The 57,671-nt window shown below is 64.8% G+C and carries 54 protein-coding genes (2 of these 54 cut by a window edge); 24 read left to right on the top strand and 30 right to left on the bottom strand.

The genetic code is table 11. The annotated features are described in order from the left end of the window. Window positions 1–1,771, top strand: the 3' portion of a protein-coding gene (gene glmS / locus F562_RS0100535; RefSeq protein WP_018154961.1) for a glutamine--fructose-6-phosphate transaminase (isomerizing). 53 nt of this gene lie to the left of the window's left edge; 1,771 of the gene's 1,824 nt are visible here — the last part of the coding sequence; the start codon falls outside the window, past its left edge; its stop codon occupies window positions 1,769–1,771. A gap of 19 nt (window positions 1,772–1,790) precedes the next feature. Here the strand turns inward: glmS (F562_RS0100535) and F562_RS0100540 are convergent, their stop codons facing one another. Continuing rightward, on the bottom strand, window positions 1,791–2,372 hold the full coding sequence (locus F562_RS0100540; protein ID WP_018154962.1) for a TMEM165/GDT1 family protein: 582 nt from the start codon (window positions 2,370–2,372) through the stop codon (window positions 1,791–1,793). A gap of 256 nt (window positions 2,373–2,628) precedes the next feature. Next, window positions 2,629–4,155 carry an IMP dehydrogenase gene (guaB, locus tag F562_RS0100545; protein ID WP_018154963.1) on the bottom strand — a complete coding sequence of 509 codons (1,527 nt, stop codon included), beginning with the start codon at window positions 4,153–4,155 and terminating at the stop codon, window positions 2,629–2,631. Between the two features lie 164 nt (window positions 4,156–4,319). On the opposite strand from guaB, the gene F562_RS0100550 reads away from it, so the two are divergent. Then, window positions 4,320–4,865 carry a hypothetical protein gene (locus tag F562_RS0100550; protein WP_018154964.1) on the top strand — a complete coding sequence of 182 codons (546 nt, stop codon included), beginning with the start codon at window positions 4,320–4,322 and terminating at the stop codon, window positions 4,863–4,865. A gap of 265 nt (window positions 4,866–5,130) precedes the next feature. Here the strand turns inward: F562_RS0100550 and shbA are convergent, their stop codons facing one another. Together shbA and F562_RS0100560 are read right to left on the bottom strand one after the other, a co-directional pair. Further along, entirely contained in the window at window positions 5,131–5,793 is a 663-nt protein-coding gene (gene shbA / locus F562_RS0100555) for an RNA polymerase sigma factor ShbA (protein WP_018154965.1), read from the bottom strand. Window positions 5,794–5,942: 149 nt separating this feature from the next. Further along, complete coding sequence (locus tag F562_RS0100560) at window positions 5,943–6,167, bottom strand: RNA-binding S4 domain-containing protein (RefSeq protein ID WP_026180880.1); 225 nt, start codon at window positions 6,165–6,167, stop codon at window positions 5,943–5,945. Between the two features lie 122 nt (window positions 6,168–6,289). Here F562_RS0100560 and F562_RS0100565 point away from each other — a divergent pair, with 122 nt between their 5' ends. The 7 genes from F562_RS0100565 (at window position 6,290) to F562_RS0100595 (ending at window position 15,896) form a co-directional block, all read left to right on the top strand. Next, window positions 6,290–8,179 carry an ABC transporter transmembrane domain-containing protein gene (locus tag F562_RS0100565; protein ID WP_018154967.1) on the top strand — a complete coding sequence of 630 codons (1,890 nt, stop codon included), beginning with the start codon at window positions 6,290–6,292 and terminating at the stop codon, window positions 8,177–8,179. Continuing rightward, window positions 8,176–10,170: an ABC transporter transmembrane domain-containing protein gene (locus F562_RS0100570; protein WP_018154968.1), complete on the top strand. Its 1,995-nt coding sequence runs from the start codon at window positions 8,176–8,178 to the stop codon at window positions 10,168–10,170. Before F562_RS0100565 ends, F562_RS0100570 begins: the two co-directional genes overlap by 4 nt. A 359-nt stretch (window positions 10,171–10,529) precedes the next feature. Continuing rightward, on the top strand, window positions 10,530–10,823 hold the full coding sequence (groES, locus tag F562_RS0100575; RefSeq protein ID WP_018154969.1) for a co-chaperone GroES: 294 nt from the start codon (window positions 10,530–10,532) through the stop codon (window positions 10,821–10,823). A 142-nt stretch (window positions 10,824–10,965) separates the two neighbouring features. Continuing rightward, window positions 10,966–12,573: a chaperonin GroEL gene (gene groL, locus F562_RS0100580; RefSeq protein ID WP_018154970.1), complete on the top strand. Its 1,608-nt coding sequence runs from the start codon at window positions 10,966–10,968 to the stop codon at window positions 12,571–12,573. 106 nt (window positions 12,574–12,679) lie between these two features. Then, window positions 12,680–13,885 (top strand): GAF domain-containing protein, encoded by a 1,206-nt coding sequence (locus tag F562_RS0100585; RefSeq protein WP_018154971.1) that lies wholly within the window; start codon window positions 12,680–12,682, stop codon window positions 13,883–13,885. Between the two features lie 125 nt (window positions 13,886–14,010). Continuing rightward, on the top strand, window positions 14,011–15,534 hold the full coding sequence (gene exaC / locus F562_RS0100590; protein WP_018154972.1) for an acetaldehyde dehydrogenase ExaC: 1,524 nt from the start codon (window positions 14,011–14,013) through the stop codon (window positions 15,532–15,534). Further along, on the top strand, window positions 15,534–15,896 hold the full coding sequence (locus F562_RS0100595; protein ID WP_018154973.1) for a DUF779 domain-containing protein: 363 nt from the start codon (window positions 15,534–15,536) through the stop codon (window positions 15,894–15,896). Before exaC ends, F562_RS0100595 begins: the two co-directional genes overlap by 1 nt. A 1-nt stretch (window position 15,897) precedes the next feature. Here the strand turns inward: F562_RS0100595 and F562_RS0100600 are convergent, their stop codons facing one another. From F562_RS0100600 to F562_RS0100620, 5 genes are read right to left on the bottom strand one after another with little or no spacing between them, the layout of a single operon-like run. After that, entirely contained in the window at window positions 15,898–17,148 is a 1,251-nt protein-coding gene (locus tag F562_RS0100600) for an Nramp family divalent metal transporter (RefSeq protein ID WP_026180881.1), read from the bottom strand. Window positions 17,149–17,199: 51 nt separating this feature from the next. Beyond that, complete coding sequence (locus F562_RS0100605; protein ID WP_018154975.1) at window positions 17,200–18,174, bottom strand: ribose-phosphate diphosphokinase; 975 nt, start codon at window positions 18,172–18,174, stop codon at window positions 17,200–17,202. A 41-nt stretch (window positions 18,175–18,215) separates the two neighbouring features. Further along, window positions 18,216–18,908 (bottom strand): potassium channel family protein, encoded by a 693-nt coding sequence (locus F562_RS0100610; protein ID WP_018154976.1) that lies wholly within the window; start codon window positions 18,906–18,908, stop codon window positions 18,216–18,218. A gap of 29 nt (window positions 18,909–18,937) precedes the next feature. After that, window positions 18,938–20,284, bottom strand: a complete 1,347-nt coding sequence (locus F562_RS0100615) for a TrkH family potassium uptake protein (RefSeq protein ID WP_040385040.1) — start codon at window positions 20,282–20,284, stop codon at window positions 18,938–18,940. Beyond that, the gene (locus F562_RS0100620; RefSeq protein WP_018154978.1) at window positions 20,281–21,618 is read right to left on the bottom strand and encodes a TrkH family potassium uptake protein; all 1,338 of its coding nucleotides are present in this window, start codon (window positions 21,616–21,618) and stop codon (window positions 20,281–20,283) included. The genes F562_RS0100615 and F562_RS0100620 overlap by 4 nt, the downstream gene beginning before the upstream one ends. Before the next feature lie 136 nt (window positions 21,619–21,754). Between F562_RS0100620 and F562_RS0100625 the strand changes: the two genes are divergently transcribed. Both F562_RS0100625 and F562_RS17555 read left to right on the top strand, forming a co-directional pair. Beyond that, window positions 21,755–22,966, top strand: a complete 1,212-nt coding sequence (locus F562_RS0100625; RefSeq protein ID WP_245553590.1) for a class I SAM-dependent methyltransferase — start codon at window positions 21,755–21,757, stop codon at window positions 22,964–22,966. A 39-nt stretch (window positions 22,967–23,005) separates the two neighbouring features. Then, on the top strand, window positions 23,006–24,235 hold the full coding sequence (locus tag F562_RS17555; protein WP_083915415.1) for a glycoside hydrolase family 3 N-terminal domain-containing protein: 1,230 nt from the start codon (window positions 23,006–23,008) through the stop codon (window positions 24,233–24,235). A 518-nt stretch (window positions 24,236–24,753) separates the two neighbouring features. On the opposite strand, the gene tsaD is transcribed toward F562_RS17555, so the two are convergent. From tsaD to F562_RS0100665, 7 genes are read right to left on the bottom strand one after another with little or no spacing between them, the layout of a single operon-like run. Then, entirely contained in the window at window positions 24,754–25,803 is a 1,050-nt protein-coding gene (gene tsaD, locus F562_RS0100635; protein ID WP_026180884.1) for a tRNA (adenosine(37)-N6)-threonylcarbamoyltransferase complex transferase subunit TsaD, read from the bottom strand. A 23-nt stretch (window positions 25,804–25,826) separates the two neighbouring features. Next, window positions 25,827–26,273, bottom strand: coding sequence for a ribosomal protein S18-alanine N-acetyltransferase (rimI, locus tag F562_RS0100640; RefSeq protein ID WP_156822448.1), 447 nt, complete (start codon window positions 26,271–26,273; stop codon window positions 25,827–25,829). Further along, on the bottom strand, window positions 26,270–26,917 hold the full coding sequence (gene tsaB / locus F562_RS0100645; RefSeq protein ID WP_018154983.1) for a tRNA (adenosine(37)-N6)-threonylcarbamoyltransferase complex dimerization subunit type 1 TsaB: 648 nt from the start codon (window positions 26,915–26,917) through the stop codon (window positions 26,270–26,272). The genes rimI and tsaB overlap by 4 nt, the downstream gene beginning before the upstream one ends. Window positions 26,918–26,926: 9 nt before the next feature. Then, entirely contained in the window at window positions 26,927–27,442 is a 516-nt protein-coding gene (tsaE, locus tag F562_RS0100650) for a tRNA (adenosine(37)-N6)-threonylcarbamoyltransferase complex ATPase subunit type 1 TsaE (RefSeq protein WP_018154984.1), read from the bottom strand. Next, window positions 27,439–28,626 carry an alpha/beta fold hydrolase gene (locus F562_RS0100655; protein ID WP_018154985.1) on the bottom strand — a complete coding sequence of 396 codons (1,188 nt, stop codon included), beginning with the start codon at window positions 28,624–28,626 and terminating at the stop codon, window positions 27,439–27,441. The genes tsaE and F562_RS0100655 overlap by 4 nt, the downstream gene beginning before the upstream one ends. Further along, entirely contained in the window at window positions 28,626–29,771 is a 1,146-nt protein-coding gene (gene alr / locus F562_RS0100660; protein ID WP_040385084.1) for an alanine racemase, read from the bottom strand. Before alr ends, F562_RS0100655 begins: the two co-directional genes overlap by 1 nt. An 18-nt stretch (window positions 29,772–29,789) precedes the next feature. Beyond that, on the bottom strand, window positions 29,790–31,319 hold the full coding sequence (locus F562_RS0100665; protein WP_018154987.1) for a bifunctional ADP-dependent NAD(P)H-hydrate dehydratase/NAD(P)H-hydrate epimerase: 1,530 nt from the start codon (window positions 31,317–31,319) through the stop codon (window positions 29,790–29,792). 126 nt (window positions 31,320–31,445) lie between these two features. On the opposite strand from F562_RS0100665, the gene F562_RS21115 reads away from it, so the two are divergent. Then, window positions 31,446–32,180: a hypothetical protein gene (locus F562_RS21115; RefSeq protein ID WP_018154988.1), complete on the top strand. Its 735-nt coding sequence runs from the start codon at window positions 31,446–31,448 to the stop codon at window positions 32,178–32,180. Window positions 32,181–32,185: 5 nt separating this feature from the next. Then, window positions 32,186–32,869 (top strand): HNH endonuclease signature motif containing protein, encoded by a 684-nt coding sequence (locus F562_RS21120; protein WP_245553591.1) that lies wholly within the window; start codon window positions 32,186–32,188, stop codon window positions 32,867–32,869. A 32-nt stretch (window positions 32,870–32,901) separates the two neighbouring features. Here the strand turns inward: F562_RS21120 and F562_RS0100680 are convergent, their stop codons facing one another. Together F562_RS0100680 and glmS (F562_RS0100685) are read right to left on the bottom strand one after the other, a co-directional pair. Next, on the bottom strand, window positions 32,902–33,255 hold the full coding sequence (locus F562_RS0100680; protein WP_018154990.1) for a holo-ACP synthase: 354 nt from the start codon (window positions 33,253–33,255) through the stop codon (window positions 32,902–32,904). 9 nt (window positions 33,256–33,264) lie between these two features. Then, window positions 33,265–35,118, bottom strand: coding sequence for a glutamine--fructose-6-phosphate transaminase (isomerizing) (gene glmS, locus F562_RS0100685; protein WP_018154991.1), 1,854 nt, complete (start codon window positions 35,116–35,118; stop codon window positions 33,265–33,267). Between the two features lie 66 nt (window positions 35,119–35,184). Here glmS (F562_RS0100685) and coaA point away from each other — a divergent pair, with 66 nt between their 5' ends. Beyond that, window positions 35,185–36,162, top strand: coding sequence for a type I pantothenate kinase (gene coaA / locus F562_RS0100690; protein ID WP_018154992.1), 978 nt, complete (start codon window positions 35,185–35,187; stop codon window positions 36,160–36,162). Window positions 36,163–36,178: 16 nt separating this feature from the next. Here the strand turns inward: coaA and F562_RS0100695 are convergent, their stop codons facing one another. Next, window positions 36,179–37,591 carry a class II fumarate hydratase gene (locus tag F562_RS0100695; protein ID WP_018154993.1) on the bottom strand — a complete coding sequence of 471 codons (1,413 nt, stop codon included), beginning with the start codon at window positions 37,589–37,591 and terminating at the stop codon, window positions 36,179–36,181. Between the two features lie 41 nt (window positions 37,592–37,632). Here F562_RS0100695 and F562_RS0100700 point away from each other — a divergent pair, with 41 nt between their 5' ends. Next, complete coding sequence (locus F562_RS0100700) at window positions 37,633–37,962, top strand: hypothetical protein (protein ID WP_018154994.1); 330 nt, start codon at window positions 37,633–37,635, stop codon at window positions 37,960–37,962. Window positions 37,963–37,969: 7 nt separating this feature from the next. On the opposite strand, the gene F562_RS0100705 is transcribed toward F562_RS0100700, so the two are convergent. From F562_RS0100705 to F562_RS0100720, 4 genes are all read right to left on the bottom strand, one after another. Further along, window positions 37,970–39,592 (bottom strand): hypothetical protein, encoded by a 1,623-nt coding sequence (locus tag F562_RS0100705; protein ID WP_018154995.1) that lies wholly within the window; start codon window positions 39,590–39,592, stop codon window positions 37,970–37,972. A 163-nt stretch (window positions 39,593–39,755) separates the two neighbouring features. Continuing rightward, the gene (gene phoH2, locus F562_RS17565; protein WP_018154996.1) at window positions 39,756–40,991 is read right to left on the bottom strand and encodes an RNA 5'-3' helicase PhoH2; all 1,236 of its coding nucleotides are present in this window, start codon (window positions 40,989–40,991) and stop codon (window positions 39,756–39,758) included. Window positions 40,992–41,371: 380 nt separating this feature from the next. Further along, window positions 41,372–42,718 carry a 6-phospho-beta-glucosidase gene (locus F562_RS0100715; protein WP_040385089.1) on the bottom strand — a complete coding sequence of 449 codons (1,347 nt, stop codon included), beginning with the start codon at window positions 42,716–42,718 and terminating at the stop codon, window positions 41,372–41,374. Next, window positions 42,715–43,500: a DeoR/GlpR family DNA-binding transcription regulator gene (locus F562_RS0100720; protein ID WP_026180888.1), complete on the bottom strand. Its 786-nt coding sequence runs from the start codon at window positions 43,498–43,500 to the stop codon at window positions 42,715–42,717. The genes F562_RS0100715 and F562_RS0100720 overlap by 4 nt, the downstream gene beginning before the upstream one ends. Before the next feature lie 159 nt (window positions 43,501–43,659). Here F562_RS0100720 and F562_RS0100725 point away from each other — a divergent pair, with 159 nt between their 5' ends. The 4 genes from F562_RS0100725 to F562_RS0100740 are packed head-to-tail and all read left to right on the top strand — an operon-like array spanning window position 43,660 to window position 47,865. After that, on the top strand, window positions 43,660–44,763 hold the full coding sequence (locus F562_RS0100725) for a carbohydrate kinase family protein (RefSeq protein WP_018154999.1): 1,104 nt from the start codon (window positions 43,660–43,662) through the stop codon (window positions 44,761–44,763). A gap of 48 nt (window positions 44,764–44,811) precedes the next feature. Further along, entirely contained in the window at window positions 44,812–46,170 is a 1,359-nt protein-coding gene (locus F562_RS0100730) for an extracellular solute-binding protein (RefSeq protein WP_018155000.1), read from the top strand. Between the two features lie 7 nt (window positions 46,171–46,177). Beyond that, a complete protein-coding gene (locus F562_RS0100735; protein ID WP_018155001.1) occupies window positions 46,178–47,065 on the top strand; it encodes a carbohydrate ABC transporter permease in 888 nt (295 codons plus the stop codon). After that, window positions 47,062–47,865: a carbohydrate ABC transporter permease gene (locus F562_RS0100740; RefSeq protein WP_018155002.1), complete on the top strand. Its 804-nt coding sequence runs from the start codon at window positions 47,062–47,064 to the stop codon at window positions 47,863–47,865. Before F562_RS0100735 ends, F562_RS0100740 begins: the two co-directional genes overlap by 4 nt. A 23-nt stretch (window positions 47,866–47,888) precedes the next feature. On the opposite strand, the gene F562_RS0100745 is transcribed toward F562_RS0100740, so the two are convergent. After that, window positions 47,889–48,653 (bottom strand): isoprenyl transferase, encoded by a 765-nt coding sequence (locus tag F562_RS0100745; protein ID WP_018155003.1) that lies wholly within the window; start codon window positions 48,651–48,653, stop codon window positions 47,889–47,891. Between the two features lie 131 nt (window positions 48,654–48,784). On the opposite strand from F562_RS0100745, the gene trhA reads away from it, so the two are divergent. Further along, entirely contained in the window at window positions 48,785–49,492 is a 708-nt protein-coding gene (trhA, locus tag F562_RS0100750) for a PAQR family membrane homeostasis protein TrhA (protein WP_018155004.1), read from the top strand. On the opposite strand, the gene F562_RS0100755 is transcribed toward trhA, so the two are convergent. Then, window positions 49,472–49,693 carry a hypothetical protein gene (locus F562_RS0100755; RefSeq protein WP_018155005.1) on the bottom strand — a complete coding sequence of 74 codons (222 nt, stop codon included), beginning with the start codon at window positions 49,691–49,693 and terminating at the stop codon, window positions 49,472–49,474. The genes trhA and F562_RS0100755 overlap by 21 nt on opposite strands. Then, window positions 49,690–50,619 carry a mycothiol conjugate amidase Mca gene (gene mca / locus F562_RS0100760; protein WP_018155006.1) on the bottom strand — a complete coding sequence of 310 codons (930 nt, stop codon included), beginning with the start codon at window positions 50,617–50,619 and terminating at the stop codon, window positions 49,690–49,692. Before mca ends, F562_RS0100755 begins: the two co-directional genes overlap by 4 nt. A 140-nt stretch (window positions 50,620–50,759) precedes the next feature. Between mca and F562_RS17570 the strand changes: the two genes are divergently transcribed. Together F562_RS17570 and greA are read left to right on the top strand one after the other, a co-directional pair. Then, the gene (locus F562_RS17570) at window positions 50,760–51,137 is read left to right on the top strand and encodes a DUF4307 domain-containing protein (protein WP_018155007.1); all 378 of its coding nucleotides are present in this window, start codon (window positions 50,760–50,762) and stop codon (window positions 51,135–51,137) included. Between the two features lie 169 nt (window positions 51,138–51,306). Further along, window positions 51,307–51,795, top strand: coding sequence for a transcription elongation factor GreA (gene greA, locus F562_RS0100770; RefSeq protein WP_018155008.1), 489 nt, complete (start codon window positions 51,307–51,309; stop codon window positions 51,793–51,795). A gap of 58 nt (window positions 51,796–51,853) precedes the next feature. Here greA and F562_RS0100775 read toward each other — a convergent pair whose 3' ends face one another. The 4 genes from F562_RS0100775 to F562_RS0100790 are packed head-to-tail and all read right to left on the bottom strand — an operon-like array spanning window position 51,854 to window position 55,069. Beyond that, on the bottom strand, window positions 51,854–52,663 hold the full coding sequence (locus tag F562_RS0100775) for an ABC transporter permease (RefSeq protein WP_018155009.1): 810 nt from the start codon (window positions 52,661–52,663) through the stop codon (window positions 51,854–51,856). Further along, window positions 52,663–53,631 carry a daunorubicin resistance protein DrrA family ABC transporter ATP-binding protein gene (locus tag F562_RS0100780; RefSeq protein WP_018155010.1) on the bottom strand — a complete coding sequence of 323 codons (969 nt, stop codon included), beginning with the start codon at window positions 53,629–53,631 and terminating at the stop codon, window positions 52,663–52,665. Before F562_RS0100780 ends, F562_RS0100775 begins: the two co-directional genes overlap by 1 nt. A gap of 53 nt (window positions 53,632–53,684) precedes the next feature. Next, window positions 53,685–53,888, bottom strand: coding sequence for a hypothetical protein (locus F562_RS0100785; protein ID WP_156822449.1), 204 nt, complete (start codon window positions 53,886–53,888; stop codon window positions 53,685–53,687). Next, the gene (locus F562_RS0100790) at window positions 53,885–55,069 is read right to left on the bottom strand and encodes a cystathionine gamma-synthase (RefSeq protein ID WP_018155012.1); all 1,185 of its coding nucleotides are present in this window, start codon (window positions 55,067–55,069) and stop codon (window positions 53,885–53,887) included. The genes F562_RS0100785 and F562_RS0100790 overlap by 4 nt, the downstream gene beginning before the upstream one ends. A gap of 60 nt (window positions 55,070–55,129) precedes the next feature. Here F562_RS0100790 and F562_RS0100795 point away from each other — a divergent pair, with 60 nt between their 5' ends. Both F562_RS0100795 and F562_RS0100800 read left to right on the top strand, forming a co-directional pair. Next, window positions 55,130–56,944, top strand: a complete 1,815-nt coding sequence (locus F562_RS0100795; protein WP_018155013.1) for a methyltransferase — start codon at window positions 55,130–55,132, stop codon at window positions 56,942–56,944. Next, a protein-coding gene (locus F562_RS0100800; protein WP_018155014.1) for a DUF2971 domain-containing protein crosses the window boundary here: on the top strand, window positions 56,941–57,671 show its 5' portion. It continues 250 nt past the right edge of the window; 731 of the gene's 981 nt are visible here — the first part of the coding sequence; the start codon lies at window positions 56,941–56,943; its stop codon lies off the right edge, out of view. Before F562_RS0100795 ends, F562_RS0100800 begins: the two co-directional genes overlap by 4 nt.

Here is a 57,671-nt window from a genome sequence, read left to right on the forward strand (position 1 = left end):
CGAAGGATTGACCCGCCTGGAGTACCGCGGCTACGACTCGGCTGGCGTCGCCGTGCTGAACTCGAAGGGAAAGACCACTCGAGTTCGCACAGCGGGCCGGGTCCGGGCGCTGGAGTCGGCACTCCCGGCTCGACTGAGCGGCACGGTCGGCATCGGGCATACCCGCTGGGCAACGCACGGCCCCGCCGAGGAGCGCAATGCCCACCCGCACGCCAGTGTGAGTGGGCGAATCAACGTGGTGCACAACGGAATCATCGACAACGCGGCGAACCTGCGTAGCGCCCTTTCCGATGCGGGTGTCGAACTCAGCAGCGACACCGACACCGAGGCGGTCGCACACCTGATCGCCCAGTCGACCGCAGACTCCTTGGAGGAAGCCGTCCTGGACACCTTGGCCAAGGTGAGCGGGACGTACGCGCTGGCGGTCACCGATGAAGCGCACCCAGACCGGATCGTCGTCGCGCGCAGCGGCTCCCCCCTCATCATCGGGGTCGGCGATGAGGAAATGTTCCTCGCGAGTGACGTGGCCGCGCTCGTACGGCACACCAACCGCGTGGTCCACCTTGAAGACGGTGAACTCGCGACGATCACCTCGTCCGGGTTCCGCACCTTTGACCGCTCGCGCAATGACACCGACCGCTCCCCCATCGAGATCTCCGTTGCCGCTGAGGATCTCGAACTGTCGGGCTACGAGCACTACATGCTGAAAGAGATGCGCGAGCAACCTGCCGCCGCGCAGGACTGCATGCGCGGACGCCTCGACGAACGCTTCGCGACCGCCCGACTGGATGGCCTGGAGTTGGACGCGCGTGAGCTGCGCGGGTTTGACCGAGTCAAGATCCTCGGATGCGGCTCGGCCTACTACGTGGGCCAGATCGGCGCCCAAATGATTGAGGATCTCGCCCGCATTCCCGCGGATGCGGAGGCGGCCTCCGAGTTCCGCTACCGCCGACCGATCATCGAGCCTCGCACGCTGTACGTCGCAGTGAGCCAAAGTGGTGAAACAGCCGATACCGCGTTTGCTGTCAACGAGATTCGCCGTAAGGGCGGTCGAGTCATCGGCCTGGTTAACGCGGTGGGGTCGACGATCGCACGCGAGGTCGATGGCGGGATCTACCTGCATGCTGGCCCGGAGATTGCTGTGGCGTCGACGAAGGCCCTGACCAACATGGGAATCTCCTTCGCCCTGTTGGCCCTTCACCTGGGACGGCTGCATGATCTGTCCTTCGCTGACGGCCAGCGGATCATTCGCGGTCTGCAGCGCGTACCAGAGCAGATCCAAGAGATTCTGGACCAAGAAAGTGAGTTCGAGCAGATCGTCACCGACCTGGCAAAGGCGCGAAGTGCGTTCTATATCGGGCGAGTTCGAGGTTTCCCGGTCGCTCGCGAGGGTGCTCAAAAACTCAAGGAGATCAGTTACATCCACGCGGAGGCTTATCAGACCAGTGAGCTCAAGCACGGTCCGCTGGCGCTGATCGAACCATCGATGCCCACCGTGGCAATCATTCCGCAGGATGATCTGACCGATCGGAACGTGGCGGCCGCGGAGCAGGTCCTGGCCCGTCGAGGACCTCTGGTGGCGATCACTCACGCGTCGGTCGATCTCGGCAACCTGCCGGTCTCGACGATCGTGGTACCCCAGAACGAGCCGGAGTTAGACCCGATTCTGCTGACGATCCCCACTCAGATCCTGGCGTATCGCACGGCGATTGCTCTCGGGCACGATGTCGACAAGCCGCGCAACCTGGCCAAGTCGGTCACCGTCGAGTAAGGCATGTGTGGGAACGGCCCTAGCCGAAGACTCCTGCACCCTCGAGGATCATCACGATTCCGAACAGCGCGAACAACGTGGCGGCGCCGTACTTAATGAACTTCTCCGGCAGTTTTCGGCCGAGTACGGCGCCCACGCCGATGGCAAGCGCATCCGCGACCACCATCCCAAGGGTGCTCCCGATCCAGGTTCCGAGCCAACCCTCCTGGGTGGCCAAGGTGATGGTGGCCAGCATGGTCTTGTCGCCCAGCTCGGCCAGGAAGAACGCCACACCCACCGCGAGGATCGCCGCTCCGGTGGCATGGCGGACCTTGTTGGCTTCCTCGTCACTCAGTTCATCGCCACGCAACGTCCACGCGGCGAACCCGATAAAGGCGACGCCAGCCACGATGGCGATGATCCCCTGGTACTCCGCGAAGGCATCGCCGATGAAGTAGCCGATCCCGACCGAGGCCAGGTGAACGATTGCCGTCGCGATGGTGATGCCGATCAGCACATCGCGGGCTCGGTAGCGAGCCGCGAACGTCATCGCCATGAGTTGCGACTTATCACCGAGCTCGGCCACGAAGATCACCGCGGTGCTGAGCAAAAAGGCGTACAAAGAAAATCCTCTCCAGCCACAGCCGGAGAGGATCGCTTCTCAAGGAGACGAGCCATCGACCATGGCACGTCCACTGGGGTCGCGCATTCGGTCGAAAGTCTCGTCCGCCGAAAACATCGGCCCGCTGCGCCGGCCCCGGGGGGCAGTATGTCGACGCAACTGTTGGGGACTACTCCCTTTCAGGATCCTTACCCTACGTGGTCGAGCGAAGTCGGCTCAACCTGCGGCGGTTGAGTCTTCGGTCACACCGCGCGCCTCAGCGCCCGATGTAGTTGGGCGCCTCGACCATTCCTTGTACGTCGTGTGGGTGCGATTCCTTCAATCCCGCGGGAGTGATGCGCACGAACTGGCCGCGCTCTTTGAGCTCGGGAATGGTCCTGGCCCCGACGTAGAACATCGACTGGGACAGTCCGCCAGCCAACTGACGGAGCACGGCAGACAGCCCGCCGCGATAGGCGACTCGTCCCTCGATGCCTTCAGGAACCAGTTCGTCGTCGCTGGCGACATCGGCCTGGAAGTAGCGGTCCTTGGAGAAGGACTTCTTTCCACGGGAGGCCATTGCGCCCATCGAGCCCATGCCGCGATAGGTCTTGAACTGTTTGCCGTTGACCAACACCAGGTCGCCGGGTGACTCCTCGCAACCGGCAAGCAGCGAGCCCAACATTACGGTGTCGGCGCCGGCCACCAGAGCCTTGGCGATATCGCCGGAATACTGGAGGCCGCCATCACCAATGACCGGCACGCCAGCTGGCTTGCACGCCTGTGCTGCGCCATAGATCGCCGTTACCTGAGGCACACCCACACCGGCGACCACGCGGGTCGTGCAAATCGATCCCGGCCCAACGCCCACCTTCACGGCGTCCACACCCGCATCGACCAGTGCCTGGGCACCAGCCTGAGTCGCGACATTTCCGCCGATGATCTGGACATGCCGAGTGGCCGGATCGGACTTGAGTTGCTTGATCATCTCCAGCATCAGGCGCGCGTGACCGTTCGCGACATCCGGAACCAAGATGTCGACACCAGCCTCGACCAGCGTCGTCGCGCGCTCCCACGCGTCCCCGAAATAGCCGACTGCGGCCGCCACGAGAAGTCGACCATCGTTGTCCTTGGACGCGTACGGGAACTGCTCAGACTTCACGAAGTCCTTGACGGTGATGAGACCCTGAAGCCGGCCAGCCTCATCCACCAGAGGCAGGCGCTCACGCTTGTGCTTGCGCAGAATGGCGGTGGCGTCGTCGCGCTCGATATCGACCGGTGCAGTCACCAACGGCACCGGGGTCATCACGTCGCGTACGCGCAAGGTGGTCCACTCTTGGACCGGCGTGAAGCGCAGATCGCGGTTGGTGATCATCCCGATGAGGGTGTTGTCCTCGTGGACGACCGGTAGTCCACTCACGCGGTATTCACCGCAGCGACGGTCCAATTCTTCCAGCGTGGCATCGGGCCCGATGGTGATCGGATTGGTGATGCGCCCAGTCTGCGTTCGCTTCACCAGGTCGACCTGATAGGCCTGATCCTCGATCGACAGGTTGCGGTGCAACACCCCAAGACCACCCTGGCGAGCCATCGCGATGGCCATCCGCGCCTCGGTCACAGTGTCCATGGCTGCGGACACCAGCGGCACCCGCAGTGAGATCTCTCGGGTCAGTCGCGATGTGGTGTCGACCTCGCTCGGCACCACATCGGTCTCGCCCGGAAGGAGTAAGACGTCGTCATAGGTCAGGCCTAGTTCACCGAAGTGGGAAGGAACCGCAGCGGAGGGGGCCGAGTCAGGTGCCATGTATCAAGGGTAGGCCGTGCAGCGACCTGCTCTGCACGCGCCCGCCTCAGGGTGCCGGTGTCGACTCGGCCGTGGGCAGCGGCAGGTTGTCGAGCGTCTCTTCCAACGTTTCGCCGAGACCGGAACGGCTCGGAACTGGCGACTCAGACGGCTTACTTGACGGGGTGCGCGACGGGTCGCGGTCCCGCGGCGGACGAGGTGTCTTGGTCGGGCTCGCCTCCGTTGACGGGCGCGACGTCTCCGGATCGGTCGGCGGGGTGTCAGAACTCGGCGACGAACTGCTGGACGTCGGACCCGTCGGCGAACTTGGCGTTGGGTTCGGCGACGAACTCGGGCTCGGGGTACTCGAACCCGACGAACTCGGACTCGACGAACTCGAGGGCGAACTACTCTCCGGCTTCGACGAGGTCGGACGTGGCCGCTCCGAGTGTGGGCGGCCGGAACTCGGCCGGTCCGAGGAGGGCCGCTGCGGTGTCGCCGACGGCGCGGGTCGGGGTGCCGGCGGCCCCTGCTTCGTCGCCGTTTCCCCGGACCGCTGCGCCGAACTGGGTGACGCTGAGGTCGTGGGCAGGTCGGTCGGGCTCGTTCCCGGCGAGGTGCGGGCCGTCTTGACCCGCGTCGAAGACGTCGACGCGGGAGCCGGGGCATCTTTTCCGCCGGCTGCCTGCAACGGGCTGCCGAGCATGCTGCCCGCGACTGCGCCCAGTTGATAAAGCACCGGCACTCGGGAGTCGGTCACTGCGGCGGCCATCGAACTCGCGCACAACGCGGTCACCGCTAGGCCGGCGGCTGCCGCGACATGGCCGATCCGAGGTCGACGCGCCTTGGGCGCTTCTCCCACGCTTGAGTCGATTTCACTCACCCAGGCCTGGAGCAGGTCGGTGACGTGGTCCGAACTGGACGGCGTCTTGCGTTGGCCCAGCGCGTCGAGGGTCTCGTCATCGCCGCGGATGTTTCCCAACGAGGGAGGAGGCGTCATCGTGGCCCCTCCGACTCGGCAAGTTTGCGCAGGCGCGCGAGCGCGCGGTGCTGGGCGACGCGTACGGCACCGGCCGACATCCCCAATGCTTCGCCCGTCTCCTCGGCGCTGAGCCCGACGGCGACACGCAGGGTCACGATCTCGCGATGTTGCGGCGAGAGTCGCTCCATAAGTGACCACACCTCGGCGGCCTGATCATCGAGCACCGCCCGCTCTTCGGGGCCAGCGGCAGGATCAACCTGATCGGGCACGTCATCAGTCGGGACGGCAGAGCGCAGCGTCCCCCGCTGCACATCGGCGACTTTGTGGGAGGCAATGCGATAGACGAACGCCTCAAACGGCAGACCACGGTCGGTGTACCGCGACAACGACGTCAGCACAGCCACGCACACCTCCTGCGCCGCGTCCTGCGCGGCATCCCTGGCTCCGGGGAAGGCTCCCAACCGAGCTCGCGCGTAGCGAACTGCGAGTCGGTAGACCGCCCCCATGAGTTCATCAACAGCAGCCTGATCGCCCTGGATGGCAGAGGCTGCTAGATCACGCAAAGGAACCTGCGTGCTCGCTGGATCTATCGTGGCAGGGGGCGTGAACGTTACGTCGTCGCCTGCATCTGTGTCGCGTGATGAGACAGGCTCCACTGCGTCGCGTCCGAAGCGCACTGGTACTCCTATCCCGAGGCACGAAATGTTCTCCGTGCGGCCAACATGACATCGACTCTCCGTCCAGACTGACCTACCGCTGGAGAGGGATCAAGCCAGGGTCGGTTCCTGCCGGTCTGGCGAACCCATTTGCCGATGTCCTGGTTGGGTCATTCCGCGACCACGACAAAGGACGCCCCGGCCAGCTCTACAACGCTCCCGACGGCTACCTGCCGGCCCCGCCGCGTCTCGATCTCGCCGTCGACCTTCACCTCGCCGCCTTGGATGACAGCTCGAGCATGCGCGCCGTCCTCAACGATGTTGGCCAGCTTCAGTAGTTGGCCGAGGCGAATGGCCTCGTCACGGATAGGGACGTCGGTCGGGGATTCCTGCATACCGCCATGGTCCCAGGCGCGCCGCGCCGCACCCACGTCGGCGCCCTCGGAGGCTCTTGCATCTCCTTCGCCGCTAATTCGTTCGCTCGGTGACAGTGGCTCCACATAGCGTGTCCCTCGCTATGCGCGACTTTCCCCCACAGATTGACTCCTACCTCACTCCCGGCGCCACGGAGCCAGATACGCGCACCCCCGGCACAATGCTGCGCTCGCTTTTCCGGGACCAGGGCGAGCTCGTACCGGTTTCGGCGCTCTTGGCCGTGTTGTGGATGGTGCCGCAAGTCGCTGGCCCCTGGCTGATCGGGTGGACGGTCGACAACGGTCTGGTAGCCCAGGACGCTTCGGCCGCTTTCAAGGGCGTCCTCCTGCTCGGCGTTATCACCGTGTTCGGCGCCTCGATGGGCGTCCTCATGCATACCGTCATCGTGCGCCAGTGGCTCGTCGCGCTGTACGGCACGACCGGACGCATCACACGCAAGTCGCTGAGTCTTGGCCATGTCCTCCCACGCCGCACGCCCACTGGCGAGGTCCTCGCGATTTCCGGAAGTGACGGCGATCAGTTCGGGTCGCTGATGGAAATCACGTCGCGGATGATCGCGCAGGTTCTGACCTTCATCGTGGTCTCGATCATCGTCCTGCTCACGTCGGTCAAACTGGGCTTGCTGGTGTTGGCGAGCGCCCCACTGTTGGCGATATTGAGCGGCCCCTTACTGCGTCCGCTGCAGCATTGGCGTGGCATCGAGCGGTCCCGGACGTCTGACCTGACATCCCTGTCGACAGACATCGTGGCCGGATTGCGCATCCTTCGTGGCATCGGTGGTGAGAACACCTTCGGCGGGAACTTCGAGCGCCAGTCGCAAGGGGTCAAAAACTCCGGTACCCGCGCCGGCATTTGGCAGGCGGGCATCGACGCGCTCGGCGTGCTCCTCTCCGGCATCACTGTCGTCCTCGTGATGTGGCTCGGCGTGCGCGAGGTCGCCGAGGGCGCCCTGAGTGTGGGCGACCTGATCGCACTCCTGAGTTATGCGCTCCTGCTGTTGGAGCCGATGCAGACCTTTGTGGAGTTTGCGCAGAAAGTCACCCGCGCCAAGGTCTCCGCGATCAAGGCACGCGCCGTTCTCGCGTTGCGCGTTCCCTGGCATGACGTGACGACCAGCGCCCCCGACCTTCCACACCACGCGGTCATCGAGGATCACGCCTCCGGCGCGCAGTTCCTACCTGGCCGACTCACCATGATCGTGTCGGCCACCCCGGACGACTCGGCCGCGCTGGCCGACCGACTCGGCCGTTATCTCCCCAAGAGTGCCGAGGCGCCTGTCAGCGAAGAACTTCCCGAAGAACTCCGTGGCAAGGCTGCCCGCCGCGAGCGCGCCGAGCGCGCCCGATTACGCCGAGAACAAGATCAGCGGGATGCCGAGCGCGCGGCGCAGCAGTGGGGAGTGTCGGTCGGCGATGTTGACCTGTCGCGGGTGCCGCTGGATGTCGTACGCCGCACCATCGTGGTGAGCGACGCCACCCCTCAGGTCTTCGCTGGATCGCTCCAATCGGCCCTGGACCCATGGGGGCACGCTACGCGCGAGAGCGCCGAGCGGGCCCTGTATACCGCCTCCGCAGACGATGTTTTCGAGGCCGTGCCTGGCGGCTGGGCGGGGCGCATCGATGAGGGCGGGCGCGGGCTGTCCGGTGGCCAGCGCCAGCGTCTTGTCCTCGCCCGCGCCTTGACTGCCGAAGCTGAGGTGCTGGTCTTGGTCGAGCCCACCTCGGCCGTCGACGCCCATACCGAAGCACGCATCGCTGAACGACTCGCAAGCCACCGGGCGGGGCGTACGACCATCGTGGTCACCGCGTCACCGCTCATGCTCCATCACGCCGACGACGTCGTGTTGCTCGCGGAAGGGCAGGCCGTGGCCCATGGCTCCCACCGCGACCTGCTCGAGCACAACCCGGACTACCGGGCCTGCGTCATTCGTGACGACAGCCCCACGCCCGAAGAGGAGGTGAGCACCCCGTGACCAGCACCACCGAACACCGTGACGATCGCCTGAGTGACGTGCTGCCAGCTCACCTTGCCGCCGAGTCGGCGCGCACGTGGAAGCCGAACGCTGATGGCTCCGATATCGACTCCCTACCGACCACCCTGACCGAGGTCGGTCACGGCACGTGGCGGGAACGGGTAGGCGCTCTCCGTCGCCGCCATCACCTGCGCGAGTCCCGGGCGCAGGAATTCCATGAGTCGATGCGCACCAGCACGAGCGGGCTTCCGGTGGCTACGCCCCGCGCCGTCACGCGCTTCGTGTGGAACCTGCTGGGCGAACGCCGCGGCATGGGTTCCATCCTGGTCATCGCCAACCTCCTCGCCGCGACAGCTGGCCTGCTGGTGCCCTTCCTGCTGGGTCGGCTGGTCGATGATGCAGTCGCCGAGGTTGATCGCGGTACGCCCGCGGCAGCCATCGCCGCCGCCGATGAGATGGCGCTGGTCGTCCTCGGTGTCGCGGTGACTCAAGCGGCGTTCACGTTCCTCGCCAAGTCAGCCGCGGCCGCCCTGGGACAGGGCGTGCTCGCGGGCGCTCGCGAGCGCATCATGCGCGACATCCTTCACCTGCCGCTGTCGCGGGTTGAGACTGCGACGTCCGGCGACCTGGTCACGCGCGTCACGCGAGACGCAGGCACGATGAGCGAGTCGGTGACCTGGGCGCTACCGGAGTCGGTCTACGCCACGGTCACCGTCGTCCTAACCCTGATCGCAATGCTGCTCAACTCCTGGGTGCTGGCGCTCGCATCGCTCATCCCGATGGCCCTGTCGCTGTTCCAGATTCGGCGCTACCTCGAGCGCGCCCCGGCTGGTTATCTCACCGAGGCGGGCACGTATGCGCAGATCAACACCACGCTGACCGAAACCGTGTCCGGCGCCCGGACCGTCGAAGCCCTCAACCTGACCGACCGCCGGCTCACCCAGGCCGACGCCGACATCGCGGTGTCGAGCCAGGCTGAGCGCTACACCTTGACCCTGCGCAATCTGTTGTTCGGCGTGATGGATCTCGCCTTCAGCATCCCGCGCGTACTGGTCCTGGCCTTTGGCGCGTTCGCCTATGCCCAGGAATGGGTCTCGATCGGCCAGATCACCACCGCCCTTTTGTATGCGGGAGCGATCTGGGGGCCATTCGAGACGCTGGTCCACACGGTCGACCGAGTCCAGACCGGACTCGCCTCAACCGCTCGCCTGTTGGGCATCTCGACGGTGCCGCCCGACCGTGAGGTCGGGCCGGAGCGCCCGACCGACACCCGGCTCACCGGCCGCTCGCTGCGCTATGCGTACCGCGAAAACCACGATGTGCTCCACGATGTTGACCTCGACCTACGTGTCGGCGAAAGGCTCGCCATCGTCGGTCCCAGCGGGTCCGGCAAGTCGACCCTCGGCCGGCTCCTTGCGGGAATCCACGGCCCGCGCACGGGGCACGTCCAGGTCGGCGGGGTCGAACTGACCCGACTTCCCTTGGACCAGCTGCGGCGCGAGGTGGCCCTGGTGACTCAGGAACACCACATTTTCATTGGCACGATCCGAGACAACCTGCTCCTCGGTCGGGAGAGCGCCAGCGACGCTGAACTTCGAGACGCGCTCGCGGCGGTCGGTGCCCGCACGTGGGTCGAGCAACTCACCGGACAGCTTGATACCACCGTCGGGTCGGGTCACCTCGCCCTCACCCCCGGCCAAGCGCAACAGGTCGCGCTCGCCCGACTGGTGTTGGCCGACCCGCACACCATCGTCCTTGACGAGGCAACATCGCTCATTGATCCGCGGACCGCACGCCACCTGGAAGGCTCGATGAATGCGTTGCTGACTGGACGCACTGTCGTCGCGATCGCCCACCGGCTGCATACGGCTCACGACGCCGACCGGATCGCCGTCATGATCGATGGGCACATCGCCGAACTCGGGTCGCACGATGAGTTGATGGCCAACGACGGCGAGTACGCCGCACTCTGGCGCGCCTGGACCTCCTAACCAACGCCGGTCGAGCAGGCGAGCCCCCTCCAACGCCGGTCGAGCAGGCGAGCCCCCAGGGGCGAGCCGTGTCGAGACCCGAGGCAGCCCCCTCCAACGCCGGTCGAGCAGGCGAGCCCCCAGGGCGAGCCGTGTCGAGACCCCCAAAGATCGAATCTGGAGAATTCTGGCACTCGAGTTGACCGAGTGCTAACACACGCATAGATTCAGTTCTGGCACTCGGGAGTGGCAAGTGCCAGCACGGTCGGTCTCGACCCCCGCGACGGCGAGACCTGTTGAGTTGGCTCATTGCCCTCGTCGAGTAAGACGTATCCGTATCGACCCCAGCGGGGTCGGACACTCACAAGGAAGGTCACACCGTGTCGGTGAACATCAAGCCGCTCGAGGACCGCATCGTCGTGAAGTCGGTCGAGGCCGAGCAGACGACCGCGTCCGGTCTGGTCATTCCGGACACCGCCAAGGAGAAGCCCCAGGAGGGCGAAGTTCTGGCAGTCGGTCCGGGCCGTATCGACGACAACGGCCAGCGCGTGCCGGTCGACGTCCAGGTTGGCGACCGGGTTATCTACAGCAAGTACGGCGGCACCGAGGTCAAGTACAGCGGCGAAGAGCTGCTGATCCTCTCGGCTCGCGACGTGCTCGCTGTGGTGAGCTGACAACACAGCTGAGACGTTTTTCTCATGACGCGCCCTGGGCGCCCGTGCCCTGATCTGATCACGGCACCCGGGTGTCCGGGGCGTTGTCTTTTTGCCGCGCTGGCGTTGCCAGCGCCCCCAACATGGAGTGAAAGGTAAGTGCATGGCTAAGGAGCTGGAGTTCAACGACTCCGCACGTAAGTCCCTTGAGCGAGGCGTTGACGCCCTCGCCAACACGGTCAAGGTCACACTCGGCCCCAAGGGTCGCAATGTCGTGATCGACAAGAAGTGGGGCGCCCCCACGATCACCAACGACGGTGTCACCATCGCTCGCGAGGTCGAGCTGGATGACCCCTACGAGAACCTCGGCGCTCAGCTCGCCAAGGAGGTCGCGACCAAGACCAACGACGTCGCCGGTGACGGTACGACCACCGCGACCGTTCTGGCCCAGGCCCTGGTCAAGGAAGGCCTGCGCAATGTTGCGGCAGGCGCCGGACCCGCGGCCCTCAAGCGCGGCATCGACAAGGCCGTCGAAGCAGTCAACGACCGACTGCTGGAAAACGCCCGCGAGGTTGAGGGCAAGGACGAGATCGCGCAGGTCGCGACCCTCTCCGCGCAGGACTCCACCGTCGGCGACACCATCGCCGAGGCCTTCGACAAGGTCGGCAAAGACGGCGTGATTACCGTCGAGGAGTCCTCGACGACCGCGACCGAGCTCGACTTCACCGAAGGCATGCAGTTCGACAAGGGCTACCTGTCGCAGTACTTCGTGACCGACACCGAGCGCATGGAGACCGTCCTTGAGGACGCCTACATCCTCATCAACCAGGGCAAGATCTCGGCCATCGCCGACCTGCTCCCGGTGTTGGAGAAGGTCGTACAGACCGGCAAGCCGCTGGTCATCATCGCCGAGGACGTCGAGGGCGAGGCGCTCTCCACGCTGGTCGTCAACAAGATCCGCGGCACGTTCAACGTGTGCGCCGTCAAGGCTCCCGGGTTCGGCGACCGCCGCAAGGCCATGCTCGCTGACATCGCGATCCTGACCGGTGGCCAGGTCATCTCCGAGGAGATCGGTCTCAAGCTTGACCAGGTCGAGCTGGACCAGCTCGGTCAGGCCCGGCGTGTGGTCTCCACCAAGGACGACACCACGATCATTGACGGTGCTGGCGACAGCTCGGCCGTCGACGGTCGAGTCAACGAGCTCAAGGCCGAGATCGAGCGGACCGACTCCGACTGGGACCGCGAGAAGCTGCAGGAGCGCCTGGCCAAGCTGGCTGGCGGTGTCTGCGTGATCAAGGTCGGCGCGCACACCGAGGTCGAGCTCAAGGAAAAGAAGCACCGCATCGAGGACGCCATCTCGGCAACCCGCGCGGCCATCGAAGAGGGCATCGTCCCCGGCGGTGGCTCGGCGCTGGTGCATGCCGGTGCCGCACTCGATGACCTTGCCCTTGAGGGCGACGAGGCGACCGCGGTCACCTTGGTCTCCAAGGCGATTGTCGAGCCGCTGCGCTGGATCGCCGAAAACGCTGGCCTGCAGGGCTACGTCGCCGTTTCCAAGGTGCGCGAACTGCCGGTGGGCCAGGGCCTCAACGCCGCCACCGGTGAGTACGTCGACCTGGTCAGCGCCGGCATCATCGACCCGGTCAAGGTGACCCGCTCCGCGTTGCGCAATGCGGCGTCGATCGCCGCGATGGTCCTGACCACCGACGCACTCGTCGTGGACCGGCCCGAGGAAGAACCTGACGCAGCAGGTCACGGCCACGGCCACTGACCCACGCGTACAGCACCACCGGCGCCCCGAGCGGAAACCTCCGCTCGGGGCGCCGGTGTTTTCGTAGGCTCTGGCCAGACCCGGGTGCGCGGTGTGTACTGGACACATGACCAACGACCAGGGAGTCGCTCGTATGCGAGCCGAAGTCGCGGCGTCCTGGGAGCGATCAGCCGCGGCCGGTGTCGAAGTCGACCAACGTGCGGCCCCGATCGCGATCGACGTCCCCGACCTGCGCGGTCAACGGGAGGCGCACCCCCTGGCCCGAGTCTTTCCGCTCCTGGACGACGTGCTGGGCCGTGAAGTCAGTGACTGCGGCGCGGTCATGGCGCTCGCCGATGCCGAGGGCACGTTGTTGTGGATCTCCGGCCACCCGGACAAATTGCGCAAGGCCGAGCGCATCGGGTTCGTCGAGGGCAGCAACTGGGACGAGCGACTGGCCGGAACCAACGCCCCAGGCTTAGCGCTCGCGACGGGGCGGGACGCGATGGTCACTCGCGAGGAGCATTTCCGGTCATCGGTGCGCTCCTGGAGTTGTGCGGCAACGCCCATCCATGACCCTGGAACCAGCCAACTTCTCGGCGTCCTCGACGTGACCGGTGGCGACACCTTGGTCGTCCCGCAAACCATGGCCATGGTGCGGGCGGCGGCTCGGCTGGCCGAGGCCGAACTCGCGCGGCACCTCACGCCGCCACCTGCGCAAGACCGACCAACCGGGCTGCGTGTGCTCCTTGAACTTCTCGGACGCAACGAGGCGCTCATCGGCATCGATGACGGTCATGGTGCGGTCTCCCAGGTACGCCTTTCCCGGCGGCACAGCGAGATCGTCGCGCTCCTCGCCGCCTCGCCCCGCGGCCTGACGGGAGACGAACTGTCGGTGCTCCTATATGAAGAAGACGGCGGGGCCTCCACCCTTCGGGCTGAGCTCAACCGGCTCCGCGGACTACTGGGAACTGACCTTCTAGCGTCCCGCCCGTATCGGCTGACGGCACCTATCGCCGGCGACTGGCTGGCCGTAGAGGCACAACTCGCGGCTGGAGACCTCCGCGCCGCCATGCGCGGCTACGACGGGCCGATCCTCCCTCGTTCGAGCGCGCCCGGCATCGTGCAACTGCGCGACAGTCTGGCGGCATCCTTGCGTCAGAGCCTGCTGCAGTCGCGCGCCCCCGACCTGATGTCGGCCTGGACCCGGTCAAGTTGGGGGCGAGATGACTACGACATGTGGGTAGCTCAGCGCGCCGTCGTCCCCGCCAACTCGCCGATACACACGCTGATCGAGGGCCAACTCCATCGACTCGACGCGGAGTTCGCCTGACCGACCGCGCCCGACGCGACCCTTCGGGATCTGCACCCCCGCCGTGCAACCTTTCCGCAACGTGCCCGCGCATACGTTGTGACCACAGTCACATATGTACGCCGCCGACCCCCTTGGGAGCAGTCATGACCGTTTACGCACCGCCCGGCCAAGCCGACTCGTTGGTCACCGTCGAACCTCGCTACGGACACTTCATCGGCGGGGAGTGGGTCGATCCGGTCAAAGGCGGCTACTTCGAGAACATCTCGCCAGTGAACGGGAAGGCCTTCACCGAGATCGCCCGTGGCACAGCCGAAGACATTGAGGCAGCGCTTGACGCAGCCCACGCCGCCGCGCCGGCCTGGGGCAAGACGTCACCGGCGGAGCGCTCCAACATTTTGCACAAGATCGCCCAGCGGCTTGAGGACAACCTCCAGGCGATCGCCGTGGCCGAGTCCTGGGACAACGGCAAGGCCGTGCGCGAGACGCTGGCCGCAGACATCCCCTTGGCCGTCGATCACTTCCGCTATTTCGCTGGCTGTATCCGCAGCCAGGAGGGCGGCATCTCCGAGATCGATGAGAACACCTACGCCTACCACTTCCACGAGCCGCTAGGCGTGGTCGGCCAGATCATCCCCTGGAACTTCCCGATCCTGATGGCCGTATGGAAGCTCGCCCCCGCACTCGCGGCAGGCAACGCGGTCGTCCTCAAGCCTGCCGAGCAGACCCCGTGGTCGATCTTGAAGTTGATGGAATTGATCGGCGACCTGCTCCCGGCGGGCGTCCTCAACGTCGTGAACGGCTTTGGCGTCGAAGCCGGCAAGCCGCTGGCCTCGAGCCCGCGCATCGGCAAGATCGCGTTCACGGGCGAGACCACCACCGGCCGACTCATCATGCAGTACGCCAGTCAGAACATCATCCCGGTCACGCTCGAACTCGGTGGCAAGAGCCCCAACGTGTTCTTCGACTCGATCGCCGCGGAGAAAGATGCCTTCTACGACAAGACGCTCGAAGGCTTCACCATGTTCGCGCTCAATCAGGGCGAGGTCTGCACCTGCCCGAGCCGCGCGCTCGTGCAGCGCAACATCTACGACCAGTTCGTTCCGGACGCCCTTGAACGGGTCAAGGCCATCAAGCAGGGCAATCCGCTGGACGACAGCACGATGATGGGTGCCCAGGCCTCGAACGACCAGCTCGAGAAGATCCTCAGCTATCTGCAGATCGGCAAGGAGGAGGGGGCCAAGGTGCTCACCGGTGGTGAGCGCCTGGTGCTTGAGGGCGACCTGGCCGAGGGCTACTACGTGCAGCCGACGGTCTTCGAGGGCGACAACTCGATGCGGATCTTCCAGGAGGAGATCTTCGGCCCGGTGGTCTCACTCACCAGCTTTGATGACGAGGCCGACGCGTTGAAGATCGCCAACGACACGCTGTACGGCCTGGGTGCCGGAGTCTGGAGCCGGGACGCCTCGCAGGCCTTCCGCGCCGGGCGCGAGATTCAGGCCGGGCGAGTGTGGACCAACAACTACCACGCCTACCCCGCCCACGCCGCGTTTGGTGGCTACAAGCAATCCGGCATCGGTCGCGAGAACCACAAGATGATGCTCGATCACTACCAGCAGACCAAGAACCTGTTGGTGTCCTACAGCCCAGACGCGCTCGGCTTCTTCTAATGGCACGAGTCGCAGTGACCGGTGAGGCGGCGGAGCTCATCCGCCGCCTCACCGAGGCGAATGGGCCGGTGATGTTCCACCAGTCAGGCGGATGTTGCGACGGGTCGGCACCCATGTGCTACCCCGATGGTGACTTCATCCTCGGCGATGCAGACATCCATCTCGGCGATCTCGAGGTCGACCTGGACCGCGCGGTGCCGGTGTGGATGTCGAAGGCGCAGTTCGAGTACTGGTCGCACACGCACCTGACGATTGATGTCGTGAAGGGCCGTGGGGCCGGCTTCAGTCTGGAGGCGCCCTACGGCGTCCGGTTCCTGATCCGCTCTCGTCTTCTGACGGACGAGGAGATGACCACGGCCTAGGTCAGCCGATGGCCTTGTCGATCTGAATGACCGCCAACCACAGGAAGAGCACCGCGCACGCGACCATCGCGGTGTTCGACCACCACTTGTTGCGCCATTGGCGCGGGACCCGATCGGTGTTGAGGATCCAGAGCAGAGTCACGGCGAGGAACGGCATGAACACCGCGCCCAGCACGCCGTACGCCAGGATCAGCCACACCGGTTCGCCGAACATGATCAACAGGATCGGCGGGAAGGTGAGCCACAAGATGTACGCCTTGTACCACTTGCCACCACCGAGCCGGTCTGGATCGTCGCTCGGGAGTTTTGTGAGGTGTCCGACCAGGTCGGCGAACATGAGCGAGACGCCGTTCCACACGCCCAGCAGTGAGGACATGGCGGCCGAGAAAAAGCCGATCAAGAACAACTTGCCGAACCACACGCCGTAGCGGTCTTCAAGAATGTTGCCAAGATCGAGGAGGCCCTCATCGCTGGTCTTCACCGCGACGCCGCCTGAATACAGCAACTCCGCACCCACGATCAGCGTCGCCGCGACAAAGAGCCCGGTGACGATGTACGCGACGCGGTTGTCCAGGCGCATCACCCGCATCGATTTTTCGTTGACCCAGCCTTTCTCACGGATCCAGTAGCCGTAGGCCGCCAATGTGATGGTGCCCCCGACACCCCCGGCCACGCTCAGGACATTGACCATGCCACCGTCGGGAATGGTCGGAGCAAGTCCTTTGGCGAGTTCGGGCAGGTTGGGCACGGTGCGTATCGCGGCGGCGACCATGGTGACAAACATGAGTCCGCCGAGCGCCGCGCAGATCTTTTCGAACAAGCCGTACTTGCCAACCCAGACCAGCGCGAGCCCGATCAACCCGCAGAGGATGCCGCCGACTTTGACGTCAATGAATGGGAACAGTGCGTTCAGCGGCAGTCCCGTGCCCGCGAGCGCCGCACCGCCATACACGAACCCCCAGATGACGATGTAGGGGACGAAGTAGATGTGCGTCCAGACGCCGAGCGTTGACCAACCTTCGTAGATGGTCTTGCCCGTGGCCAGCGAATAGCGGCCAGCGCCTTCGACCAGGACGACCTTCATCAGGCACCCGATGACCACCGTCCACAGGAGCGCGTAGCCGTATTTTTGACCGGCGATCAGCGTCGCTACCAGGTCCGCCGCGCCGACACCCGTTGCGGCGACGACGAGACCAGGACCCACGAGTTTCCACTTCGGGCCGCTTGAAGAATCCACATCCGTTGTACTCATCGCCTGTATCCAACCAGGTCACGGGCTGCCCACGTGGTTATTCGGTGGTGATTAACCCAGCGGCAACGTCGCCGGCGGCGCATGCGCGGGGTCAACACCGTCGAAAAGGCTAGACACCGACTCTCCCCGGTGACTGCGGGCGATTGCCTCAGCAAAGAGTTGTGCCACCGACCGCACCTGCAACTGGGGCCAGTTCGGCGCTGGCACTGTGTCGGTGCTGACCACTTCGGAGATCATCGGGTGCGAAGACAGTCTCTCGACAGCCTTTCCTGAGAACAGTCCGTGGGTGCAGGCCACGGCAGCGCCGGTGGCACCAAAGTCTTTGAGCCGGTCCATCAGTTCGATGATGGACCCGCCCGTGGCGATCTCATCATCGAGCACAATCGCGCGCCGTCCTTCGACGTCACCCACGATCGCGTCGATGACGACCTGATCATCGGCCTTGCGCTGCTTGCTCCCGGCTGCGACCGGCAGCCCCAGGAGCCGCGCGAACTGGGTCGCGGTCTTCGCGTTGCCGAGGTCGGGCGACACCACCACGGCGTCAGTCAGGTCGCGCTGGCGAAAGTGCTCGGCGATCTCTCCGATGGCGGTGAGGTGATCCACCGGCATCGAGAAGAAGCCGTGCACCTGCGGGGCGTGCAGCGCCATCGTGATGATCCGATCGGCGCCCGCCGTCGCGATCATGTCGGCCACGAGGCGGCCACCGATCGAGATCCGGGAGGCGTCCTTCTTGTCTGAGCGCGCGTAGGCGTAGTGCGGGATCACGGCGGTGACCTGAGCAGCCGAGGCGCCTTTGGCCGCATCGAGCATGAGGAGCAACTCCATGAGGTGCTCCTGCGTCGGTGGGACGAGCGGCTGCACGATGTAGACATCCCGCTGCCGACAGTTGACCAACAACTGTGCCTGCAGGCAATCGTTGCTGAATCTCTTGATGTCGACGTCGCTGAGCTCGACGCCGAGATGGGTACAGATACTGCGCGCGAGGCTCGGATGGGCCGAACCGCTGAAGACGACGATCTCTCGCACACGTTCCTCCTGGTGCAGGGACTGTGGGCAGCGTACGTGCCTCAGGCCCTTCCGCGGGCAGCCTCGGCGCTGAAGTTCTCTACCAGTTCGGTGGGACCGCACACCACCAACTCGTGATCCTTCTCGACCATCGTCTCGGGCCTGGCGTAGGTGAAGTCCTCACGCTGCTTCTTCACGCCCACGACGGTGACGCCGTATTCGCGACGCAGGCCGACCTGCTCCAACGTCTTGTCCCACGCGAATCGTGGGGCCGAAGTCCGCGCAATGGCGAAGCCGTCGTCGAACTCGATGTAGTCGGACAGGAAGCCCGAGATCATGTGGGCCACGCGCTCGCCCATGGCTGACTCGGGATAGAGCACGTGGCGCGCGCCGATGCGCTCCAGGATCCGGCCGTGTTGCTTCGTGATCGCTTTGGCCCAGATGTCCTGCACGCCCAGGTCAACCAGGTTGACCAAGGTCAGAACGCTGGCCTCGACGTCGGTGCCGATGGCGACGATCGCCCGGGTGATGTCTCCAACGCCGATCTGCTGCAGCGCCTCCGGGTCGGTGGAGTCAACGACGGCCGTATGCGTGAAGTCGTCGGCGTACTTCTGGACGAGCTCGGGGCTCTCATCGACGGCAACGACCTCCCACCCCTGGTCGACCAGGCTGGACGCGGTCGCGGTACCGAACCGGCCAAGCCCGATGACCAGCACCGTCTTGTCATGAACGCTCGGTGACTTGCGAAACGGCATGGCTCTCCTTGTGACTTCTTGACCGGGACTCACCCGACGATGGGGCGTTCCTCAGCCAGACGGTAGCGCCGATGGCGATGGTTCATCGCCAGGGACGTGATGACAGTGATAGTTCCGACTCGGCCGATGAACATCAGGATCATCAAGACGACCTGGCCGGGCCCGTTCAGATCGTTGGTGACTCCAGCCGACTGGCCCACGGTGCCGAAGGCTGACATGGCCTCGAAGACCACATGTTGTAGGGTCTGCTCGGTCAGTAACGTCAGGGCGATCGTGCCTGCCGCAACACAGCCCACACCGCCCAGCGCGATGGTGATCGCCTGACGCTGCACCTCCATGGGGATGCGACGGTGGGCGACCGTCACATCACGCTCGCCACGCATCTCCGCCAGCATGACGTAGCCCAAAACCAGGAACGTCGTGAGCTTGATTCCCCCCGCGGTGCCTGCACTGCCGCCACCGATGAACATGACAAACAAATAGGTCAGCACGGTCTCATCGGTGAGATAACCGATGTCCACCGAGTTGAAGCCCGCGGTCCGCGGGAACACCGACCCGGCAAGACCGCCGATGATCTTGTCATGGACCGACAGCGGGCCCATCGTGGCCGGGTTGCGCCATTCGAAGATCAGGAAGATAAAGAACACCCCGAACAACATGGCCATGGAGGCCCACAGGGTCATCCGAGTGTGGACCGACCATGACCGCGGGCGGCGCCACTTGTTCTTCAACTCGAACAGCACGGGATACCCCAGGCCGCCGACGAAGATGCCCAGGCACAAAGGCCCAATGATGCCGATATCACCGACAAAACGAACCACGCTGTCGGGATACAACGAGAAACCGCTGGAGTTGGCTCCCGCGACGCCGTGGAAGATCCCTTGCCACAACGCCTCGTCCCACTGGTCGTAGTAGGCGATGCGGAACCTGGCGACCAAGAGGACCACGACGACGAGTTCCAGCAGCAGGAAGAAGCGGACGATCTTGGCCAGCAGTTGGCGTACGTCGCCAAGGCTGAGTGCGCGCGCATCACGCTGGGCCGCCATGCGATCTCGCATCCCGAGTCTGCCACGAACAAATACCGCGGCGAACGTTCCCAAGGTGACAATTCCCAGGCCGCCGACTTGCACGAGACCCAAGATCACGACGTGGCCAAATGGCGACCAATAACTTCCGGTATCCACCACGGTGAGGCCGGTAATACAGGTCGCCGACACCGCGGTGAACAAGGCGGTGAGGAACGGCGCACTGCCCGCGTGCTCGGCGGCTACAGGCAGCCACAGCAGGATGGTCCCGGTGCCGATCACGCTGAGGTAGGCAGCGACCACGAAGCGGGCGGGGTTACTCAATATCCGCCGCTGGCGATAGGTACTCATCCGATAATCGGCCGTTCGTGGGGTAGTTGATAGCGCCGATGACGGTACCGGGATCTCATCGCCATCGAGGTGGCAAAGGTGATAGGCCCGACCCGGCCAACGAACATCAGCACCATGAGAACGACCTTTCCAACCGGGTCAAGGGTAGGCGTCACATTGGCTGAAAGGCCGACGGTGGCAAAAGCCGAGGTCGCCTCGAAGGACGCCAGGTCAAGTGACAGGTCCGAACTCAGCATGAGGATAACCGCGCCAGTCATCACCAGGGCCACTCCGGAAAGTGCCACCGTCAAAGCCTGTCGCAGGGTGCTGGAGTTGATCGAACGATGCGCGATCACCACGTCCGACTCCCCGCGGATCTCGGCCCACATCGCTGCGGCCAGGATCAGGAAGGTCGTGATCTTGATGCCGCCGGCCGTGCCGGCGCTCCCACCGCCGATGAACATCAGCGCCTGAGTCCCCACCAGCGTTTCGGGGCGCACGAGCCCATAATCCACGGCGTTGAACCCCGCTGTTCGGGGGAAGGCCGTTCCGCCGATGGCGGCCACGACCTTCTCGTGCCAGCCGTGGCCACCGATCGTCGCGGGATTGGCCCATTCCAACGCCAGGAACATCACGAAGCCAAGAGCGAGCAACCCGGCGGTGCCGAATAACGTCAATCGGGTGTGCAGCGTCCACCGCGAGGGGGTACGCCAGGCCTTACGCAACTCGAAGATCACTGGGTAGCCGATGCCGCCGATGATCGTCGCGAGGGACAGCACACCGATGATCCACAGGTCGGACACATAACGAATCAGGTTGTCCGAGTGCGTGGAGAATCCAGCGTTGTTCACACCAGATATCGCGTGAAAGAACGCTTGCCACAGGGCTCCAGCGACATCGTGCTCATAGGTCGTCCGGAACCTGATGAACAGCAGCACCATGACGACGAGTTCGATGAGCAGGTACAGCCGGACGATTCGGCCGACGAGGTGTCGCACCCGGCCGGGCTCGTCGGCGTGCGCGTCGGCTTGGGCGGCCTTCTGGTCTGACATGCGCAGCCGCCCCCGCAGGGCAACGGTGAAGAGCGTTGCCAGGGTCACGATGCCCAGTCCACCGACTTGGACCAGGCCGAGGATGACGGTCTGCCCAAAAGGCGTCCAGTGAGTCCCGGTGTCCACCGAGGTCAGACCGGTGATGCAGACAGCGCTCACGCTGGTGAAGACGGCATCGACAACCGGCCCACTTCCCGGCGCCTGGGTCGCGATGGGTAACTCCAGGAGAATGCTGCCGATCGCCACAGCGAGGGCATACGCGACCACCAGATAGCGCGCAGGGGTCGCCATCAGTGCCCGCATGCCTACCTCCTTGGCCGCCCGGTTGAGCGCCGAGAGGGATTGTTCTCCTGTTGGAGCCATACCGCCAAATGCGTCAAGATGGCGGGCATGCTCTGCCACTCAACTCCCGACTGCGGATAGGACAATGGACGCAGCGATGGTGAATCGCCTCACCTCCGGTGAGGGACGTGGGTTGTTGCAGTCGCTGCCGCCCTATGACGAACGAACGGCCATGGCGTTGGGCGAGCGCCTTCGGGCCGACGGGTTCGCACCCGAGCTTGTGGCGGCCGCTCTCACGCAGGCCCGGCTTCGTCAGGCCGCCGTCGCCAAGTTTGGGGCCGATGCCGCGCGCATGTTGTTGACCCAGGACGGCCTCGAGCAGGCCACGCGCTGGGAGGTTGCCGACCATCATGCTCGCCGGTTCGCTGCCGCCGGGGTGTCGGCCGTGCACGACCTCGGGTGCGGGATCGGCGCCGATGCGATGGCCTTTGCCCGGGCCGGGTTGGGCGTACAGGCAGTCGATGCCGATGAGGGCGTGGCCCTTGTCGCGGAGGCCAACCTGCGCCGGTGGCCGCGCGCAACCGCGGATTTTCGGCGCGCCGAGGACGTTCGCTTGCCGAGCGGCAAGGACGCTTTGACGGTCGGAGTGTGGTTCGACCCGGCACGGCGTACGCCAGGAGTGGCTGACATCAGTGGTCGGACTCGTCGGGTCTTCCGACTCGACCAGATGTCACCAGACTGGGATCACGTCCGGGAGGTGGCGGCCAGGCTCCCCGTCGTGGGCGCAAAGTTGTCGCCGTCGTTTCCCCATGCTGCGGTGCCACACACCGCGGAAGCAGCATGGACGTCGTATGCCGGTGACGTCGTCGAATGCGCGCTGTGGTGGGGCCCGTTGGCGCGGACCAGCGGACGCAGCGCGCACGTCCTCGGTCCGCGGACCGATGCGTTGGTGACCGAGGACATGGCCATGGGCGCGCCCACCGAGTTCGCCACGATGCCGAGCCAAGGCATGTATCTCTACGAACCGGACCGTGCGGTGATCCGAGCCGGTTTGACTGGCGCACTCACTAACGCCACCGAAGGCCGCGAGTTGGCTTCTGGGGTCGGCTATGTCGCGAGCCGCCAAGACGTCCGCCTGCCGTGGGCAAAGCGCTACCTCATCACCGCGGCAATGCCCTTCAACACCAAGCGACTTCGCGCGGTGCTACGTGACCGGGGGGTGGGCACTCTCACGATCAAGAAACGCGGCGTCAGCATCGATCCCCAAGCATTGCGGCGCCAACTTCGACTGTCTGGGGACCTCGAAGCGACCGTCGTCCTGACCCGGGTTGGCAGCGTGCAGGTCGCCCTCCTGGTACGCCAGCTTTGACGATGTCAGCGACGGGCGGGATGGCATACCGTGGCATTCATGCGTGCTCCCCGAACCTTGGCCGCCGTCCTCGGGCTCAGTTTCACCGTCAGCGCTTGCTCAGGCTCCGATCAGGCAGGACCAACTCCCCCGCCGTCGCGATCGGATAGTGCCTCGACGCACCCCAGCACACCCGCCTCCAAGGGCGGCAGCACATCCGCCTCCACGAGCCGCAAAGCACCTGCCTCGTGTGTCACTCAGATCCTGAACTCGCTCACACCGGAACAGGAAATCGGCCAGTTGCTCATGGTCGGCCTCCAGGTGGGCACACCCACCTCCACGGTGACCTCACTGATCCGCAACGAGCACGTGGGCAATGTGATCTACCTCGGCGGCTGGGAAGGCGCCGAGACCGTGCGCTCCACGTCCGCCCAACTCCAGCAACAGGTCGGCAAGGCCGCGACCGGAGGCCTTCGCCTCTTCATTGCCGCGGACCAAGAAGGCGGTCAGATCTGGCAAATTCGCACTGCCGCAGACCGATTGCCGTCCGCATTGCAACAAGGCAAAGCATCGCCAACCAAGCGTCAGGCCTACGGCAAAGAGATCGGGACCCTTTTGAGCAAGCTCGGGGTCAATCTCAACCTGGCACCCGTGGCCGACACTGTCCCGCCAGCGCTCGGCGAAGCGAACGAGCCGATTGGTCGATACGAGCGCCAGTACGGCAACGACCCCGCGCTGGTCGCTGCAGCCGTACCCGACCTGATCCGCGGACTCCATGCTGGCGGCGTAGCGACAACGGTGAAGCACTTCCCTGGCATCGGCCGGTTGCGCGGAAATACCGACTTCACCACCGAAGGCATCGAGGACACCGAAGCCACCCGCAACGATCCCTATCTCAAACCATTTCAGGCTGGTGTGACCGCGGGCACTGACATGGTGATGATGTCGACGGCTTCTTATCCCAAGATTGACCCGAAGAATCAGGCAGTCTTCTCCCCAACGATCATTGAGGGTGTGCTGCGGAAGGACCTGGCTTTCGACGGTGTGGTCATCACCGACGATGTGGCGGCAGAGTCGCTCAGCAAGATCGCGCCCGCCGAACGGGCCACCCGATACGTCGCCGCAGGAGGCGACATCCTCCTGACCGGTGACGCGGCTGAAGTGAAACCCATGCTTGCCGCGCTAAAGACCAAAGTCGCCAACGACCCTGCCTTCGCCAAGAAGGTCGATGCCGCCGTACGCCGGGTGGTGGCCCTTAAGGTTGACCGGCATCTGGCAACCTGCGACTAGTACGGACTGCGCGGCCACACTCTTGGGATCCTGAGGCATTGTCCACTGGTGGGTTGTTCACTCATTGGTGCGATGTATCGCACCAATGAGTGAACAAACCGCCAGTCTGCCAACAACCCGCCAAGCGTGTGCGTCGACGACGGCGCGGCGCGCCAGCCCTAATCATCCCCCACTGCTAACCCCCTAACCCTCACAGACGCGGCCACATTAATAACATTCTCCACAACTCGCGCGACTTCAGGATCCACACTCTTTAAACGGATACGTTCGATTCGCTTGAGCACGTCTGTGAACGCAGAACTATCATCGACCGCGGAACCTTGACCGACTCCGCTGACGCCGATCGCGGTCCACCCTAAATCGCATGAATATCCACCCTCCCAAATTGGGAAAAGCATCTGCACAGTGGAATCGGCCTGCTTCACCCACTGTGACTTGTTGACAGATTGGTGTGATGTATCGCACCAGCCTGTCAATAACCCACCAGTGTGCCAACAACCCGCCGCCAGAAGCCTCGCCTACGTTGCCTGCAGCATCGTCACCGGCATCGAGGAATCCGCCGGAAGGGCCAAGTCCGAGGCGGGCAGCCCGCGCATGACCATCTGCGCACCGAGCGCGGCCACCATCGCGCCGTTGTCGGTGCATAGACGCGGTTGAGGCACACGGAGGTTGACGCCCGCCGCTGCGCACCGTTGCTCGGCCAGTGCGCGGAGCTGGCTGTTCGCCGTCACACCGCCGCCGATCTGCAGGTCGCCAATGCCGTACTCCTCGCACGCCAGGAGCGCCTTCTTGGTGAGCACATCGGCTACCGCCATGCTGAAGCTCGCCGCAACATCGGCGACGGGAACTGTTGCGCCTGAACGCTGTTGGGCCTCTACCCATCGGACCACTGCGGTCTTCAGGCCGGAGAACGAGTAGTCGTAGCGGTGCCGCTCCATGTCATGGCGGGCCGTCAGCCCACGGGGAAATGCGATCGCGGCAGGATCACCCTGACGCGCGGCCTTGTCGAGGTGGGGGCCGCCCGGGTAGGGCAGGCCGAGCACCCGGGCGACTTTGTCGTAGGCCTCCCCTGCCGCGTCATCGATCGTTCCACCGAGTTCTTGAACATCGGTCGCGATGTCACGCGCGATCAGCAGGTTGGTATGCCCGCCGGACACCAGCAGCGCGACTGTCGGTTCTGGCAACGGCCCGTGGTCCAGCACATCCGCGCAGACATGTGCCGCAAGGTGATTGACCCCATAGAGCGGCTTGTCCAGGCTCAGCGCCAATCCCTTGGCTGCCGCGACACCCACCATCAGAGCCCCTGCGAGCCCGGGCCCAGAGGTCACCGCGATCGCGTCGACGTCAGCGAGACGATGACCCGCCTCATCACACGCACGTTGAATCATCGGAACCATGGCCTCGAGGTGTGCCCGACTCGCGACTTCGGGGACGACCCCGCCAAAGCGCGCATGCTCATCGACGCTGCTCGCCAGGGCATCCCCCACCAGCGTGGTGCCGCGCACGAACGCGACGCCCGTTTCGTCACAGGAGGACTCGATCCCCAGCACGAGCGGTTCGTTAGTCATGGTTCGATCGTCCCCTAGTAAGTTCATCGCAACAACCGGCGCAGGACAAGTGCGTCCTCGCCTCCAGGTTGGTAGTAGCCGCGGCGCACACTGATGCGCTCAAACCCGTTGTGCTCGTACAGCGTTCGTGCCGCTTCGTTTGACTCGCGCACCTCAAGAATCAACGCGATGGCCCCGTCTTCGACGGCACGCTCGACCATCCACCGCAGGAGTTGACCGCCGAGACCCTGACCCTGAGCCCGCGGGCTGACCCCAATCGTCATGATGTCGGCGACATCGCCGCCAAGGTCCAGTCCTGCGTACGCCAGCGGATGGTCGTCACCGTCGGGGACGACCGCGTAGTCCCGCCGTGGACGCTCACGCAGTTCGGCCCACCAGGTGGCTGCGGACCAGGCATCGGCGCCGAACAGCTCGACATCCAGGCCGACCAGGACATCGATGTCAGTCCATCGCATGGGACGCATACTCATGGCCCACTCGGCCTCGGCTTGGCGTCGGGACGACGAAGGTAGAGCGGCTCGGTGTCCAGGAGTGCGCGTCCAGCAACGATCTCGGTATGCGCGAAGTCCGCGAGGGCGGCGGCGCTGACGTCACGCACAGTGATGGCGTGCGGCAAGGCGTCCGAGTACAACTCCGGTCCCCGCCCGGCGCAGGGCAGCGCGCGCACATCCTCAACAAGCTCGGCAGCACGCCCGACGTGCGGGCCGTCGGTCCGGCGACCATCACGATAGGTAGCCCAGTAGACCTCCTTGCGACGCGCATCTGTTGCCACCAGGAACTCAGCTGGCGAGGCGGCCTCGCCCGCAGCGACCTCGGCAGCGATCGCGTCCAGGCTGCACACCCCATGCACCGGTATGCCCAAGGCCAGGCCCATCGTTCGCGCGGTCACGATGCCGACCCGCAGACCGGTGAACGGGCCAGGCCCCACACCGACGGCGATCGCCGACAAGTCAGCGGCGGCAATTCCGGCTGCTGCCAACGTGTCTCTGATGATGGGCGCGAGTGTTTCGGTATGCCTGCGGTGGTCCAGCACACTGCGCTCGGCACGCACGGTGGCCCCGTCATGGACGGCAGCGGTCACGGCAGACGTGGCGGTATCGAGAGCAAGCAGCACGGCGGCAGGCTACGTGAGTGCGCTGACCTGAGGCCAGGCCGCTGCCCAGCGGACCCCGTGGCCGCGAGCGGTCACGGTACGTGGGGTCTCGTCGGGGGCCCCTGGGTCGACCGACTCCGCGTCGCCGTCATCTCGGTCCAGGAGGATCTCCAGGTAGTCCTCACTCAATGCCTCCGCAAGACCGGCGCCCCACTCCACCACGGTCACCGCCGAGCCGAGTTCGGCGTCCAAGTCGAGATCGTCCAGTTCGTCCGCGCCGCCCAGGCGGTAGGCATCAACGTGCACCAGCGGTGGCCCGCCGACCTCGCTGGGGTGCTCCCGGGCGACCACAAAGGTCGGCGACGTGATCGGCCCGCGCACTCCAAGTCCCACCGCGAGGCCCTGAGTGAAGGTCGTCTTGCCGGCGCCCAGGCCGCCGGTGAGGACCAACAGATCTCCCGGCTGCAGCAGCCTGCCCAAAGCGGTGGCGATGCGTTGCGTCGCAGCAGCGGTAGCCGCCTGCCACTGGACCTCAACCGCCCTCATCGGCTCGGCTTTGCCGAGGTCGCCTTGCCTCGACGACGTGACCGTACCGCGACGGTCGTTCGTCGCTTGGCCGACATATCAGTCACCGTCTTGCGTACCCGGGTCCGGCGGCGCGGACGGTTGATCGCCCGTCGAGCGCGTGCCAAGAGGTCGAGCAGCTGGTCATTGACCAGGTCGGGATATTCCACGAGCAACATATGCCCGGCGTCATCGACCACAACATGCTCGGCGCCCGGAATCGCCGCCACGATGCTCTCCGAATGCCGGGCCGGCGTGATTTTGTCATCGCTACCAACCAGCACCAACGTCTCGATGCCGTCGAATGCTGCGAGGGAGAGGTGCTGGTCATGCTTGCTCAGGTCCCCCAGGAACGCGCTGAGCACGGAAATCTTGGTTCCGAACACCATCTGGCCGGTGAACCGCACCACCGACATCGGTACGTGCGAACCGAACGAGAAGTGGTGCACCATCAGGGATTCCACGTCACGACCGGCCTTCAGCAAGACCGCCAGGACAGCCTCTCGCCCCGCTAGACGCCCCACTGCGCCCGGGCCGACTCGGTGCAGCACCGCGCCGATCGGATGCCCCAGACCGAAGTGCACATCGTGCATGTCGCCCGGGCTGGTCGACACAAAACCGACACCAATCACCCTGTCCCGTATGACTTTTGGAAATTGTCCAGCAAAACTCATCAGGGTCATACCGCCCATAGAGTGACCGATCAGCACGAGCGGTCCCGTGGGGACGACCTGTTCGATGACCTCCGCAAGGTCGCGGCCGAGCTGCCCCACGGTGTACGACTCTGGCTCGCCTTCTTCAGATCGACCGTGGCCGCGCAGGTCGAGCAGCACCACGCGGTAGCCCGCCTCGCGCAGTGCCCGCCGCTGAAAAACCCAGGATTCCAGCGTGAGCGCGAACCCGTGGACCAAGATGACGGTCGGCGCCGGGTCATGGTCAACGGTCGGCGCAGCACCACGCGGCTCGTCGATCTCGACATGCAAGGGGACACCGTCCCGGGCAATCACGGCGAGCTCCTGGTCGGCGCTCTCGTGGAAATCATCTTCCCGGCCAAGTCGCACCGCGGCCTGTCGGTCAGTCCACAGTCGATCGGCCGCAACGCCGATTGCCGCACCCGCTGTTGTCGCGAGAACGCTTGTGCCCCAGCCGAGTACGCCGCCTGCCATTAGCTCACGCACTCCTCGCCGAGATAGGTCCTGGGAAGTCGGCCGCTCATCCGCGTCACGATCTCATAGGAGATCGTTCCTGCCGCGTCGGCCCAGTCCTGCGCGGTGGGCTCACCGCCCTCTCCAGAACCAAACAACACCACCCGATCCCCGGCAGCGACCTCAAGATCACCGACATCGACGACGAACTGGTCCATACACACGCGTCCGGCAACCGTAAAACGCTGGCCGCCGATCTGCACCGGGCCTGTTCCGGACGCATGCCGGAAGATCCCGTCCGCGTAGCCCATCGGCACATCGACCAGCGTGCTCTCTTGGTTCGTCACGTAGGTATGGCCGTAACTCACACCCTGACCTGCCGGAACCCGTTTCACCACAGTCAAATCCGCCTCGACACGCATGGCAGGGCGCAACCCGAAGTGCTCGGCGTCGCCGACCTCAGGAGCTGGCGATAGCCCGTAGATGGACAACCCCGGACGCACGAGATCCCAGGCCGCGCTCGGGCGAGTCAAGGTTGCGGCTGAGTTAGCCATGTGGCGCACTTCAGGCTTAAGACCGGCAGCCTCAGCGCGGCGTACGCACTCGGTGAATACCTGTTCCTGGGCGGGCAAACTCGGGTGGTCGGGCACGTCGGCGCACGCCAGATGAGTGAACAGACCGACCACGCGGATGCTGCCCTCGGCCTCGGCCCGCACGGCCGCAGTGACCAGTTCGTCCCAATCGGCGCCGTACGCACCATTTCGCCCCATCCCGGTGTCTGCCTTGAGGTGAACTCTGGCCGTTATTCCGATCTGTCGAGCGGCCCGGGCGACCTCGTCCAACTCCCAAACGGCGGGAATCCCAAGGTCGATACCTTCTCGGATCGCGGGGTCAAAATCAGTTCCTGGAACATGCAGCCAAGTCAACAATGGAGCGCTGATTCCCGCGGCACGCAGGGCGAGTGCTTCTGCCATCTGGGCCATACCAAGCCAGGTAGCGCCACCCTTCAGCGCAGCACGAGCTGACGGCACGAGTCCGTGCCCGTATGCATCGCCTTTCACCACCGCCATGACCTGGGCGCCGGGGGCACAGTCCTTCAACCGGGCCACATTGGAACTGATCGCCTCGAGGTCAACGGTGACCCAGGCGGGTCGTTGAACGCTCATCGAAGACCAGTGTTCCACCTACGGCTGCGGATCGGCTGGAAGGTCCACCTCTGTCAGGAGGTGGGCGATCGTGCGCCCCAATTCGTGTGCCACGTCGAGGGCGCGTACCGGACCACCTGGATTCGCCCGGCGCCCGGCCAGCCCATGCACCGCGGCAGCGACCGATCCCGCATCAAGCGGGCTGAGACCACACGCGAGGAGCGTCCCGGCCAGGCCCGCGAGAACATCGCCCGAGCCTGCCGTCGCCAACCATGGCGGGCCATCGGCCTGAGAGCGCATGGGAAGTCCCGAGGCGGTCGGCGGCACAACGACGGTGACCGCGCCCTTGACCAAGACCGTCGCCTCCAGCTTGTCGGCAACGGCCCGTGCGACCACGACGGGGTGGGCGCGTACCACGTCCTCCCAGGTGCCATTAGAACCGCCGGCCCTCGGAAGACCCCGAATCCGAAGGCGTTTCGCGAGGCGAGCCAACTCGCCGATGTGCGGGGTGAGCAGAGTCGGCGCCCGCCGGACTCCTGAGATGAGGTCCAACGCACCGGCATCGACCACGGCAGGAACGTCCTCCGTCAGCGCCGCGAGCACCGCCCGCTGCTGGGCGCGCCCCGACGACGTCCGATCGTCGGCGGCGATTCCAGGTCCGATGACATGGGCTTGGACTCGCCCAGCGCCCATCACCGCCTCGGGAACTGCGTGCTGGACCAGCCCGGTCGGGGTTGGGGGGCCGACATAACGCATCATGCCGACGCCACTGGAGACCGCGGCGGTCGCCGTCAGCACGGCCGCGCCGGGGTATCGCTCGCTGCCTGCCAGAACCCCGAGCACGCCCCGTCGATATTTGTCATCAAAGGGCCCAGGGACGGGCCAGCGCTGCGCCAGGTCAGAAAGGGTGAGCCGCTCCACCACGGGTCGAGTCGGCTCCTCCACTCCAATGTCGACGACCGTCAGGAGGCCGGTAGCAGGCTCTCCGGCGGGCAACAGGTGGACCGGCTTGGCCATGCCGAACGTCACGGTCTCGTCGGCATACAGGCACTCCCCTGACTCCTCGCCGGCCGGGTCCGTTCCCGACGGCAGGTCGACCGCAATGACATAGGCGTCGTCGGGTAGCCAATCTCGCAGTCGCGCAACGGAACTCGACAGGCCTGGACGACCACCGATTCCCGTGACGCCGTCGAGAACGACGCCGGCAGAGGTCAGCCAGCCCAGTACACCGTCGTCGTCCGGCATCAGCACAGTGGCACCCTCGCCCTCCGCCGCTGCTCTGGCTTTCTCGTGTACGCGGTCGGCCACCTGCACGATGCCGACTTCGCATCCGTCGGCGGCCAGATGGGCGCACGCATACAAGGCGTCGCCGCCATTATCCCCTGCCCCCACCAGCGCGACCACTCGTGACGACTCCTGTGAGTCTGCGGATTGGCGGTGCTCAAGGCGGGCGGTGACCACCTCCGCCAGGCCTCGGGCCGCCCGCTGCATCAACTCACCGGCGGGCAAATCCTCCATCGCGCGGGCTTCCGCGCGCCGAACGCCTGCAATGCCGTACGCACGAATCATGCGCCCATTATTGACGCCGCGCCACGGGTGGGGTGATGAGGGCAGGAGGCTTGTCGGTGGTCGGGTTTAACGTGAGTAGTAGTTCGAACGTTTGTTCGATAAACAGGTGGTGGGGAGGTGGCGGTGATGTCGGTGGGTGTTCCGTTGTTAGCGGATGCGTGGCCCTTGCCGGTGGGTGGGGCGACTGATGGTGTCGGTCTTGGCGACCCCGACGGTGGTGCGGCGTTGAGCCTGCCTGAGTGTGCTGGTCGAGTGCGCGCCGCCCTTGAGGTGTTGCCTCGGATTACCTCGGTGCGGCATCAGGCCAGCAGCGTGGAGTTGGCGGCATTGACCCAGGAGGTGTTGGCGGTGCTGCAGCTGGCCGAGTCCGCAGCAGTCGGCTTGGTCGCTGAAGCAATACAGCGGGGCGTGATCGATGAGTCGACCGCTGCCGGAGCAACACAGTGGGTATCCCGCCTGGCATCTGGTGAACCAATCGGGCGCCTGCTTCCTGATGCGGTGCACCCTGCGCGTCGTGAACCGGCACGGGTTGATCTGCCGGGGGTGGAGCCAGTGGTCGCCGCACGAATCGCGAAGGTCGCGGCCGCGTGTACCCAGCCTCAGAACGAGGTGCTGGTCACCGCGCTGAGGACCTGCCAGGTCGGGGTTGCCGCAGCGAGTACCGCGCTCGTCGAGGTCGAAAAGATCATGCCCGTGCTGCCGGGCAGCACCCGCGATGAGGTGTTCGGGTACTTCCTCGCGTTACCAGCAGGGTCAGGGTCGAGGGCGATCCGTGAACTGGGCAAGCGAGTGATCGCCACGTTCGCGGACCAGGACTATCTGGATGACGCGGACGCAAACTCGATGCGGCCGAAACGGTGACGTGGATGGACCTTCCGAACGGGATGACACGACTGGTAGCCGACCTGGGCCCGTTGCATGCTGCGCAGGTCAGGCACGCGATCGACGCGCTGTCAGCGCCCGCTCCAGGCAACACCTGTTGCGGCGAGGTGTTTCACCGTCACTACGGCGGGGAACGCACCGGGAACCCGGACGATCGGACACCAGGCAAACGCCGCGCTGATGCGTTCATGCTCCTGGTGACCCGCGGCGCTGACCAGATTGATACTGACGGGGCCGTGGTCAGCAGCGGCCAAGCGAAACTGGTCGTCACCATCGACCACGACGTCCTCACCGGCCACACACCCGGGTTCGGGCGTACTGAGGCGGGAACGTCATTGAGCCCCCATCACATTCGACAACTCGCGTGCGACGCGGACATCCTCCCCATGATCCTGGGATCCGACAGCGAACCCTTAGACGTCGGCCGGAAACAACGACTCGTCACCGGCGGGCTACGCGCCGCGGTCATCGAACGAGACCGCCATTGCACCTACCCCGGATGCGCAAGGCCACCCAGCTGGTGCCACGTCCACCACATCATGCCCTGGCACAACGGCGGCGAAACCTCACTCACCAACTCAGCCCTGCTATGCCAAACCCACCACACCACCGTCCACCGCGAGAAACACACCGCGACCGTCAGCCGATCCGGGGTCTCCAGGGACTAACGGATCCCTAGGGGATCTATGTCCACTCGCGCTCAGTCCTCGGCGATGACGATGGCCGACGCGATGCCCGCGTCGTGGCTAATGGAGAGGTGCAGCCGGTTGATACCGAGTTCGCGGACGCGCGCCTCGACGGTGCCACGCACCTCCAACTCCGGCTTTCCCGACGGCTCACGACGCACTGTCACATCGGCCCAATGCAATCCGGCCGGCGCACCTAGGGCCTTGGCGAGCGCTTCCTTGGCGGCAAACCGAGCCGCCAAGGAGTTCATCGGGAGGGACGCTTCCGCCTCGGTAAAGACGCGCTCCCGCAATCTGGGCGTGCGCTCCAAGGATTGTTCAAAGCGGCCGACATCGACCACGTCGATGCCCACCCCGATGACTGCCACCGTTCGGTCCTACTCGACCGTGACGGACTTGGCGAGGTTACGCGGCTGGTCGACGTCCAGGCCCTTGCCCGTCGACAACTCCAGCGCGAAGACCTGCAGCGGCACCACCGTCAGCAACGGCGCCAACATGGTCGAGGTGCTCGGGACGTAGATCACTTCGTCGGCAAACGGCTGCACCGAGTCGTCGCCCTCTTCGGCGATGACCAAGGTGCGCGCACCACGGGCGCGGATCTCCTGAATATTGGAGACCACCTTGCCGTGCAGACCGTGCGGAGTGTCCGGGCTTGGCACCACGATGAAGACCGGCTGCCCCGGCTCGATCAGGGCAATCGGGCCGTGCTTAAGTTCGCCCGCCGCAAAGCCTTCGGCGTGAATGTAGGCGAGCTCCTTGAGTTTGAGCGCACCCTCCATGGCGATCGGATAGCCCACGTTCCGGCCGAGGAAGAGCACTGAACGTGTGTCGACCATGAAGCGAGCGATCTCCCGGACTCGGTCCATCCCTCCAAGGACCGCCTCGATCTTCGCCGGTATACCGTGCAGCTCGGCCAGGACCTCTTGGGCGTCGTCGGCGTAGGTCTGCCCGCGCAACTGCGTGAGATAGAGGCCCAGCACATAACTAGCGGTGATTTGCGCGAGGAAGGCCTTGGTGGAGGCGACCGCGATTTCCGGGCCAGCGTGCGTATAGAGCACAGCATCTGATTCGCGCGGAATGGTGGACCCGTGAGTGTTGCAGATGGAGATGGTCAGCGCGCCGAGTTCTCGGGCGTGCTTGACCGCCATCAGGGTGTCCATCGTCTCGCCCGACTGACTAATCGAGACGACCAAGGTGCGCTCATCAATGATCGGGTCGCAATAGCGGAACTCGTGCGCCAGCGCGACCTCAACCGGGATCCGCGTCCAGTGCTCGATCGCGTACTTCGCGACCATTCCGGCGTAGGCCGCCGTTCCGCAGGCCACAAACACAATGCGACTCACGTCCTGGAGGCGCTCTTCGGAGATCCGCAGTTCGTCAAGCGTCAGGCGCCCCTCGGCGTCGGTACGACCCAAGAGAGTGTCGCCGACAGCCTGCGGCTGCTCGTTGATCTCCTTCTCCATGAAGGTGTCGTAGCCACCCTTTTCCGCGGCCGCCGCGTCCCAGTCGACGTGGTAACGCTTGCCTTCGGCGGGGCTGCCATCGAAGTTGATCACCGTCGCGCCCTCCGGCGTGATGGTGACGATCTGATCCTGTTCGAGTTCCATGGCTTCGCGGGTGTAGCCGATGAACGCGGCGACGTCCGAGCCGAGGAAGTTCTCGCCTTCGCCAAGGCCCACGACAAGCGGGCTGTTGCGCCGGGCTCCCACCACGACGCCGGGCTGGTCACTGTGCACCGCGAGCAGGGTGAAGGCGCCCTCAAGGCGCTCCACGACCCGCTGCATAGTCCGAGTCAAGTCACCGTCGAAGGCTCGCGCGAGCAGGTGCGCCACGACCTCGGTGTCGGTCTCGCTTTCGAAGACGACACCCTCAGCGGCAAGTTCGCCTCGCAGCGCGTGGAAGTTCTCAATGATCCCGTTATGGATGAGGGCAAATTTGTCGTCAGTTCCACCCCGGTGCGGGTGCGCATTCTCGTCAGTGGGGCCCCCATGGGTGGCCCAGCGCGTATGACCTATACCCGTCGAGGATCCAGAAAGTGGACGCGCGCCGAGCTCGTCGCGCAGATTCGCGAGCTTGCCAGCCTTCTTCGCAGTGACCACCCGATCACCGCCGACCAGCGCCACCCCAGCTGAGTCATATCCCCGATACTCCAGGCGAGCCAGGCCCTCCATGACAACGTTCAAAGCTCGCTCATCGGCGTTCGCGCCGACGTAGCCGACAATTCCACACATGTGCGGAAGCCTAAGCGTTCTCTAGCCAAGAGCACGCATCGTGTCATTCCGAGACACAATGACCCGGTGACCGCTTCGACGTCGACCACCGCACTGGGCCGTGCGCCTGCCCCCAAATCGCCGTACGTCAGCCTCGATCGAGATGCCTGGGCCCGGTTACGCCAGCAGCATCCGATGCGGCTGGACTCCGACGATTTGCAGCGACTGTCTGGGCTCAATGAGCCGATTGACCTCACCGAGGTCGAAGAGATCTACCTACCCCTGTCGCGACTCCTCAGCTTCTATGTCGCCGCGACCGCGGGCCTGCACCAAGTCACCTCCGACTTCCTCGGCGAACGACCGGCCAAGACACCGTTCGTCATCGGTGTCGCAGGATCGGTGGCAGTCGGTAAGTCAACGACTGCTCGACTGCTCCGTGAATTGCTCGCCCGATGGGATGACACCCCTCGCGTTGACCTGATCACGACCGACGGCTTCCTCTTTCCGAATGCCGAGCTCGAACGGCGAGGCTTGTTGCAGCGCAAGGGTTTTCCCGAAGCGTACGACCGGCGCGCTCTGGTCCGATTTGTCTCCGAGGTGAAGTCGGGCAAGCCAGAAGTCACCGCGCCCGTCTACTCCCACCTGGTCTACGACATCGTGCCCGATGAGCACATCGTGGTGCGCAGGCCTGATGTCCTCATCGTCGAAGGACTCAACGTCCTGCAGCAGCCGGTCGTGACCCCAGAGCGTAGGTCGCCGCTCGCCCTGTCGGATTTCTTCGATTTCTCCATTTACGTCGATGCTCGCGAGGCCGACATTCGCAACTGGTACGTCGACCGCTTCCTCACCTTGCGGCAGACAGCATTCGCCGACCCGGAATCCTATTTCCACCGGTATGCCTCCCTGTCCGACGAGGAGGCCATCGACACCGCCTCCGGGATTTGGGAACGCATTAACCACCCCAATCTGGCGCAGAACATCGTGCCCACGCGCAGCCGGGCCAGCCTGGTGATGCGCAAGGACGCCCAGCACGCGGTCCACCAGGTTCTCTTGCGCAAACTGTGATCAGCGTCCCGGGCTGTTAGGCCGGTTCAGGCCTGCCAGCGCGAGCCATTGATAACACGTCCAGGGCATCGTCCAGCTCCGCCTCGGTCAGGTCACCACGTTCGAGATGCCCTCGCTCAATGACCACTTCGCGGATGGTCTTCCCTTCAGCCACCGCCTGTTTAGCCACGGCGGCCGCCGCCTCGTAGCCGATCTTGGCGTTCAGAGCGGTGACGATGGCTGGGCTGCTCTCGGCGTACCGCCGGCACACCTCGACATTGGCCTGAAGTCCGTCGATACACCGGACCGCGAGCGCCGAACAGGCACCGCTAAGAAAGGTGACCTGCTCCAGCAGCGCCCGCCCCATGACGGGCAGCATGACGTTGAGTTCGAAGGCGCCACTGGCGCCTGCGGCAGTGATAGCCGCGTCATGACCAACAACTTGCGCACAGACCATGAGGGTGGCCTCAGGCAACACCGGATTAACCTTGCCGGGCATGATGCTCGACCCGGGTTGTAGGTCAGGCAACTGCAGTTCACCCAGTCCGGTCCGAGGCCCTGACCCCATCCACCGCAGGTCGTTGCAGATCTTGGTCAGCGATACCGCCAGCGTTCGCAAGGCCCCACTGAGCCCGACGACAGCGTCTTGACTACTTTGCGCCTCAAAGTGGTCCGTCGCTTCGCGCAGTGGAAGGCCCGTATCGGCGGCCAACTGCTCAATCACCCGCGCAGCAAACCCCGGCCGAGCGTTCAAGCCGGTTCCAGTGGCGGTACCCCCAAGCGGCAACTCGTGGATGTACGCCACCGCCTCGCCGATGCGCCGTCGCCCTAAGGCGACTTGCGCGGCATAGCCGGCGAACTCCTGGCCCAACGTCACCGGCACCGCGTCCATGAGGTGCGTACGCCCGGCCTTGACCACGTCCGCGAACTCAGCAGCCTTGTTCGATAAGGACGTCTGCAGGGCCGCAAGCGCAGGGTCGAGGTGTTCCGCGACGGCCACGGCTGCCGCGAGTCGCAGCGCGCTGGGAAAGGTGTCGTTGCTGGATTGCCCCGCATTGACATGATCGTTGGGGTGGGCTTCGACGCCAGCGCGCGACGCGAGATGGCTCAACACCTCGTTCACGTTCATATTGGTCGAGGTGCCGGACCCGGTCTGGAAGACATCGACGGGGAAATGCTCGTCGTGAGCGCCGTCGGCGACCGCCCGCCCAGCCTCGGCAATGGCCTGCGCCTGTTCCGTGGTCACGACGCCCAAGACGCCATTGACTTGTGCCGCTGCGGCTTTGATGCGGGCGAGCGCGTGCACGATCTCCTTGGGCACGACCTGGCCCGAGATCGGAAAATTCTCCGCAGCGCGGGCCGTTTGAGCGCCGTACAACGCATCGACCGGCACCTGGACGGCGCCCATGGAGTCGTGCTCGAGTCGAGTTGTCTGGGAAGTCTTGGTCATGTCTCCATGATGCGCCGGGATCAAGGAGCCACAATGGGTGCATGCACCTGCTCCGTCGACGACCCGTCGCGATCGCCTACTGGCTGGCTGCTTTTTTCCTCTCGGTATGGGTTGGGGTCCTCGTCTCCGGGTGGGCTAGCGATTCAGCGCAGACCACCGGACCAGACGGCGAACCCACCGCCAACGGCGTGCAAGTCGTCTATGGCCTGGTGGGGTTCATCCTCGGCCTGCTTGGCGTCGTGGCAGTCTTCGCCGCAATCTGGATGGTCCTCTGGGCCCGGGAGCGCAGGCGCCAGGACCCAGAGGACGACTGGGATGACAGCGAGATGGACGACCTCCTCGTGGACGAGGACGGCGAACCTCTCCACTGACCCAATCTCAGACTGGGCACTCCGTCAGGGCGCCTAGCAGGTAGGTGAACTTCGCATCCTGAACGATCGGGTCGGCGACCGGCTGATCCGGCAGTCCTGTCGCGAGCCGCCAGTTCGGGTTGGTGTTTGTACTCCAGACCCGGTCGGACTTAAAGACCCGGCCATCCGAGGCAATCGCAAACATCATCTGACCAAGACCTCCGCTGGTGCCATGGACATCGACGATGGTGGCGCCCTGCAGCAAGTCGGCCGAAGGAGTGACATCCCGGAAGGGAAAGATGCCCACGCTGGTGCCGGCGGCATACAACTTTCCGTCGGTCACGACGTGGACCATCTTGGTTGCTTTAGACCCTGTCGAGTCCGGAGTGATGAGCAGCTGCTTGTCGGCGAGTTGGCCTTGGAGAACGCCCGCGAGGTTGCGGTTCTGGGCGCCCTCTTGGGAGTACAACCCTCCGCTGGCATCGACGAACAAGATGGTCGATTGGCTGAATTCGCGGCTCGCGCTCTCGTGCGGAGCCGCGAATTTCACCAGCGGCGCCTCCCATTGGGCGAACGCGTTGCGGAAGTTCCGCAGCACCGTAGGACGGGCGCCGGACGTTGACTGCACGCTGTAGAGGTTTCCGTCCTGACCGATGACCGAGACCATCTCTGAGGCATTGCCCTGCGTGATGGTCCAGTCGACGAGCGGCGTCGGGAACCCGGTGATCTCCGACCAGGTTCCACGTTGCGGCCCGGAGAAGGGCGTCGACCACAGTTTCCCGTCGGAGGTCTCGACGTAGTACGTGCCGATGCCGTTGCTGGTCGCGATGTTGACCGGTGTTCCGGGTGGGTTCGGCAGCGCCTGCGCGATCGGTTCGGTCGTTCCCGTGGTGTTGGAGACAAAACTGGTCAGTTGTCCACCGGCCATGACCAAGCTGTTGCCTGAGATCTGGGAGGAACTGATGGTCATGTCGCTGAGGCTGCCGGTGAGAGGCGTTTCGTACCACTGGCGGCCGTTCCCGGCAGTCAGGCCGTTGTTCTGGGCCTCCCTGGCGGTGTAAATCTTGCCGTCGCTCATCTGGGCGTAGATCGCGCCGTCTGAGGCGTGGACGAACTCGAAGGACTCTCCCGCGGGCAGCCCCTCAGTCACCGTCGTGACGAAGTCGGTAGGTCGGAAGCCGTTGTTCCCGACATAGAGAACCTGTCCGCCTGCAGGGGCGACCACCTGGAGGGTCGCCGTCTCGCTTGCCTCGCCTGAGGTCGCGGTGATCGTGGCAGCGGTCGCCGAGATGGGGGCGGTGATCGCGGGAACTGCAACAGTGCCATCGGCGTCGGTCGGAAGCGTCTTGGTGTCAGTGCCGTCGCTGAACGTGAAACCGGCCGGGAGAGTGATCGTGACAGGAGTGCCGACTGGGGCAGGGTTTGCGCCATTTGTCACGGTGATCACGACGTCCGTGAGATCACCACATCCGTCGATGGTGTAACTCGGCTGGTCGAATTCCAGCGTGGGTTCGGGCGACGCCGCGGTTGCGGGAGAGGCTGCGGCCACTGCGATAGTGGGGATCGACCACGCGGTTCCGGCGACGAGAGTACGCCGTCCGATCGTCCGTCGAGAATGCTCAGATGGGCGTTCTGGGGTGGGGTGATTCATGGTTGGGGCCTCCATGGCATACGGATACGTGTCGGAGGCCGTGAGTCGGCTCAAACACCCCAAAACATGCACGACTCTTTGACCCCCGCCAGGCACGCTAACACCCGTGTAGGCGCCCGATCGAGGTCCACCGGTGAATTTTCTGGGTGCGGGCTGTCACTGACTATTCGTGCCCGGTTTCCTCTAAGAGATCCGTCACCAGAGCCGCGATCGGGCTGCGTTCGCTGCGGTGCAGCGTCACGTGACCGAACAGTGGATGACCCTTCAATTTCTCGATCACCGCCGCGATGCCATCGTGCCGCCCGACGCGCAGGTTGTCTCGCTGCGCCACGTCATGGGTGAGCACCACGCGCGAGTTCTGCCCGATACGAGACAGCACGGTTAGGAGCACGTTGCGCTCCAACGACTGCGCTTCGTCCACCACGACGAAGGCGTCATGAAGCGAGCGCCCGCGGATGTGGGTTAGTGGCAACACTTCCAGCAGGTTTCGCTCGATCACTTCCTCGACAACCTCTCGTGAGCAGACTGCGCCGAGGGTGTCGAAGACGGCCTGCGACCAGGGACCCATCTTGTCGTCCGACGTACCCGGCAGGTACCCCAACTCCTGCCCACCGACGGCGTAGAGCGGACGGAACACGATCACCTTCCGGTGCTGCCGCAACTCCATCACCGCCTCCAGGCCAGCGCACAGCGCGAGTGCCGACTTGCCCGTTCCGGCCCGACCGCCAAGAGACACGATGCCGACGTCCAGGTCGAGCAGCAGATCCAGCGCGATGCGTTGTTCTGCGCTACGCCCGTGCAAGCCGAAGGCATCCCGGTCCCCACGGACGAGGCGTACGGACTTGTCTGCCATGACACGCCCCAGTCCGCTGCCTCGGCCGCCGAGCATCACCACCCCGGTGTTGCAGGGCAGATCTGCCGCGCTGGGCAAGTCGACCCGGCCCGATTGATACAACGTGTCCAGGTCCTCGTCGGTCGCTTCGACTTCCTCGAGGCCCGTCCAACCAGAGTCAACGGCGAGTTCGGCTCGATATTCATCAGCCTTCAAACCCACCGCGGAGGCCTTGACCCGAAGCGGCAGATCCTTGGAGACGATCGTGACATCGAAGCCCTCGTTCGCAAGATTGCGCGCGACCGCGAGGATCCGAGTGTCGTTGTCCCCCAAGCGGAATCCGGCAGGTAGGGACGTGGGGTCGGTGTGATTGAGCTCGACTCGCAGGCTGCCGCCATCGCCCATGGGTACGGGCGCATCGAGTTGGCCGTGCTCGACCCTCAGGTCATCAAGGATTCGGAGCGCCTGCCGGGCGAAGTAACCCAGTTCGGCGTGATGGCGCTTGGCCTCGAGTTCGGTCACGACCACGATCGGAAGGACGACCTCATGCTCAGCAAACCGCGTCATTGCCCGCGGGTCAGACAGGAGAACTGAGGTATCCAGGACGAACGTCTGGACCGTCGATGCGGGCGACCGCGGTGCTGCCGCTGCGGGGCGAGAGGACTGCCGGGCTGTAGCCATGGTCAAACTCCTCGTCGTCGCAGCGCTCGCCGCGACGACCTACTCTCGGACGAGGTGCCGGGACCGGGCCCTTGCCATTCCAAGAGCCGGAACCGGCCCTTGGGTCCGGAGCTGAGTTCGCTCCATAACGTGGGCCTCCCGGTACGCCAGCGGGTGCTGTCGTACACGGCCGACGTTACGACGCTCGGCCCGCTTTACCCGGCAGATCTGACGCGACGCGCCGATCTTTCGCCGTGCGTTCGGGAGTCGTTCACCGGCGTACCGCGTCAACTGTGAAGCAGCGCGGCCGTGTCGTGGGAAGCAGTGCAGTACCCGTCGAGCAGGTTCCGCGCTGTCGTCACCGAATCGACCAGCGGGTGGTTTGCGAAGGCTGCCAGCGCGCGGTCGGCCGAGCCCTCTCGCACCGCCTGGATCACGAGCCGCTCGACGGCCTTGACCTGCTGCATCAAGCCCAGCATGGCGCCCTGCGGCGGCGCGATCGACACCGGTCGCGGCCCATTCTGGTCGACGGTGCACATCACTTCGACCGACGCATCCTCAGGAAGCTGCGGCACGGTCGCACCATTGCGAACATTCAGAATGAGCCGGGCCGGTTCGTCGTGAGCGATGGCACGCATCAACGCCAGGGCGACTCCTTCATAGCCACCGCTTTCCAGGTCCTCGGCGTCGCGCGCCTCATCGTCCGCGCGTGCCTCACGCATATAGGTGGCTTCGCGCTCGGCCCGGGCGTGATTCCACAGGTCCGACGCGCGCTCGGGGTCCCGCTCGGCCGCGCGGTAGAAGGCCTCTTGCTGGTCGCGCACGAACTCTCCGCGGGTCTGGTCGGCCGCGATGATCGCCGCGACCGCCTCCCGGTTGTAGTAGTAGTAGTAGAGGTATTCGTTGGGGATCGCGCCGAGCGTCGCCAACCACGCAGGGCCAAAGAGCCTCCCCTCCTCCAGGGTCATAAGGCGATCCGCATCTGCCAAGAGGTCAGGAAGCACATCCCTGCCGTCATGATTAAGCCCTCGAAGCCAGCCCAGGTGATTGAGTCCTACGTAGTCAATCTCCACCGACGCCTCGGCGTCTCGAAGACCCAGGGCCTGGATTGCCCTGCGCGCCAGGCCAATTGGCGAGTCACAAATTCCGATTACTCGATCACCCAGCACTCCCTGCATCGCCTCGGTGACGATCCCGGCCGGGTTCGTGAAGTTGATGACCCATGCCTGCGGTGCGCATCGAGCGACCCGTTCAGCGATGTCGAGCGCGACAGGCACGGTCCGCAATGCGTACGCCAACCCACCAGGCCCGGTCGTTTCCTGACCGAGGACGCCCAGGTCGAGCGCAACCCGCTCGTCAGCGATCCGCCCCGCAAGGCCGCCAACCCGGATCGCGGAAAACACGAAGTCCGCGCCGGTCAGCGCCTGATCCAGGTCAACGGTCTCGACGATGGTCGGCGCGTCGTCCACACCGTTGGCCATCTGACGAAGCACACCACTGATCACGGCGAGTCGCGCCGGGTCGGAGTCTTGCAACACGACCTGAGTCACCCGACCTGGGCCGCGATCGCGCAACAGGGCGCCGTACACCAGGGGGGTGCGAAAACCTCCGCCACCGAGCATCGCCAACTTCATCGACATACCACTTTCACTCCGGCCTCTTGGCAGGCACGGAGTGTTTCCGCGTCCGCCCCTTTATTAGTGACCAACATGTCCACTTGCTCCGGTCCGCAGACCTGATAGCTGCCCGTGCCGGGCAGCTTGCGCTGGTCTGCCAGCACCACGACTTCCCTGGCCGCAGCGAGCAACCGACGCTTGACGGGCACCTCGACGATCGTGGTGTCCATCACTCGTCCATCGGCATCAATTCCGCTGGTACCTAAGAAAACTCGGTCGAGAGCTACCTGACGCAACGCGTCTTCGGTCAGCATCCCCACTAAGGAGTGATAGGAGCGACGGACGACCCCGCCCAACAGAATGAGCTCGACAGTGGCGTCATCCCGCAGGACGTCCAGAACCGCCAAACTGTTCGTGACCACGGTGATCGGCCGACCACGCAGATGGCGAGCAACTGCTGCGGTGGTCGTCCCGATATCGAGCGCCACGACCTCCCCATCGAGGACCTGCTCAGCCGCGGCTGCAGCCACCACTTCCTTATCGGGGCGCTCCTCTTCGACGGCCTGATCGAAGGTCCGGTCTTCCTGGGCCTCCCATGCCTGCACTGGATGGGGTTGGAGGTGTTCCCTGGGTGCGGCGCCGCCATGTACCCGGGTCAAAGCGCCAGCAAGGTGGAGTTGCTGCAGGTCGCGCCGAACCGTCGAAGCGCTCACCTCGAGTGCGCGAGCCAGGTCTTCGACGCTCACGACATGGTGGGCGCGCAAGTGCTCCAGGATCTGCGCATGGCGTTGAACCTTCACGAACACACCCTAACCGGAATGCGCAAAATCGCGCATCTATGAGCATCATTCTTCGATCTATTGGCCGCGATCTCTTGCGTAGCGGCATCGACCGCGCAAGAATACGCATAATCACGCACTAAGGGCGTACTAGAAACACATCAGGAGTCTTGTTCGCACATGAGCACTTTTGACCCACTCGCGTCCCAGCGCGGCGGCGATGACCCAGAGTTCGACGTCTTCCTTCATGGCACCGTCTTTCTCGACATCATCTTTACCGGGCTACCCCAGATGCCCGAAGACGGTACGGAAGTGTGGGCTGACGGGATGGGCTCGTGCCCCGGCGGGATCGCCAACCTCGCGGTGGCCGCGGCCCGCCTAGGACTACGCACCTCTCTGGGCGCCGCCTTCGGCGACGATGACTACGGCCAGTTCTGTTGGCAATCTCTGCAAGACGAAGGCGTCGAACTCGCTCACTCCAAGCGCTATGCCGACTGGCACTCCCCCGTCACGGTGTCCTTAGCCAGCGATCACGACCGCCGCATGGTGACGCACGGCCATCAGCCCCACGAGGACGCCACGACGATGATCGGTACGGCACCGCGGGCTCGCGCACTTCTGCTCGACCTTTCACCGGATGAGCCCCTGGGCAAAGGCGACCCGGGCCGTGCCTGGGCCGATGGCGCCCGCGAAGCAGGGGCCAAGGTCTTCGCCGATGTCGGCTGGGACCAGTCGGGTCAGTGGAATCCAGCAGTCCTAGACGACCTCGCGCATTGCTACGCCTTCACACCCAACGCGGCAGAGGCCATGGCCTACACCCGCACGACCACGCCACAAGAGGCGCTTTATGCCATCGCCGATCGAGTCCCTCTCGCCGTCGTCACGAATGGTGCCGAAGGCGTTCTGGCCATCGATAGTGAAAGCGATGAGGAAGTCTCCATCCCTGCCCTGCGGGTCCCGGCGACTGACCCCACCGGGGCCGGTGATGTCTTCGGCGCCGCACTCCTCACCGGAACGCTCGCCGGCTGGCCGCTCTCCCACCGCTTGCAGTTCGCCGGCTTGTGCTCGGCATTGTCCGTTCAGCAGTTTGGTGGGTCCCTCGCGGCGCCCGGCTGGGGAGACATCGCCGACTGGTGGCACCACACCCGTGAACTGACCGATACCTCCTCGCACGCCCGGTCAGTACGCCGCCGCTACGCCTTTCTCGACGACCTCATCCCGCCCGCACCGGTCCACGCCACCCGCCGTGCCGCAGCCACCATTGCCCGGCTTTCTGACGCCTAGACCACATCCCCCTACCGCCCCGTCACCGCCACGTTCTCAGGAGTTCTCATGGTTACCGTTCCTCGCCGCTCAGTGCTCGCGCTCGGGGCCAGCGGGCTCACGCTGGCGGCCTGCGCTCCGGGTGGAGGTAGCGACCAGTCCTCCGGATCCGCGAAGCCCGCCGCAGACATCAACACCGATGCCAAGAGCCTCGGCAAAGTCACGCTCACCGTCTGGGACCAGGAGGTTCGCGGCGGTCAGAAGCAGCAGATGGAAACGCTCATCGGGCAGTTCGAGAAGAAGTACCCGAACATCAAGATCAAGCGAGTGTCCCGTTCCTTCGACGATCTCAGCAAGACTCTTCGTCTAGCCATGAATGGCGACAACGCTCCAGATGTGGTGCAGGCCAACAACACTCGCTCGCAGATGGGCAAGTTCGTCAAGGCAAAACAGATCGTGTCCCTGGACAACTACGCAAAGGCCTACGGCTGGGACGACCGGTTCTCCGACTCGATCAGGTCGGTGTCCTCGTACTCTCCGGACGCCACGACATTCGGCTCAGGTCAGCTCTACGGCGTACCGCAGGTCGGCGAGGTCGTGGGCATCTACTACAACGCCGACAAACTCAAGAAACTCGGCATCAAGGCACCGAAGACCTGGGCCGAATTCGACAAGGCACTCGCCACCGCGAAGTCCAAGGGAGAGGTCCCGCTGGCCTTCGGCAATCTTGAAAAATGGCCAGCGGCCCACGTGTTCGGGCTCCTGCAGGGTCGGTATACCGACGCCAAGGCCATTCGTACTCTCGGATTCGGCGAGAGCGGCGGTGATTGGGAGTCCGACAGCAATCTCAAGGCTGCGTCGGCGTTCCGTGACCTGGCGACCAAGGGCTACTTCGCCAAGGGGTTCAACGGGCAGGGATATGACCCTGCCTGGCAGGCGTTCAGTAAAGGCACTGGTGTCTTCCTCATCGCAGGCACCTGGCTCCAGGCCGACCTTGCGAAGGCGATGGGCGATGCGGTGCGCTTCACCCTGCCACCAGCACCCGAGGGCGGAGATATCCCGCTCGCCCCCGGCGGGACCGGGCTGCCCTTTGCGATCACCTCCAAGGCCAAGAAGCCGGATGCGGCGGCGGCGTACCTGGACTTCATCACTTCGCCCGAGGCGATGAAGATCCTGACCGACACCGGCAACCTCCCGGTGTCCGAGACCTCCAAGCAGAAGGCGCCCGACCGGCTGGCGACCGACGTCTTCGATGCGTTCTCCACCATCTCCACGGACGACGGTTTGCTCCCCTACCTCGACTGGGCCACACCCACGATGGGAGACACCATTGGCGCCGCCCTCCAGGGTCTTCTCGCCGGGAAGGCATCGGCGGAGGCAACGCTGAAGACGCTGGCAACGGACTACCAAGAATTCACCGCGAAATGAGCGTGCGTTGAACGCATCTCGCGCGCCCGGTTCACCCCGCCTGATCGGCTATGTCTTCATCCTGCCGGCCTTCGTGGTCTATGCCGCGTTCGCGTTGTACCCGCTCCTGAAAGCGGCGTACCTGTCGCTGTGGCACTGGGACGGGTCATCTCTGGCCACGTGGGCTGGGTTGTCGAACTACACCGAGGTGTTCACCGACGATCGACTACGCAGCGCATTCATTCATGCGTTTGTCATGATCGGGTTCTTTGCGGTACTGCCGCTGGTGATTGGGTTGGTCCTCGCATCGGTCCTGCACCGCGGCCAGGTGCGCGGACGAAGCATCTTCAGATCCGTGGTGTTCCTGCCACAGGTCATCGCGATGGCCGTGATCGCGGTGGCCTGGCGCCAGGTGTACGCACCCGAAGGCACGCTGAACGGCGTGCTGTCCGCTATCGGGTTGGACAGCCTCACCCGCGGCTGGCTCGGCGATTTCACCTTGGCCCTGCCCGCGGTCGGCGTAGTCGGGACATGGTTCGAGAGCGGCCTGGTGACGATCCTGCTGCTCGCGGGTATGAGCCGCATCCCCGGTGATCTGTACGAAGCCGCTCGGTTGGATGGCGCTGGGCCGATCCGGGAATTCTTCGCCGTCACGCTCCCGTCCGTGCGCGGAGAGATCGCCGTCGCGCTCACCCTCACGGTGATCGCGGCGCTCAAGACCTTTGATCTCATCTACCTCACGACGAAGGGTGGACCGGGACACAGCACGTCCGTGCCGTCCTACGAGGTCTACTACCAAGCCTTCGAACTCGACCAGGTCGGGCTCGCGTCGGCCATCGGAGTCGTCCTGGCCGTGATCATCTTTGCCATCTCGTTCGTCATCACTCGCGTCGCAGATCGGACTACTGACCGATGAACGTCAAGCGGACCGAACGCGCGATGAACTACGCGATCCTGGTGGCTTTCGCGATCACTGCCCTCTTCCCGATCGTCATGATCCTGGTCAGCGCTTTTCAGGCTGACGGCGATAGCTCCGGCGGCTTCTCGAACTTCCAAGACGCCTGGGAGATCGGCCGATTCAGCGAATACCTCAAGAACAGCCTCATGGTCTCGGCGTTCGTGGTGCCGGTCAGTTTGGTGCTGTCGGTCCTCGCCGGGTACGCCTTCGGCACCATGACCTTTCCCGGCCGAGACCTTCTCTTCTACCTCATGCTGATCGGCATCATGCTCCCCGCCGAGGCCCTCGTCGTTCCGCTCTACTACGACCTTGAAGCGATCGGCATGGTCGATACGTTCTGGGCCATTGCCCTCCCCCAGGTCGCGCAGTCAGTCGCCTTCGGGACCTTCTGGATGCGGGCCTTCTTCCGATCAAGTCCGCACGCCGTCGTGGAGGCCGCCCGCATTGACGGCGCCAGCACCTCGCGCATTCTGTGGCAAGTGCTCGTGCCGTTGGCTCGGCCAGCCATGATCACGTTGGTCGTCCTGACCTTCATGTGGACCTGGAACGAGTTCCTCATCCCACTGGTGATGGCGCCGACCAATGAGGGCCTGCGTACGGCACCGCTCGGCCTCGGGTTCTTCGCCGGTCAATACACCCAAGGTGGGGCTCTGTTGGCCGCTGGTGCGACGATCGTGGCGCTGCCTGTGGTGGTTGTGTATCTCTTCCTGCAGCGACATTTCATCTCCGGCATGCTCGAGGGCGCGGTCAAGGACTGACCACCGGTGATGCGACCCAAGGCTCAGGCGCCGAAGCGACGCTCCCGTTCGGCATAGGCGCGCAGCGCCCGCAAGAAGTCGACGCGACGGAAGTCGGGCCAGTACGCCTCACAAAAGTAGTACTCCGAGTGCGTGCTCTGCCACAGCAGGAATCCTCCGACGCGCTGCTCCCCCGAGGTGCGGATCACCAGGTCCGGATCCGGTTGCCCCTTCGTATACAGGTGCGAAGCGATCGCGTCGACGTCAATCTCCTGGGCGAGTTCCTCCATGGAGGTGCCCTTGGCGGCGTGCTCGCGCAGGAGTGACCGTACGGCGTCGGCAATTTCCTGACGCCCGCCATAGCCGACCGCGATGTTGACGACCAGGCCCTCCACGTCGCTGGTGCTGGCCACGGCCCGCTTCAGCACTTCGGTCGTCTCGGCGGGCAGGAGGTCGAGCGCCCCCATCGCGTTGAGACGCCACCGCTTAGCCGCCGCAAGATCGCCGACGACGTTCTCGATGATGTCGAGCAAGGGGGCAAGTTCCGCAGCCGACCGGTTGAGGTTGTCGGTGGACAGCAGCCACAGCGTCACGACTTCGACATCGAGTTCCTCACACCAGCCAAGGAACGGCTTGATGTTGTCGGCGCCCGCACGGTGGCCCGTCTCGGAGTCAGCACCACGCAACTTCGCCCAGCGGCGGTTCCCGTCCAGCATCACGCCGACGTGCCGCGGCAGTCGCTCCGCTGGCAGCGACCGGCTGAGGTTACGTTCGTACGCCTTGTAGGCCAGGTCGAAGATGCCCGGCATGGCCCACTCCCCTCAGACAAGACTGCGTAAGGTGCTGACGGTACCGCCCAGACCTGACTGAATGACACTTCACGTCAGCATGTGGCGAAGATCCCCAGCCGCTGCACAGTGAAAGGACCTACTCTGGTGACATGACCAATGCTGCAGCCGCCGTCGCGCAAGGCCGCGATAGCGCGCGCGAACTCGCCAGGATGGTCAAACCGAAGTTACGCGGATGGCTGCACCTGGGTATGGCGCCGATATCTCTGATCGCCTCGATCGTGCTCGTCGTGCTGGCGCCCACCGATCGCGCCCGTATTGGCGCGCTGATCTTCGGGCTGTCAGCAGTCCTGTTGTTTACCACGTCGGCCGTCTATCACCGCGGCGAGTGGACCCCCCGAGTCGCGGGCGTCCTGAAGCGGTGGGACCACTCCAATATCTTCGTCATCATCGCCGGTACCTACACGCCGTTCGCGTTGACTTTGCTGCCGCGCGAGCAGGCCATCCAGTTGCTGCTGATCGTCTGGTCTGGCGCGCTGGCCGGGGTGCTGTTCCGCATCTTCTGGGTGGGCGCACCGCGCTGGCTCTACGTTCCGGTATACGTCGCTCTCGGCTGGGTCGCAGTGTTCTACTTCGGTCCCCTGATGGAAGCAGGCGGCGTCGCAGTGATCACCTTGATCGCCCTCGGCGGGTTGCTCTACACCATGGGCGCGATCGTCTACGGCACCAAGCGCCCCAACCCATCACCCCGATGGTTCGGCTTCCACGAGGTATTTCACGCCTTCACGGTGCTCGCGTTCGCCGCTCACTATGTTGCGGCCTCGCTCGCGATCTACACCTCACAAGCCGCCTGGGTCTGACTCCCCCTTCGGAGCCGCATTCGTCTCAGCACGCTGGGCCACGCGCGCTGCGGCTTCACGCTCCTCACGAAGGCGAATATTCCGCAGCCGCGTGTTCATGCTGCGGAACAGGAACCAACACGCGATGGCCAGCGTGAAAAGCACGATGAAGCCCGCCAGACCAGCGGTGGTCGTGACGCTCTCGATCGACTCGTTGTTCACGAGGCTGTCTCCCGCTCTCGCACATCGTCGATCACGAGGTCGCCGGCGCCCCCGGTCGCGAGCGCATCAGCATCGCCGAGGGCGCCCAGGCCAGCGAACAGATCGTCCTCATCGCGGTCGGTGGGACGCTCGACGTACGACAGCGCCAGGTCAAAGTCCTCGGTCGGCCAGACCTTGGCCTGAGTCTCCCGGGACACCTTGAAGAAGTTGCCCTGGGGATCGACTTGCGTCGCATGCGCCTTGAGGGCCCCTTCCCGCTGCTCGAAGTAGTCGGCCACGTGAACCCGCGTGGTGATACGCCCGTCGGGTCGCTCATCGAGCCGGGCAATCCAGTCGACGTACGGCGACTCTTCGCCCGCGTCCTCGATCGCTTGGTGCAACGCGCGAATCTTGCCAGCCGAGAACGCCCGGTCGTAGTACAACTTCAGCGGCTGCCATGCCGGACCTGCGTGCGGGTATGCCTCCGGGTCGCCGGCGGCGCGGAAGGCTGCGACGGACACGACGTGGCACATGATGTGATCCGGGTGCGGATATCCACCGTTCTCGTCGTAGGTCGTCAGCACGTGCGGCCGGAAGCGCCTGATCTCGCGCACCAACGCCTCGACGGTGATGTCCTGCGGTTCAAGCGCGAAGCAGCCGCCCGGCAAAGGCGGCATGGGGTCACCTTCAGGAAGGCCAGAGTCCACAAAACCCAGCCAGTGGTGCTGAACGCCCAAGATGCGAGCGGCCTCCGCCATCTCGCGTCGGCGCACCTCAGGAAGCTCCCGCATGATTACCGGGTCGTTCTGCAAGCTGGGGTTGAGCACGTCGCCGCGCTCCCCGCCGGTGCACGAAACAACCAGCACCTCGTGGCCCTCAGCGGCATAGCGCGCGAGCGTCCCTGCACCCTTACTCGACTCGTCATCTGGGTGCGCGTGAACGGCCATTAGACGCATGCGATCGGCCACCTGTCTCCTCCTGGCTGAACCTGCCATAACTGCGCCCCGCACCAGGGCGGCACGGGGACGGGATTATTCTCTCACTGGCGTACAACGCCGCTACAACGCATCAATTCCCAGGAGCCGACGTGCCATTTCCTCGCCCCGCCCCGGAGCAACGGAAATGGTGGCTCTTCGGTGGCGTCACCATCACTATCGCCGTCCTTGTCATTGTGTGGTTCGGCCTGTCGGCCACCGCTGGCATCACATGGACCGATACCGGGCATCAGACCGTCGACGACCGAACGATCAAGGCGCGATTTGATGTCGTCGACGCCGATCGTGGGCCAGTGACCTGCACTCTGGCCGCGCTATCCGAGACCAAGGCCGTCGTGGGGAAACGTACCGTTGAGCTGCCGCCGAGTGAGTTTGAGTCCACCCGGCATACCGTGCCGGTGAAGACCGCCGAACGTGCGGTGGCGGTCCAAGTCGATGAGTGCATTCGCACCGGATCAGCAGAGCGCTAAGCGCGGCGTCCGGCCCGAGGGTCAGGTGTCATCGCGACATCGGTGCTAGAGTTGTCTATTCGCACTCGGTCTGGGTGGTCAGTCGTCTCAACGACATGGCTACACCCGGACCGCGTTGTTTGGGCCCGGTGCCGCGGCGCCGGGCTGACGTACATCCAAGGAGAGAACTGTGACCGACACTGCCAGCGCAAGCTTCCTGACCCAGGACGCCTACGACCGGCTCCACGCCGAGCTCGAAGAACTCTCTGGCCCGGGTCGCACCGAGATCTCCAAGCGCATCGAGGCTGCGCGCGAGGAAGGTGACCTCAAAGAGAACGGCGGATACCACGCCGCCAAAGAGGAGCAGGGCAAGATGGAGGCCCGCATCCGCCAGCTTCAGGAGCTCCTCCGCGACGCGACGGTGGGCGAAGCTCCGCCGGACGACGGCGTGGTCGAGCCGGGCATGGTCGTGACCGTCGAGATCTTCGGCGACACCGAAAAATTCCTGCTCGGGAGCCGCGAGATTGCCGACGACAGCGAGCTCGATGTCTACTCCGAGAAGTCCCCGCTCGGCGCCGCGATCCTCGGGAAGAGCCGGGGCGACAAGGCGTCCTACGAGGCGCCCAACGGCAAGACGGTTGACGTCAAAATCGTGGACGCCACGCCGTACTCCGGCTGACCACACATTCAACGACGCCCCGGTACCGCCCACTCGGCGGGGCCGGGGCGTCGTCGTCTCAGCGAGCGACAGCCCGCTGATAGGTGCGAATCGCCACCGGGACAAAGACCACGAGCAGCAAGATCGACCATCCGACGGTGTAGATCTCCGCATTCCGCAGCGCCCAGGTGTATTCCACGACCGAATCCGGTTTGGGCGGTAGCGATGTCGGGTTGCCGAAACCACTTCGCGCTGCGTGCGCCAAGCTGGATACCGGATTCCAGCCGGCGATCGTCTTCAGGACAGACGGCATGTTCTCGGCCGGCGCGAAGGTGCTCGCGATGAAGGTCAGCGGAAAGATCACGATGAACGAGGCGTTGTTGACGATCTCGGGAGTGCGGACCGCGAGCCCAACAAACGCCATGATCCAACTCACCGCGTAGGCGAACACCAACATCAAGGCGTACGCCACAACGGCGCCCGCAAAGTCTCGGATCCGCCACCCGACGAGCAGTCCGGTCATGGTCATGACAACCAGCACCAGCACGTTGGTCAGCAGATCCGAGAGCGTCCGTCCGAACAGGACGGCGCCAGGATGCATCGGCAACGTCCGGAATCGGTCGATGACTCCCTTCTGCATGTCTTCGGCCATCCCCCATCCGGTAAGGGTGGCGCCAAAGATGATGGTCTGAGCAAAGATGCCCGCCATCAAAAACTCGCGATAGTTTTCGTTGTTGCCGGGGCCGGCGAGGCTGCCGAACACGAAGCCGAACAGCAAAATGAACATGATCGGCTGCAAGGTGGTGAAGACCAGCAGGTCCGGCACCCGCTTGATCTTGATCAGATTGCGCCGGGCTGCGGTCAGGGTGTCCGACACCAGGGTGCTCATCAGGCCTCCTGCGACTGGTCGGTGGCGTCCTCGGTACGAGTGCCCGTCAGGGAAAGAAAAGCGTCGTCCAAGGTGGGTCGGCGGATGCCGATGTCCTGAACCACGATGTTGTGCTCATCGAGTGCCCGGACCGCAGCCAACAACGAGGTCGTTCCGCCGTCCACGGCAACGATGAGTGAGCGGGTGTGCTCCTCGACCTCGGGCTCACCGATGCCGACCCCGGCCAGCACACCGCTGGCCGAGCCGAGCTGACCAGCGTCTTCGATCGTGACGTGCAGACGCTCGCCCCCGACCTGCGCCTTCAACTGGTCGGCGGTTCCTTCGGCAATCACCGTGCCGTGATCGACCACCACGATGTTGTGCGCCAAGCGGTCGGCCTCTTCGAGGTACTGCGTCGTCAGCAGGACTGTGGTGCCCTCTCGGACCAGGTCAGCAATGACATCCCACATCTCGCCACGACTGCGCGGGTCAAGACCCGTCGTCGGCTCGTCCAAGAACACGACGGGCGGACGCGCGATCAGGGCCCCTGCCAGATCCAGCCGCCGACGCATCCCGCCGGAGTAGGTCTTGGCGGGCCGGCTCGCGGCGTCCTCTAGTCGAAACTGTGCCAAGAGTTCGTTGGCCCGCGAGCGCGCCTCGCCCGCTGAGAGGTGGTAGAAGCGCGCCACCATCTCGAGGTTTTCGAATCCGGTGAGGTATTCGTCCACGGCGGCGTACTGGCCGCTCACCCCGATCCGTTGCCGAACTTCATGGGGTTGCTCGACGACATCGAATCCTGCGACAGTCGCTCGCCCCGCGTCGGGACGGATCAGGGTCGTCAGCATGCGCACCGTGGTGGTCTTGCCCGCCCCGTTAGGACCCAACACCCCCAGCACGCTTCCCTGTGGCACCGTCAGCGATATTCCGTCGGCGGCTTTGACCTCGCCATAATGTTTGGCCAGCCCCTCGGCCGTTACCTGATCTGTCACAAGTCAGAGCATGCCACCCGGCACCGACAAGCATCGAACCGATTTTGCTCGGTCTAGGTGAACTGCTGGATTAACGCGACCACGGCGGCGATGGACGCATACGCCGCAATAGCCAGCATCGCGCCACCCAGGAACATGTAGGTCCGTCGTCCGCTAGCCCGGGCGTTCTTCAACACGACCCAGCCGCCCCCACCAAACGCGGCGATGAGGATGAAGATCCCGACGACTCCGAGCAGCACCCCAGCGAATTCACTCAACGACTTCCCTCCAGCGCCTGCTCGAGGTCAGCCAAGAGATCCTCGATGTCCTCGATACCTACCGACAGCCGAATCAGGTCGGCAGGCACCTCCAGCTCAGTTCCTGCGACGCTGGCGTGGGTCATCCGCCCGGGATGCTCGATCAAGGACTCGACTCCGCCGAGCGACTCACCAAGGGTCCACACGGTGGTGCGACCAACCAAGTCGACGGCGCGGTGCTCCCCACCTGCCACCTGGAAGGAGATCATGCCGCCGAATCGCTTCATCTGACGTGCCGCAAGGTCATGGCCCGGGTGCGAGTCCAATCCCGGGTAGTGAATGTGCGTGACATCCGAACGCTCGCGCAGGAAATCGACGACTCGCTCGGCGTTATTGCTGTGCTGCTCCATCCGCAACGCCAGCGTCTTGAGGCCGCGCAGCGTCAACCACGAGTCCATTGGGCCAGCGACCGCTCCCATCGAATTCTGATGGAAGCCAACCCGATCGGCCGCATCCGCAAACTCAGGCACCGCAATCTCCGGAGCGACGACCACCGCACCCCCGACAACATCCGAGTGACCTCCGCAGTACTTGGTCGTGGAGTGCACCACGATGTCGGCGCCCAGGTCGATGGGCTGCTGCAGGTAGGGCGACGCAAACGTGTTGTCCACGACCAGGAGCGCACCGGCATCGTGCGCAATGTCAGCGAGTGCCGCGATGTCGGCGACGTTGAGGAGCGGGTTGGTCGGTGTCTCGACCCAGATCATCTTGGTGACGCCTGGCCTGATCTCGCCGCGCACCGCGTCGGCCTGCGAAACCTTGGCGAGGCTGTGGTCAACACCCCACCGCTTCTGGACCTGGTTGATGAGCCGGTACGTCCCGCCATAGGCGTCCGTCGGCACCACCATGTGATCTCCCGGCTTAAGCAGCCCGCGCATCACGGCGTCCTCGCCCGCCAGACCGGACGCGAACGCGAACGCTTTGGCCCCGCCTTCGAGTTCGGCGATGCACTCCTCGAGGGCAGTCCGGGTCGGGTTGGCCGAGCGGGAGTATTCATACCCCTCGCGAAAGCCACCTACGCCATCCTGCTTGTAGGTCGAAGTCTGATAGATCGCCGGAACTACTGAGCCGGTGCGCGGGTCCGGATCTTGCCCTGCGTGGATCGCACGGGTGGCAAAACCAGGACGCTTATCGTCAGTCATGGGGAAAGGCTATGCGGAACCCTTGTCCGTCCCGCGCGGCCCCAGGAGCAAACTGGACACATGAGGCACCACACCGCACCGCACTCGGACGAACGGCGCGACAGGTGGGATCAGCGCTATGCCGAGCGCCGTCACCAGCATGTCGGCGCTCCCCGGGCCGCGCTTGAACACCTCATCGAGCCTATGGCCGCAGGACACGCCGTTGATCTGGGCGCTGGCAGCGGGAGGCACAGCGTGTGGCTGGCCTCGCTCGGCTGGCAGGTCACAGCCGTCGACTTTTCCCGCGTGGGCCTGGCCATCGGTCAGGATCAGGCCGTCGCCCAAGGGGTCGAGGTGGATTGGGTCGCCGCGGATGTCCGCACCTGGTCGCCACCATCGGCAGTCCTGTTCGACCTGGTGTTGGTGAGTGACCTCCACCTGAGCGGCGTCGACCTTGCTCGCACCATCGGATGGCTCAGACCCGGCGGCCACCTGGTCGTGATTGGGCGCGCGCTGCGCAACCTCACCGACGGCAACGGCGGGCCCGACGACCCCGCGCTGCTCTATACCGTCGCGGACCTGCGCGCTGCGTCTGAGGGTCTTGACGTGCTGCGTTGCGAGGAGATCGTTCGCAGGACCGACCGAGGCAATGTCTACGACGCGCTGCTCGTGGCACGTCGAGTTGAGCGGCTCGCGCCGACCCCAGCCATGCCGGAGTACGCCGAATTGGCCGCGGCGCTCCTGGATTCCAGCACTCTTGTGCGCGCGGTCGTGGGTGGCAGCATGCGAAACCAGCCCGAGCCGACGTACCACCGGGTCGAGTTGCGATATGTCGACCTCAAGGCGGGCCGACGCCTGCACGTCGAGGCGTTCGATGCCACCCAGGCTCATACCAGCAACTATGAACCGGAATCGGCCGCCGCAGAGGTCCAGCGCCTGCTGGCCGAGCCCTACGGGCATTGGCACGTGGAGACCACCTCCGGAACGATCGCCATCCGGGTCAACAAAAAGGGGCGCGCGGTCATCCAGCGCAGCAAGTCCGCTCCCCCAGCGCCGACAGAGCGGGCCCACGATCGCGCCAAAAACCGGTGGCTGAAAGAGTCAGATCCGGTGTTCGCGGCGCTCGGCGTCGCAACTCGCGATGGACAGATCAAGCCGACCCGGCGGGACAAGTTCACGCAGGTCCAAGACTTCCTCGCCAGCCTGGAACCCGTGCTCGACGCGGCGACCGCCGCTGCCGGGGATGGGCCGTTGCACGTGGTCGACCTCGGCTGTGGGAATGCCTACCTGACGTTTGCGGCCTATCGCTATCTCACGCAGGTGCGTGGTCTGACGGTGCGGATGACCGGCGTCGACAGCAAGGCCCAGTCGCGGGAACACAACTCAGCAGTCGCCGAATCACTCGGCGCAGCAAGTGATTTCGAGTTTGTTGAGGCGTTCATCGGCGAAGCCGAGATCGCTGCCCCTCCTCATCTGGTGATGGCATTGCACGCCTGCGATACCGCGACCGATGATGCGCTGGCTCAAGCCGTGCGCTGGTCGGCTCCGGTCCTCGTGACCGCGCCGTGCTGTCATCACGACATCCAACGCCAGTTGGATTCTGGCGACGTGCCCCCGGCATATCGACTCGTGGCTCGCCATGGAATCTTGCGCGAGCGCATGGCGGATGTCCTCACCGACACCTTTCGAGCGGCACTCCTGCGGCAGCACGGGTATCGCGCCGAGGTCATGGAGTTCGTCGACAGCAAGCACACGCCGCGCAATGCCCTCATCCGAGCCGTACGCACCGGCGCGCCGGCCAGCGCGCAGGATCGGGCCGCGTATCAAGACCTTCGCGATCAATGGCAAGTCGAGCCCCGCTTGGAGGTTCTGCTGCGCGAGCATCCCAGTTCGTGAAGACTGACGCTGTGACTGCCCACTCCCCACCTGCCGATTTGGTGTGGCATTACACCGACGCGCCTGGCCTGCTCGCGATCCTCGGCAGCCACACGTTATGGGCCACTTCATCGGCTTTCCTCAATGATCGCCAGGAAGTTCGCCTCGGAGGTGAGGTGGTCTTTCGGCAGGTCCGTGAGCTGGCGGGTTCGCTCGACGGCCCGTGGTCGGAGTTGCTGACGCAGCGCACGGCACGCGCCCGCGAGGACGGCGACCTGCCGAGTAGTTCGTACTACTTCATCCTCAGCGCATCCCAGTCCGGTGACTCACTGGCTATGTGGCGGTTGTACGGCGGCACCCAGGAGTCCTACGCCATCGGCCTGGACCCGGCCGCGCCATTGGGAATCCTGTCCACCACCGGTGTCACCGCTTCGCCGCACCGGGAGGGCTCGGATGTCACCGTGACCGATCGCGGCGAACTCCTCCGCCGAGTGCCGTGGAAGCCAGTCCGCTACCAGCCCGCCGCGCAGGAGACACTGGTCAAGGAGGTGGTGGACCAACTGCCTGACCAACTCGACTCGCTTCGCGATCTGTCCGCAGATGGCGACCGCCCCGGCTCGTTGCCCGAGCCCATTGGGGACATCCTCAATAAGCTCACCGAGGCGATGTTGCTGATCAAACACGAGGGATTCACTGACGAGCGCGAGACGCGGCTGTCACTGGTGGTACGCCAACTCCCGTCGGCCGC

This window comes from Demetria terragena DSM 11295, assembly GCF_000376825.1.
Classification (GTDB): domain Bacteria; phylum Actinomycetota; class Actinomycetes; order Actinomycetales; family Dermatophilaceae; genus Demetria; species Demetria terragena.

Coding starts and splice junctions, on each gene's coding strand:
- guaB (WP_018154963.1), bottom strand. CDS start 4,155: ATGGCACCTGACTCGGCCCCCTCCGCTGCGGTTCCTTCCCACTTCGGT.
- F562_RS0100560 (WP_026180880.1), bottom strand. CDS start 6,167: ATGCAGGAATCCCCGACCGACGTCCCTATCCGTGACGAGGCCATTCGC.
- F562_RS0100565 (WP_018154967.1), top strand. CDS start 6,290: ATGCGCGACTTTCCCCCACAGATTGACTCCTACCTCACTCCCGGCGCC.
- groL (WP_018154970.1), top strand. CDS start 10,966: ATGGCTAAGGAGCTGGAGTTCAACGACTCCGCACGTAAGTCCCTTGAG.
- F562_RS0100585 (WP_018154971.1), top strand. CDS start 12,680: ATGACCAACGACCAGGGAGTCGCTCGTATGCGAGCCGAAGTCGCGGCG.
- exaC (WP_018154972.1), top strand. CDS start 14,011: ATGACCGTTTACGCACCGCCCGGCCAAGCCGACTCGTTGGTCACCGTC.
- F562_RS0100595 (WP_018154973.1), top strand. CDS start 15,534: ATGGCACGAGTCGCAGTGACCGGTGAGGCGGCGGAGCTCATCCGCCGC.
- F562_RS0100600 (WP_026180881.1), bottom strand. CDS start 17,148: ATGAGTACAACGGATGTGGATTCTTCAAGCGGCCCGAAGTGGAAACTC.
- F562_RS0100610 (WP_018154976.1), bottom strand. CDS start 18,908: ATGCCGTTTCGCAAGTCACCGAGCGTTCATGACAAGACGGTGCTGGTC.
- F562_RS0100615 (WP_040385040.1), bottom strand. CDS start 20,284: ATGAGTACCTATCGCCAGCGGCGGATATTGAGTAACCCCGCCCGCTTC.
- F562_RS0100620 (WP_018154978.1), bottom strand. CDS start 21,618: ATGCGGGCACTGATGGCGACCCCTGCGCGCTATCTGGTGGTCGCGTAT.
- F562_RS0100625 (WP_245553590.1), top strand. CDS start 21,755: ATGGTGAATCGCCTCACCTCCGGTGAGGGACGTGGGTTGTTGCAGTCG.
- F562_RS17555 (WP_083915415.1), top strand. CDS start 23,006: ATGCGTGCTCCCCGAACCTTGGCCGCCGTCCTCGGGCTCAGTTTCACC.
- tsaD (WP_026180884.1), bottom strand. CDS start 25,803: ATGACTAACGAACCGCTCGTGCTGGGGATCGAGTCCTCCTGTGACGAA.
- rimI (WP_156822448.1), bottom strand. CDS start 26,273: ATGAGTATGCGTCCCATGCGATGGACTGACATCGATGTCCTGGTCGGC.
- tsaE (WP_018154984.1), bottom strand. CDS start 27,442: ATGAGGGCGGTTGAGGTCCAGTGGCAGGCGGCTACCGCTGCTGCGACG.
- F562_RS0100655 (WP_018154985.1), bottom strand. CDS start 28,626: ATGGCAGGCGGCGTACTCGGCTGGGGCACAAGCGTTCTCGCGACAACA.
- alr (WP_040385084.1), bottom strand. CDS start 29,771: ATGAGCGTTCAACGACCCGCCTGGGTCACCGTTGACCTCGAGGCGATC.
- F562_RS0100665 (WP_018154987.1), bottom strand. CDS start 31,319: ATGATTCGTGCGTACGGCATTGCAGGCGTTCGGCGCGCGGAAGCCCGC.
- F562_RS21115 (WP_018154988.1), top strand. CDS start 31,446: ATGTCGGTGGGTGTTCCGTTGTTAGCGGATGCGTGGCCCTTGCCGGTG.
- F562_RS21120 (WP_245553591.1), top strand. CDS start 32,186: ATGGACCTTCCGAACGGGATGACACGACTGGTAGCCGACCTGGGCCCG.
- glmS (WP_018154991.1), bottom strand. CDS start 35,118: ATGTGTGGAATTGTCGGCTACGTCGGCGCGAACGCCGATGAGCGAGCT.
- F562_RS0100695 (WP_018154993.1), bottom strand. CDS start 37,591: ATGACCAAGACTTCCCAGACAACTCGACTCGAGCACGACTCCATGGGC.
- F562_RS0100700 (WP_018154994.1), top strand. CDS start 37,633: ATGCACCTGCTCCGTCGACGACCCGTCGCGATCGCCTACTGGCTGGCT.
- F562_RS0100705 (WP_018154995.1), bottom strand. CDS start 39,592: ATGAATCACCCCACCCCAGAACGCCCATCTGAGCATTCTCGACGGACG.
- phoH2 (WP_018154996.1), bottom strand. CDS start 40,991: ATGACGCGGTTTGCTGAGCATGAGGTCGTCCTTCCGATCGTGGTCGTG.
- F562_RS0100715 (WP_040385089.1), bottom strand. CDS start 42,718: ATGAAGTTGGCGATGCTCGGTGGCGGAGGTTTTCGCACCCCCCTGGTG.
- F562_RS0100725 (WP_018154999.1), top strand. CDS start 43,660: ATGAGCACTTTTGACCCACTCGCGTCCCAGCGCGGCGGCGATGACCCA.
- F562_RS0100730 (WP_018155000.1), top strand. CDS start 44,812: ATGGTTACCGTTCCTCGCCGCTCAGTGCTCGCGCTCGGGGCCAGCGGG.
- F562_RS0100740 (WP_018155002.1), top strand. CDS start 47,062: ATGAACGTCAAGCGGACCGAACGCGCGATGAACTACGCGATCCTGGTG.
- F562_RS0100745 (WP_018155003.1), bottom strand. CDS start 48,653: ATGCCGGGCATCTTCGACCTGGCCTACAAGGCGTACGAACGTAACCTC.
- trhA (WP_018155004.1), top strand. CDS start 48,785: ATGACCAATGCTGCAGCCGCCGTCGCGCAAGGCCGCGATAGCGCGCGC.
- mca (WP_018155006.1), bottom strand. CDS start 50,619: ATGGCCGTTCACGCGCACCCAGATGACGAGTCGAGTAAGGGTGCAGGG.
- F562_RS0100775 (WP_018155009.1), bottom strand. CDS start 52,663: ATGAGCACCCTGGTGTCGGACACCCTGACCGCAGCCCGGCGCAATCTG.
- F562_RS0100790 (WP_018155012.1), bottom strand. CDS start 55,069: ATGACTGACGATAAGCGTCCTGGTTTTGCCACCCGTGCGATCCACGCA.
- F562_RS0100795 (WP_018155013.1), top strand. CDS start 55,130: ATGAGGCACCACACCGCACCGCACTCGGACGAACGGCGCGACAGGTGG.